At 72.0% G+C, this 56624-nt stretch carries 53 protein-coding genes (1 of these 53 only partly in view); 11 read left to right on the top strand and 42 right to left on the bottom strand.

Annotation, left to right across the window (positions count from 1 at the left end; genetic code table 11):
* From ACFV20_RS09125 to infC, 9 genes are all read right to left on the bottom strand, one after another.
* A protein-coding gene (locus ACFV20_RS09125) for a transcriptional regulator (protein WP_385654171.1) crosses the window boundary here: on the bottom strand, positions 1 to 479 show its start. Its footprint begins 862 nt before the window's first position; 479 of the gene's 1341 nt are visible here — the first part of the coding sequence; the start codon lies at positions 477 to 479; the stop codon falls past the left edge of the window.
* Positions 480 to 746: 267 nt separating this feature from the next.
* On the bottom strand, positions 747 to 1763 hold the full coding sequence (locus tag ACFV20_RS09120) for a PP2C family protein-serine/threonine phosphatase (RefSeq protein WP_385654168.1): 1017 nt from the start codon (positions 1761 to 1763) through the stop codon (positions 747 to 749).
* Between the two features lie 222 nt (positions 1764 to 1985).
* Positions 1986 to 4499 (bottom strand): phenylalanine--tRNA ligase subunit beta, encoded by a 2514-nt coding sequence (pheT, locus tag ACFV20_RS09115; protein ID WP_385654165.1) that lies wholly within the window; start codon positions 4497 to 4499, stop codon positions 1986 to 1988.
* Complete coding sequence (gene pheS, locus ACFV20_RS09110) at positions 4499 to 5626, bottom strand: phenylalanine--tRNA ligase subunit alpha (protein WP_385654162.1); 1128 nt, start codon at positions 5624 to 5626, stop codon at positions 4499 to 4501. Before pheS ends, pheT begins: the two co-directional genes overlap by 1 nt.
* A 166-nt stretch (positions 5627 to 5792) precedes the next feature.
* Positions 5793 to 6935: an ATP-binding protein gene (locus ACFV20_RS09105; RefSeq protein ID WP_385654159.1), complete on the bottom strand. Its 1143-nt coding sequence runs from the start codon at positions 6933 to 6935 to the stop codon at positions 5793 to 5795.
* 53 nt (positions 6936 to 6988) lie between these two features.
* Entirely contained in the window at positions 6989 to 7849 is an 861-nt protein-coding gene (locus tag ACFV20_RS09100; RefSeq protein WP_385654157.1) for a TrmH family RNA methyltransferase, read from the bottom strand.
* A gap of 87 nt (positions 7850 to 7936) precedes the next feature.
* A complete protein-coding gene (gene rplT / locus ACFV20_RS09095) occupies positions 7937 to 8320 on the bottom strand; it encodes a 50S ribosomal protein L20 (RefSeq protein ID WP_010045263.1) in 384 nt (127 codons plus the stop codon).
* Positions 8321 to 8418: 98 nt separating this feature from the next.
* Positions 8419 to 8613 (bottom strand): 50S ribosomal protein L35, encoded by a 195-nt coding sequence (rpmI, locus tag ACFV20_RS09090; protein ID WP_003977225.1) that lies wholly within the window; start codon positions 8611 to 8613, stop codon positions 8419 to 8421.
* 108 nt (positions 8614 to 8721) lie between these two features.
* Positions 8722 to 9372 (bottom strand): translation initiation factor IF-3, encoded by a 651-nt coding sequence (infC, locus tag ACFV20_RS09085; protein WP_221760418.1) that lies wholly within the window; start codon positions 9370 to 9372, stop codon positions 8722 to 8724.
* Positions 9373 to 9767: 395 nt separating this feature from the next.
* Between infC and ACFV20_RS09080 the strand changes: the two genes are divergently transcribed.
* Positions 9768 to 10124 carry a DUF1844 domain-containing protein gene (locus ACFV20_RS09080; RefSeq protein ID WP_062925865.1) on the top strand — a complete coding sequence of 119 codons (357 nt, stop codon included), beginning with the start codon at positions 9768 to 9770 and terminating at the stop codon, positions 10122 to 10124.
* 29 nt (positions 10125 to 10153) lie between these two features.
* Here the strand turns inward: ACFV20_RS09080 and ACFV20_RS09075 are convergent, their stop codons facing one another.
* From ACFV20_RS09075 to ACFV20_RS09065, 3 genes are all read right to left on the bottom strand, one after another.
* A complete protein-coding gene (locus ACFV20_RS09075; protein WP_385654154.1) occupies positions 10154 to 10882 on the bottom strand; it encodes an SseB family protein in 729 nt (242 codons plus the stop codon).
* Between the two features lie 410 nt (positions 10883 to 11292).
* Entirely contained in the window at positions 11293 to 12507 is a 1215-nt protein-coding gene (gene mycP / locus ACFV20_RS09070) for a type VII secretion-associated serine protease mycosin (protein ID WP_385654151.1), read from the bottom strand.
* The gene (locus ACFV20_RS09065; RefSeq protein ID WP_385654149.1) at positions 12504 to 14150 is read right to left on the bottom strand and encodes a hypothetical protein; all 1647 of its coding nucleotides are present in this window, start codon (positions 14148 to 14150) and stop codon (positions 12504 to 12506) included. Before ACFV20_RS09065 ends, mycP begins: the two co-directional genes overlap by 4 nt.
* A 269-nt stretch (positions 14151 to 14419) precedes the next feature.
* Here ACFV20_RS09065 and ACFV20_RS09060 point away from each other — a divergent pair, with 269 nt between their 5' ends.
* Positions 14420 to 15622, top strand: a complete 1203-nt coding sequence (locus ACFV20_RS09060; protein WP_385654146.1) for an amino acid deaminase/aldolase — start codon at positions 14420 to 14422, stop codon at positions 15620 to 15622.
* Positions 15623 to 15783: 161 nt separating this feature from the next.
* Here the strand turns inward: ACFV20_RS09060 and ACFV20_RS09055 are convergent, their stop codons facing one another.
* From ACFV20_RS09055 to ACFV20_RS09040, 4 genes are read right to left on the bottom strand one after another with little or no spacing between them, the layout of a single operon-like run.
* The gene (locus ACFV20_RS09055) at positions 15784 to 16689 is read right to left on the bottom strand and encodes a DUF2510 domain-containing protein (RefSeq protein ID WP_385654320.1); all 906 of its coding nucleotides are present in this window, start codon (positions 16687 to 16689) and stop codon (positions 15784 to 15786) included.
* A 47-nt stretch (positions 16690 to 16736) separates the two neighbouring features.
* Positions 16737 to 17522, bottom strand: coding sequence for a 3-oxoacyl-ACP reductase (locus ACFV20_RS09050; protein ID WP_385654144.1), 786 nt, complete (start codon positions 17520 to 17522; stop codon positions 16737 to 16739).
* On the bottom strand, positions 17519 to 18892 hold the full coding sequence (locus ACFV20_RS09045; protein WP_385654142.1) for an aldehyde dehydrogenase family protein: 1374 nt from the start codon (positions 18890 to 18892) through the stop codon (positions 17519 to 17521). The genes ACFV20_RS09050 and ACFV20_RS09045 overlap by 4 nt, the downstream gene beginning before the upstream one ends.
* Positions 18893 to 18899: 7 nt before the next feature.
* Complete coding sequence (locus ACFV20_RS09040) at positions 18900 to 20264, bottom strand: glutamine synthetase family protein (protein ID WP_385654140.1); 1365 nt, start codon at positions 20262 to 20264, stop codon at positions 18900 to 18902.
* A 98-nt stretch (positions 20265 to 20362) separates the two neighbouring features.
* On the opposite strand from ACFV20_RS09040, the gene ACFV20_RS09035 reads away from it, so the two are divergent.
* The 3 genes from ACFV20_RS09035 to ACFV20_RS09025 all read left to right on the top strand — a co-directional run bounded on the left by ACFV20_RS09035 (position 20363) and on the right by ACFV20_RS09025 (position 23417).
* Complete coding sequence (locus ACFV20_RS09035) at positions 20363 to 21100, top strand: FadR/GntR family transcriptional regulator (protein WP_385654137.1); 738 nt, start codon at positions 20363 to 20365, stop codon at positions 21098 to 21100.
* Between the two features lie 156 nt (positions 21101 to 21256).
* Entirely contained in the window at positions 21257 to 22705 is a 1449-nt protein-coding gene (gene eat, locus ACFV20_RS09030) for an ethanolamine permease (protein WP_385654134.1), read from the top strand.
* Between the two features lie 37 nt (positions 22706 to 22742).
* Complete coding sequence (locus ACFV20_RS09025; protein ID WP_385654318.1) at positions 22743 to 23417, top strand: gamma-glutamyl-gamma-aminobutyrate hydrolase family protein; 675 nt, start codon at positions 22743 to 22745, stop codon at positions 23415 to 23417.
* Positions 23418 to 23536: 119 nt separating this feature from the next.
* Here ACFV20_RS09025 and ACFV20_RS09020 read toward each other — a convergent pair whose 3' ends face one another.
* A complete protein-coding gene (locus ACFV20_RS09020; protein WP_385654133.1) occupies positions 23537 to 24466 on the bottom strand; it encodes a LysR family transcriptional regulator in 930 nt (309 codons plus the stop codon).
* Between the two features lie 71 nt (positions 24467 to 24537).
* Here ACFV20_RS09020 and ACFV20_RS09015 point away from each other — a divergent pair, with 71 nt between their 5' ends.
* Positions 24538 to 25689 carry a TDT family transporter gene (locus ACFV20_RS09015; RefSeq protein ID WP_385654131.1) on the top strand — a complete coding sequence of 384 codons (1152 nt, stop codon included), beginning with the start codon at positions 24538 to 24540 and terminating at the stop codon, positions 25687 to 25689.
* Here ACFV20_RS09015 and ACFV20_RS09010 read toward each other — a convergent pair.
* Both ACFV20_RS09010 and ACFV20_RS09005 read right to left on the bottom strand, forming a co-directional pair.
* Positions 25601 to 26320, bottom strand: coding sequence for a helical backbone metal receptor (locus tag ACFV20_RS09010; protein WP_385654129.1), 720 nt, complete (start codon positions 26318 to 26320; stop codon positions 25601 to 25603). The two genes, ACFV20_RS09015 and ACFV20_RS09010, sit on opposite strands and share 89 nt — an antisense overlap.
* On the bottom strand, positions 26317 to 26889 hold the full coding sequence (locus tag ACFV20_RS09005) for a helix-turn-helix domain-containing protein (RefSeq protein ID WP_385654127.1): 573 nt from the start codon (positions 26887 to 26889) through the stop codon (positions 26317 to 26319). The genes ACFV20_RS09010 and ACFV20_RS09005 overlap by 4 nt, the downstream gene beginning before the upstream one ends.
* A 521-nt stretch (positions 26890 to 27410) precedes the next feature.
* On the opposite strand from ACFV20_RS09005, the gene ACFV20_RS09000 reads away from it, so the two are divergent.
* From ACFV20_RS09000 to ACFV20_RS08990, 3 genes are all read left to right on the top strand, one after another.
* A complete protein-coding gene (locus ACFV20_RS09000; RefSeq protein WP_385654316.1) occupies positions 27411 to 28340 on the top strand; it encodes a 5'-3' exonuclease H3TH domain-containing protein in 930 nt (309 codons plus the stop codon).
* Positions 28341 to 28467: 127 nt separating this feature from the next.
* Entirely contained in the window at positions 28468 to 29310 is an 843-nt protein-coding gene (locus ACFV20_RS08995; RefSeq protein ID WP_385654126.1) for a siderophore-interacting protein, read from the top strand.
* A gap of 54 nt (positions 29311 to 29364) precedes the next feature.
* Positions 29365 to 30402, top strand: a complete 1038-nt coding sequence (locus ACFV20_RS08990) for an RluA family pseudouridine synthase (RefSeq protein WP_385654124.1) — start codon at positions 29365 to 29367, stop codon at positions 30400 to 30402.
* On the opposite strand, the gene ACFV20_RS08985 is transcribed toward ACFV20_RS08990, so the two are convergent.
* From ACFV20_RS08985 to ACFV20_RS08905, 17 genes are all read right to left on the bottom strand, one after another.
* Complete coding sequence (locus ACFV20_RS08985) at positions 30396 to 32000, bottom strand: cytochrome P450 (protein ID WP_385654123.1); 1605 nt, start codon at positions 31998 to 32000, stop codon at positions 30396 to 30398. The two genes, ACFV20_RS08990 and ACFV20_RS08985, sit on opposite strands and share 7 nt — an antisense overlap.
* Before the next feature lie 65 nt (positions 32001 to 32065).
* The gene (locus tag ACFV20_RS08980; protein ID WP_385654122.1) at positions 32066 to 32686 is read right to left on the bottom strand and encodes an ATP/GTP-binding protein; all 621 of its coding nucleotides are present in this window, start codon (positions 32684 to 32686) and stop codon (positions 32066 to 32068) included.
* Positions 32667 to 33065, bottom strand: a complete 399-nt coding sequence (locus ACFV20_RS08975; RefSeq protein ID WP_385654119.1) for a DUF742 domain-containing protein — start codon at positions 33063 to 33065, stop codon at positions 32667 to 32669. The genes ACFV20_RS08980 and ACFV20_RS08975 overlap by 20 nt, the downstream gene beginning before the upstream one ends.
* Positions 33062 to 33469 (bottom strand): roadblock/LC7 domain-containing protein, encoded by a 408-nt coding sequence (locus ACFV20_RS08970; protein ID WP_053673866.1) that lies wholly within the window; start codon positions 33467 to 33469, stop codon positions 33062 to 33064. The genes ACFV20_RS08975 and ACFV20_RS08970 overlap by 4 nt, the downstream gene beginning before the upstream one ends.
* The gene (locus tag ACFV20_RS08965; RefSeq protein ID WP_385654116.1) at positions 33466 to 35106 is read right to left on the bottom strand and encodes a sensor histidine kinase; all 1641 of its coding nucleotides are present in this window, start codon (positions 35104 to 35106) and stop codon (positions 33466 to 33468) included. Before ACFV20_RS08965 ends, ACFV20_RS08970 begins: the two co-directional genes overlap by 4 nt.
* Before the next feature lie 397 nt (positions 35107 to 35503).
* Positions 35504 to 38353 (bottom strand): DEAD/DEAH box helicase, encoded by a 2850-nt coding sequence (locus ACFV20_RS08960; protein ID WP_385654114.1) that lies wholly within the window; start codon positions 38351 to 38353, stop codon positions 35504 to 35506.
* Positions 38354 to 38393: 40 nt separating this feature from the next.
* Positions 38394 to 39284 carry a diacylglycerol kinase gene (locus ACFV20_RS08955; RefSeq protein WP_385654112.1) on the bottom strand — a complete coding sequence of 297 codons (891 nt, stop codon included), beginning with the start codon at positions 39282 to 39284 and terminating at the stop codon, positions 38394 to 38396.
* 31 nt (positions 39285 to 39315) lie between these two features.
* The gene (gene tatC / locus ACFV20_RS08950) at positions 39316 to 40278 is read right to left on the bottom strand and encodes a twin-arginine translocase subunit TatC (protein ID WP_385654109.1); all 963 of its coding nucleotides are present in this window, start codon (positions 40276 to 40278) and stop codon (positions 39316 to 39318) included.
* Positions 40279 to 40325: 47 nt separating this feature from the next.
* Entirely contained in the window at positions 40326 to 40607 is a 282-nt protein-coding gene (gene tatA / locus ACFV20_RS08945; protein ID WP_385654107.1) for a Sec-independent protein translocase subunit TatA, read from the bottom strand.
* A 260-nt stretch (positions 40608 to 40867) separates the two neighbouring features.
* The gene (locus ACFV20_RS08940) at positions 40868 to 41062 is read right to left on the bottom strand and encodes a hypothetical protein (RefSeq protein WP_385654105.1); all 195 of its coding nucleotides are present in this window, start codon (positions 41060 to 41062) and stop codon (positions 40868 to 40870) included.
* A 10-nt stretch (positions 41063 to 41072) separates the two neighbouring features.
* Entirely contained in the window at positions 41073 to 41420 is a 348-nt protein-coding gene (locus ACFV20_RS08935) for a hypothetical protein (RefSeq protein ID WP_385654102.1), read from the bottom strand.
* A gap of 86 nt (positions 41421 to 41506) precedes the next feature.
* A complete protein-coding gene (locus tag ACFV20_RS08930) occupies positions 41507 to 42580 on the bottom strand; it encodes a helix-turn-helix transcriptional regulator (protein ID WP_385654100.1) in 1074 nt (357 codons plus the stop codon).
* Positions 42581 to 42597: 17 nt separating this feature from the next.
* Positions 42598 to 43575 carry a helix-turn-helix transcriptional regulator gene (locus ACFV20_RS08925; RefSeq protein WP_385654097.1) on the bottom strand — a complete coding sequence of 326 codons (978 nt, stop codon included), beginning with the start codon at positions 43573 to 43575 and terminating at the stop codon, positions 42598 to 42600.
* Between the two features lie 129 nt (positions 43576 to 43704).
* Complete coding sequence (locus ACFV20_RS08920) at positions 43705 to 44076, bottom strand: FKBP-type peptidyl-prolyl cis-trans isomerase (RefSeq protein WP_234848464.1); 372 nt, start codon at positions 44074 to 44076, stop codon at positions 43705 to 43707.
* A gap of 56 nt (positions 44077 to 44132) precedes the next feature.
* Entirely contained in the window at positions 44133 to 45113 is a 981-nt protein-coding gene (locus ACFV20_RS08915; RefSeq protein WP_385654094.1) for an FKBP-type peptidyl-prolyl cis-trans isomerase, read from the bottom strand.
* A 201-nt stretch (positions 45114 to 45314) separates the two neighbouring features.
* Positions 45315 to 46676 (bottom strand): Pup--protein ligase, encoded by a 1362-nt coding sequence (gene pafA, locus ACFV20_RS08910; RefSeq protein WP_234848462.1) that lies wholly within the window; start codon positions 46674 to 46676, stop codon positions 45315 to 45317.
* 9 nt (positions 46677 to 46685) lie between these two features.
* Positions 46686 to 47945: an MFS transporter gene (locus tag ACFV20_RS08905; protein WP_385654090.1), complete on the bottom strand. Its 1260-nt coding sequence runs from the start codon at positions 47943 to 47945 to the stop codon at positions 46686 to 46688.
* Between the two features lie 46 nt (positions 47946 to 47991).
* On the opposite strand from ACFV20_RS08905, the gene ACFV20_RS08900 reads away from it, so the two are divergent.
* Positions 47992 to 49044, top strand: coding sequence for a LacI family DNA-binding transcriptional regulator (locus ACFV20_RS08900; RefSeq protein WP_385654088.1), 1053 nt, complete (start codon positions 47992 to 47994; stop codon positions 49042 to 49044).
* Positions 49045 to 49171: 127 nt separating this feature from the next.
* Here ACFV20_RS08900 and prcA read toward each other — a convergent pair whose 3' ends face one another.
* The 5 genes from prcA to arc all read right to left on the bottom strand — a co-directional run bounded on the left by prcA (position 49172) and on the right by arc (position 55075).
* Positions 49172 to 49915 (bottom strand): proteasome subunit alpha, encoded by a 744-nt coding sequence (gene prcA, locus ACFV20_RS08895; RefSeq protein WP_385654085.1) that lies wholly within the window; start codon positions 49913 to 49915, stop codon positions 49172 to 49174.
* A gap of 67 nt (positions 49916 to 49982) precedes the next feature.
* Positions 49983 to 50828 (bottom strand): proteasome subunit beta, encoded by an 846-nt coding sequence (gene prcB, locus ACFV20_RS08890; protein ID WP_385654082.1) that lies wholly within the window; start codon positions 50826 to 50828, stop codon positions 49983 to 49985.
* 337 nt (positions 50829 to 51165) lie between these two features.
* Entirely contained in the window at positions 51166 to 51384 is a 219-nt protein-coding gene (locus ACFV20_RS08885; RefSeq protein WP_031108679.1) for a ubiquitin-like protein Pup, read from the bottom strand.
* A gap of 178 nt (positions 51385 to 51562) precedes the next feature.
* Positions 51563 to 53074: a depupylase/deamidase Dop gene (gene dop, locus ACFV20_RS08880; RefSeq protein WP_344368674.1), complete on the bottom strand. Its 1512-nt coding sequence runs from the start codon at positions 53072 to 53074 to the stop codon at positions 51563 to 51565.
* Positions 53075 to 53308: 234 nt separating this feature from the next.
* Entirely contained in the window at positions 53309 to 55075 is a 1767-nt protein-coding gene (arc, locus tag ACFV20_RS08875) for a proteasome ATPase (RefSeq protein ID WP_234848457.1), read from the bottom strand.
* A 245-nt stretch (positions 55076 to 55320) separates the two neighbouring features.
* On the opposite strand from arc, the gene ACFV20_RS08870 reads away from it, so the two are divergent.
* Complete coding sequence (locus ACFV20_RS08870) at positions 55321 to 55626, top strand: ferredoxin (RefSeq protein ID WP_385654076.1); 306 nt, start codon at positions 55321 to 55323, stop codon at positions 55624 to 55626.
* 59 nt (positions 55627 to 55685) lie between these two features.
* Here the strand turns inward: ACFV20_RS08870 and ACFV20_RS08865 are convergent, their stop codons facing one another.
* Positions 55686 to 56264 carry a hypothetical protein gene (locus tag ACFV20_RS08865; RefSeq protein WP_385654075.1) on the bottom strand — a complete coding sequence of 193 codons (579 nt, stop codon included), beginning with the start codon at positions 56262 to 56264 and terminating at the stop codon, positions 55686 to 55688.
* Positions 56265 to 56624: the final 360 nt, after the last annotated feature.

The raw sequence follows: 56624 nt of genomic DNA, 5'->3' as shown, positions 1-56624 counted from the left end.
GCGGCCCGCAGCATCTCCAGGTCGCCCGTGGTGACCCGGTGTCTGCCGCCGCGGGAGACGTCCACGTCCTCGGGCGGGTTCTCCCACTCCCACACCGGCATCACGGCGGGGGTGCCGGTGAGGGCGGGCGCGCCCAGGATGTGCGGACGCTGCTGCTGGTCGGAACGCCACAGGGCGGTGGCCCGTTCGACGAACCCGGACAGGGAGCCGGTGTGCGCGGCGGACGGCTCACCGGGTACGCCGAGGCCGATGTCGTCGAGGGTGACGTGCCGTTGCAGCCGGGCGGCGAGCACCTCGCAGATCAGATCGGGCACCTGGCCGCGCGGGCGCTGGCCCTTCAACCACCGTGCGACGGCGGTGTGTTCGTACCTCAGGGCCAGGCCACGGGCCCGCCCTGCCTGGTTGACGTGTGCGGCCAGCCCCGCGTGCGAGATCCCGGCTTCGTCCAGGATCGCGTCGAGCAGAGTGTTGGGCTGCATGTGGGCCCCCCGGTGGCTCGGTGCGGACAGATTAGTGGTTCCGGCTTCACACGGGGTGTGAACGGAGTGCTCGAATCCGCAGGGTGTGCGCACTGTCGCTCACCGTCGCGGACCGGTTGACTGAATTGCCTCGAAAGAGGCCGGCCGGGCCGCCGGCTCCCCCTCGTACAGTGCGGCGGCCCGCTTCCGCCGTCCGCCCGGCCGCCTGCCCGACACTCCGTGGCGGGGCGGACGGCTCCGCCGGCCCGACCGGGTACCGCCGTGCTGTCAGAGGTGGGTGGTCGGCTGCGGGTACGTCGTGGTCGCTCGCGCGGTCCCCCGCGCCCCTGATGGCATCCCGTCGCTGTTCGTGAGCACGAGCAGGGCGATGTCGTCCGGCGGTGCGCCGCGTGTGTGGTGCCTCAGAGCGGTCGCGATCCCGCCGACGACCCGCTGTGAGGAGAGCGGACCTTCTCCCAGCACGTGCGACAGCGCGGTCGCCAGGGGGAAGAACCGGCCACGGGCGTCCCGGGCGTCCTGGGCACCGTCCGTGAAGAGGAACAGGGCGTCTTCGGGTGCGAGGTACCCGAGGTCCACGGTCGGCACGACGTCAGGCAACGGGAACAGGCCGAGGGGCGGGTGCGGCTCACCGCCGGCGAGTTCCTCCACCCGGTCACGGCTCAGCCGGTACGGCCAGGGATGGCCGCAGTTGACGGCGAGCGTCTCGCCGTCCGGGCGGATCTCCACGAGGAGCAGGGTCACGAACTCCTCGGCGGCGCTCGCGGGATGCTCCTGGCGCAGATGCCGGTCCAGGGCGCGTTCCAGCCGTCGCAGCACCCCGCCGAGGTCCTGCTCGTCGTGCGCCGCCTCGCGGAAACAGCCGAGGACGGCGGCGACGGTCCCGAACGCGCCGATACCGTGCCCGCGTACGTCACCCATCACGGCCCGGACACCGTGCTCCGTGGCGACGACGTCGTACAGGTCGCCCCCGACCGCCGCTCCCCGCTCCGCCGACACTTGGGCGGCGGCCACGTCCAGCCCGTCGATCCGCGAGGGCGGCGGCCGCAGCAGTGCGCGCTGCGCGGCGCCCGCGATCCGGCGCACCTGCCGCAGCTCCCGCAGCAGCGACTGCCGCACATGAAGGATCAGCGCGGTCCCGACGGCGAAGAACACGGCACTGGTGACGAGCCGGGCCAGGAGACCGGTCTCCTGGGCGAGCGGACAGACCAGCTTGTACGTGACGGCCGCCGCGCCCCACGCGGTGGGAAGACCGAGGCTGCGTACCCGACCCCTGACGCGGATCATGCCGATGGCCCCCCAATAGGCCCTGACACACAGAATCGGACCGGCCCGAGAAGGCCGGTCCGATTCTGTCGACAGCACACCGGGAAAGCAGGAGATCACCCCGCATTACCACTCAAACGAGTGAGGTGACCCGACCCGTCCCTGGGGGCGCGGGGAACTGCGCGAACGACCGCGACGAACCCGCAGCCGCCAGGACACCGCAGCTCCCCGCCCCTTGGGCGCTCAGCTCCGCAGCTCCGCACCCACACGCTCGCCCGCGAGGGCCACCGCCGCGTCCCGGGCCGCGGACGCCTCGTCCACGGTCAGCGTCCGGTCGGGGGCCCGGAACCGCAGGGCGTACGCCAGCGACTTGCGCCCCTCGCCCAGCTGCTCGGCGTTCTCGTACACGTCGAACAGCCGGATGGACTCCAGTAGCTCCCCGGCGCCGTCCCGCAGCGCCGCCTCGACGTCCGCGGCCGGCACGAACGCGTCGACGACCAGGGCGACGTCCTGCGTGGCGACCGGGAACGTGGAGATCCGGGGTGCCACCACCGTGGCGTCACCGGCGGCCTCCACCGCGTCCAGGTCGAGCTCCATCGCGCAGGTGCGCGCGGGCAGCCCGAGGGCCTTCACGACCCGCGGGTGCAGTTCGCCCGCGTGCCCGACGACCCGCTCGGCGCCGTCCACGGTGACCGCCAGCTCCGCGCACCGACCGGGGTGCCACGGCCCGTACTGGCCCTTGCGGATGACGAGCTCGGCGCCGGCCTCGCGGGCCACGGACCGGGCGGCCTCGACCGCGTCGGCCCAGTCGGCCGGACGGCCCTTGCCCCACCAGCCGGCCTGCTCGCGCGCTCCGGCGAGGACGACGGCGAGGTGCCGCGGCTGCTCGGGCAGGGCCGCGTTCAGCTCGGCGAGCTCCTCGTCGGTCGGACGGCGGTCGACGGGGAGGACGGCGGCGATCCGCTGCTCCTCGCGCGGGTGGAAGACCAGACCGGTCTCGAACAGCGCGAGGTCGTGCGAGCCACGGCCGTCGTTGCGCCGCAGGGCGGCGAGCAGGCCCGGCAGCAGCGTGGTGCGCAGGGCGGGTTCCTCGTCGCTGAGCGGGTTGCTGAGCTTGACGACGCGGCGGGCCGGGTCGTCCTTCTCCAGACCGAGCTGGTCGAAGACCTGCTCGCCGATGAACGGGTAGTTCGGCGCCTCGACGTATCCGGCACCGGCCAGGGCGCGGCCGACGCGCCGGTGCAGCCGCTGCCGGTCCGTCAGGCCGAGGCCGGCCGGCGGCTTGGGCAGCGTGGAGGGCAGGTTCTCGTAGCCCTCCAGCCGGATGACCTCTTCGGCGAGGTCGTTCGGGTCGGTGAGGTCGGGCCGCCAGGACGGGACGGTGACGATCAGCTCGTCCTGCCCGTACACGTCGCAGCCGATCTCCTGGAGGCGGCGCACGACGGTCTCACGGCCGTAGGCGACGCCCGCGACCTTGTCGGGGTGGTCGGCGGGGATGGTGATGGTGCGGGGCGCGGAGGGCGCCATGACCTCGGTGACGCCGGCCTCGGCGGTGCCGCCCGCGAGCAGGACCAGCAGGTCGACGGTGCGCTGCGCGGCGGCAGCGGCGGCCTGCGGGTCCACACCGCGCTCGAAGCGCCGGGACGCCTCGGAGGACAGCTTGTGGCGGCGGGCGGTGCGCGCGATCGACACGGCGTCGAAGTGCGCGGCCTCGATGACGACGTCCGCCGTGGCGTTCTCGAGGTTGTCGTGGTCGGCGATCTCCGTGTTGGCACCGCCCATGACACCGGCCAGCCCGATCGGGCCGCGGTCGTCGGTGATCACCAGGTCCTCGGCGTCCAGCGTGCGCTCGACCCCGTCGAGGGTGGTGAGCTTCTCGCCCGCCTCGGCCCGGCGCACCCCGATGGTGCCCTGGACCAGGCCGCGGTCGTAGGCGTGCAGGGGCTGGCCGAGCTCCATCATCACGTAGTTGGTGACGTCGACGGCGAGCGAGATCGGGCGCATGCCGACCTTCTGCAGACGGCGCTGGAGCCAGATCGGGGAGCGGGCCTCGGCGCTGAGGCCGGTCACCGTGCGGGCGGTGAAGCGGTCGCAGCCGGTGGGGTCGGAGATCTGCACCGGGTAGCCGTAGGCGTTCGGGGCGGGCACGTCGATCAGGGCCGGGTCGCGCAGCGGCAGGCCGTAGGCGATGGCGGTCTCGCGGGCCACGCCGCGCAGCGACAGGCAGTAGCCGCGGTCGGGTGTGACCGCGATGTCGAGGACCTCGTCGACCAGTTCCAGCAGCTCGACGGCGTCCTTGCCGATCTCGGTCTCCGGCGGCAGGACGATGATGCCCTTGGTGCCGTCGTCGCCCATGTTCAGCTCGTCGCTGGAGCAGATCATGCCGCGCGACATCCGGCCGTAGGTCTTGCGCTCGGCGATCTGGAAGTCGCCGGGCAGGACGGCGCCGGGCAGGGCCACGACGACCTTGTCGCCCACGGCGAAGTTGCGGGCGCCGCAGATGATCTCCTGGGGCTCGCCGGTGCCGTTGGCCTGGCCGACGTCGACGGTGCAGAAGCGGATCGGCTTCTTGAACTCCGTCAGCTCCTCGATCGTCGCCACCTGGCCGACGACCAGCGGACCCTTGAGGTCGGCGCCGAGCTGCTCGACGGTCTCGACCTCCAGACCGGCCGAAATGAGCTTGGCCTGCACGTCACGACCGGTCTCCGTCTCCGGCAGGTCGACGTACTCCCGCAGCCAAGAAAGCGGGACCCGCATCAGATCTCCATCCCGAACGGCCGGGTGAACCGGACGTCACCCTCGACCATGTCTCGCATGTCTTCGACGTTGTGCCGGAACATCAGCATCCGCTCGATGCCGAACCCGAAGGCGAACCCGCTGTACTTCTCGGGGTCGACGCCGCAGGCGGTGAGCACCCGCGGGTTGACCATGCCGCAGCCGCCGAGCTCGATCCAGCCCTCGGAGGAGCAGGTCCGGCAGGGGCGGTCGGGGTTGCCGATGGACTCGCCCTTGCAGACGTAGCAGAGCATGTCCATCTCGGCGCTGGGCTCGGTGAACGGGAAGTAGTTCGGCCGCAGCCGGGTCTTCATGTCCTCGCCGAACAGGGCCTGGACCATGTGGTCCAGGGTGCCCTTGAGGTCGGCCATCGTCAGGCCCTCGTCCACCGCGAGCAGCTCGATCTGGTGGAAGACGGGCGTGTGCGTGGCGTCGAGCTCGTCGGTGCGGAACACGCGGCCGGGGCAGACGATGTAGACCGGCAGCTCACGGTCGAGCAGGGCGCGGGCCTGCACCGGGGAGGTGTGCGTGCGCAGCACGACGCCGGAGCCGGACTCGTCGGTGCCCTTGGGGCCCTGCACGAAGAAGGTGTCCTGCATCTGCCGGGCCGGGTGGTCGGGCAGGAAGTTCAGGGCGTCGAAGTTGAACCACTCCGCCTCGGCCTCGGGGCCTTCGGCGACCTCGTAGCCCATGGCCACGAAGACGTCCGCGACCCGCTCCATCATGGTGGTGAGCGGGTGCCGGGCGCCGGGCGGCACGCGGTCGTAGGGCAGCGTGACGTCCACCGCCTCCTCGACGAGCACGCGCGCGTCCCGCTCGGCCTCGAGCTCCGCCTGGCGGGCGGCGAGGGCCTTGTTCACGGCGCCGCGGGCCTGGCCGACGCGCTTGCCGGCCTCGGCCTTGGCGTGCGGGGGCAGGGCGCCGATCTCGCGGTTGGCGAGGGCCAGCGGGGAGGCGGGGCCGGTCTGGGCGACCTTGGCCTCGTGGAGCGCTTCGAGGGAGTCCGCGGCGGCGAAGGCGGCGAGCGCCTCGTCCCGCATGCGCTCGATCTCTTCCGGTTTCAACGTCTCGACCTCGACCGGGTCGTACGACTTATTCGGTGCCGACATCTCTTCCCGTGCTTCCGATTGGCTGGCTGAAGGTCCCCGTCACCGACTCGGACGGCCGTCTGGTGGGACACAAAGGTGCCAATGGCCGAGTCTAACGGGGTGGAGGGTCCCTCCAGGACGCCCGGTCCCGGAGGGGTTTCTCAGGCGGAGGAATGCGCCCGCGGGCTCAGGCGAGGTAGGCCGGAGCGCTCACGGGCAACGTAAATCGGAACTCGGCGCCGGCGCCGGGGGCGCGGCCGACCGTGATGGTGCCGCCGTGGGCTTCCACGATGCCCTTGACGATGTAGAGCCCGAGGCCGGTCCCGCCGCGCTTGCTGCCCCGCCAGAAGCGGGTGAAGACGCGGTTCATGGACTCCTCCGGGATGCCGGGCCCCTCGTCGCTCACCGTGACCGACGTGCCGGTGTCCTCGTCCTCGCGGGGGGACGCCGTGGCCGTGACGTCGATCGTGACAGTTCCCTCGCCGTGCCGCACGGCATTTTCGAGCAGGTTGCTGAGCACCTGGTCGATCTTGTCGGGGTCGGCCCACAGGTCGGGCAGCGGCTGCTGGACGCGCAGCAGGAACCGGTCGGCGGGCTGCCCGGCGGCGACGTAGGCCTGGATGTGCCGGCCGACGGCGGCGCCGATGTCGACGGGCTGGCGGCGCACCTCCAGGCGGCCGGAGTCGATCCGGGAGATGTCGAGCAGCTCGGCGATGAGCCGGGTGACGCGGTCGGCGTCGGCGTCGACGGTTTCCAGCATCAGCCGTTTCTGGTCGTCGGTGAAGCGTTCCCACTTGGCGAGCAGGGTGGCGGTGAAGCCCTTGACGGAGGTGAGCGGGGAGCGCAGTTCGTGGGCGACGGTGGCGATCAGCTCGGCGTGGCTGCGCTCGGTGCGGCGACGCGCTTCGGTGTCGCGCAGGGTGACCACCAGGCGCCGGATGGGCCCGGTGGGCCGGGTGCGGACGTAGCGCGCGGAGACCAGGACCTCCCGGCCGCCGGGCAGCAGCAGGTTGCGCTCGGGCTGTCCGACGCGGATGGCGAGCCCGCCGTAGGGGTCGGTCAGCTGCCACCAGCGGCGGCCCTCGAGGTCCTCTAACGGCAGGGCCTTCTCCAGGCGCTGCCCGAGGGCGTCCCGGGCGCGGACGGCGGTGATGCGCTCGGCGGCCGCGTTGAAGCAGATGACACGGCCCTGCTCGTCGGCGACGACGAGCCCGTCGGGCAGCTGGTCGGGGTCGATGCCGAGGCCGGCGTGGTCACCGGGCGGCCGGGGCGCGGCGGGCGGGCTCCCGGCGTCGCGGGCTCCCGGTGCGCTGCTCGTGCCGACGCTCATCCCCGTACCCCACCTCCAAGGCTCCGCAGAGGGGTCCTGAGCTGGTCACCCTACTAGTTCCCGGTGACGGAGCGGCACCCTCCGGAGGCGCGCTGTGCACGCGCCGACGCATAGAGACATACGGCGGCGGCGGTGGCGAGGTTCAGGCTCTCGGCCTTCCCGTGGATCGGGACGCGCACGACGGCGTCCGTGAGGGCGCGGGTCTCCTCCGGGAGCCCCCAGGCCTCGTTGCCGAAGACCCAGGCGGTGGGGCCGCCCATGGTGCCCTTGTCGAGTTCGTCGTCGAGGTCGCGGTCACCGGCGCCGTCGGCGGCGAGGATCCGCACACCGGCGTCCCGCAGCCCGTGCACGGCCTGCTCGACGGGGACGCCGACGGCGACGGGCAGGTGGAACAGGGAGCCGACGGAGGCACGGACGGCCTTGGGGTTGTACACGTCGACGGAGGCGTCGGTCAGGACGACGGCCTCGGCGCCCGCGGCGTCGGCGCAGCGCAGCACGGTGCCGGCGTTGCCGGGGTCGCGGACGTTGGCGAGGAGGGCGACGAGCCGGGGCCGGGCCGCGAGGACCTCGTCGAACGGCGTGTCCAGGAACCGGCAGACGCCGACGAGGCCCTGCGGGGTGACGGTGGTGGAGATGTCGGCGATGACCTGCTCGGCGGCGAGGTGCACACGGGCTCCGGCGTCCCGGGCGGCCCCCACGATGTCGGCGTGACGCTCGGCGGCGTCCAGCGTCGTGAACAGTTCCACGAGCGTGGCCCCGGCCTCGGTGCGGTGCCCCGCGGCCTCGCGCACGGCCTGCGGCCCCTCGGCCAGGAACAGCCGGTCCTTCCCCCGGAAGTTCCGCTTGGCCAGCCGCCGCGCGGCCAGGACGCGGGGTGAGCGGGGGGAGATGAGCTCGGGGGTGGCAGGGGGCATCCTGTTCGCTTTCTCGGTTGCTGCACAGCAGGACCCGCAGACCGTCCGGCCTGCGGGTCCTTCAGTCACATCGGCTTCGAGCCGGCGTCACGCAGCCTTCGGCGCGTTCACGTCGCTCGGCAGCGCCTTCTGGGCGACCTCGACGAGGGCGGCGAACGCACCGGCGTCGTTGACGGCCAGCTCGGCCAGGATCTTGCGGTCGACCTCGATGTTGGCGGCCTTCAGACCCTGGATGAAGCGGTTGTAGGTCATGCCGTTCGCGCGGGCAGCGGCGTTGATGCGCTGGATCCACAGCTGACGGAAGTCGCCCTTGCGCTTCTTGCGGTCGTTGTAGTTGTAGACCAGCGAGTGGGTGACCTGCTCCTTGGCCTTGCGGTACAGGCGCGAGCGCTGACCGCGGTAGCCGGAGGCCTGCTCGAGGATCGCCCGGCGCTTCTTGTGGGCGTTGACTGCCCGCTTGACGCGTGCCACTTGTTAACTCCTTGTAGCGGGGTCGTGGGGGTGCTCACACGACCCGAAATCGATTGGGTCCCGGTCTGACGTACGTCCGGCGCTCGCGCGCCCGGACGTCACTTGCCGAGAAGCTTCTTGATCTTCGCGGCGTCGCCCGGGGCCATCTCGGCGTTGCCGGTGAGGCGACGCGTCACACGGGACGACTTGTGCTCGAGCAGGTGGCGCTTGCCGGCGCGCTCGCGCAGCACCTTGCCGGAGCCGGTGATCTTGAAGCGCTTGCTGGCACCGCTGTGCGACTTGTTCTTCGGCATAGCGCCGTTCTCTCCTCGTCGGTGGCGCTCCGGTGCCCGGTCGCGAAACCGGGCACGGTGGAGCGTCGTCTTGTATCGGTTGCTTCCTGGGACTGGCGTCCCGGGGAGTCACGCCTCTGCGGGCTCCTCGGCAGGCTCTTCGGCCGGCGCCTCGTTCTCCGCGGCGTTCTGCGACTTGCCGGGGTTGGCCTTCGCTTCCGCCTTGCGGGCTTCCTGCGCCTGGCGAGCCTCGGCCATCGCCTCGGTCTTCTTCTTGTGCGGACCGAGAACCATGATCATGTTCCGACCGTCCTGCTTCGGGTTCGACTCGACGAAACCGAGGTCCTGGACGTCCTCCGCGAGACGCTGCAGCAGTCGGTAGCCCAGCTCGGGACGGGACTGCTCGCGACCACGGAACATGATCGTGATCTTGACCTTGTCGCCCTGCTTGAGGAACCGGACGACGTGACCCTTCTTGGTGTCATAGTCGTGCGGGTCGATCTTCGGCCGGAGCTTCATCTCCTTGATGACCGTGTGCGCCTGGTTCTTGCGCGCCTCACGGGCCTTCATGGCCGACTCGTACTTGAACTTCCCGTAGTCCATGAGCTTGCACACGGGCGGACGGGCGTTCGCCGCGACCTCGACCAGGTCCAGGTCGTACTCCTGCGCAAGCTCCAGTGCCTTGGCCAGGGGGACGATGCCCACCTGCTCGCCACTGGGACCGACAAGTCGCACCTCGGGAACGCGAATCCGGTCGTTGATGCGGGGCTCGGCGCTGATGGATCCTCCTCGGTAGCACCACGCGACGGTCTGGCGGACGGCCGCGTAACGTCTTGTATCGATAGACCTAACCGCGCCGAAGCAATAAAAATGCCCCGGACGATCCCAGGTGGGGCTCCTCGAACTACCGGAGCACCACCACGGGGGGCCGCGGGGCGCGCTTTCGGACGGTTCGCCGCCGCTGGGACGGGACCGCCTGACCGGTGACCCGCCGCCCTGAGGGTGATCGGGTGGGAGTTCGAAAGCCTCCACTTGTGGGTCGGTCTCGTGGGCTGTGGGGCACACGTGTCCGACCGGTCGTTATCCGAGATTACCAGCCGTGGCCAGGAACGGCCAATCGGTGCGGGCCGGGGTCACGTGGGGGCGGGCCGCTCCCTGCGCCTATCGTGTGGGGCATGAGTGAGACCCCTCCTGAGTCCCCCGACTTCGACGCCATGGCCCGCGACATCGCCGAGGTCCCGGCGGTCGAGGTGATCGTGACGGTCGCCGTCAACCTGATGAGCGCCGCCGCGGTGAAGCTCGGCCTGACCGAGGAGGGCGAGAAGCACAAGGACCTGGACGAGGCCCGCAAGCTGGTGCACGCCCTGGCCGGTCTGCTGGACGCCACCGCGACCGAGATCAGCTCCTTCCACGCGGCTCCCCTGCGTGACGGCCTGAAGTCGCTGCAGCTGGCGTTCCGGGAGGCCTCGCTCGTCCCGGACGAGCCGGGCCAGGGCCCGGGCGAGAAGTACACGGGCCCGGTCTACGGCTAGGCCGTGGTCTGACCCTTATCTCAGCTGTCTCAGCGCACGAACAGGGGCTCGCCCGGGGGCGTCGCCTCGGCCGGCAGGAGCGCCAGGTCGAGGCCGCGTACCAGGCGGGCCCTCAGTGTCTCGTCGGCGGCGAGCCGCCGGGCGACCGCGCGGGCGGCGTCGGCCGGGGCGGCGGACGGGTCCAGGACCAGGGCCAGGGTGCCGTCGGCCTGCCCGGGGCCGAGGTGGGCGCGCAGCACGGCCGGCTCGGCGGCGACGGCGTCCCGTACGGCACCGACGACGGCCGGGTCGGCGAGCGGGTCGGTGCTCGCGCGGCCCTCGGCGAGGGCGAGCAGGGCGGGGCCGGTCAGCTCGAAGGGCACCGGTCCGGCCAGGTCGAGCACGATCGTGTCGGCCTTCTCGTGCGCGGCCGCCTGGAGGGCCTGGTGCAGCGGTACGGCGACGGGGCGGGCCTGCGGGTCCCATCGGGCGAGGGAGTCCGTGGAGGTGAAGGCGGGCAGGGCGGTGCGGTCGCCGGCCTTGAGGGTGGGCACGGCCATGTCGCTGGTCTTCTCGCGGCGCAGCCCGTTCGCGTCCTCCTCGACCTCGCCGAGCACCGCCACGACGGGCACGAGCAGCCGGGCGTCCTTGAGGGCGGCGAGCACCGGGCCCACGGCGCTCCGGTCCGCGGACCAGGCGGCGAGTGCCGCGCTCAGCCGGGGGTCGGCGGAGCCGTCGTCGTCGGAGAAGCCGGGGTCCGGGATGTTCTTGTTCGCCACGGTCGTCGAGCCTATCCGGAGCGGGACACCGCCCTCGCCCGGCCCCGGGGCGCCCTGGATCCCGGCCGACCGTGGGCACGTCCCGGGCGACCGTGAGCACGCCCTGGTCGACCGTGAGCATGTCCCGGCGACCGTGAGCATGTCCCGGCCGTCCGGGCGTGCGGGCGGCGTCCCGGGGCGTGCGGGCGGCGTCGCGGGCCTACGGGCGCGACGTCCCGGGGCCTGCGGGCGCGGGATCCCGGGGCCCGCGGGCGCGACGTCCCGAGGCGTGCGGGCGCGAGATCCCGGGGCGTGCGGGCGCGAGATCCCGGGGCCTGCGGGCGGCGTCCCGGGGCCTGCGGGCGCGACGTCCCGGGGCCTGCGGGCGACGGGGCTGGAAGGCCGGTGACTGGCTGGAAGGCCGTGACGGGCTAGAAGCCGGTGTGGTCGCGGTCCTCGCGTCGTCCGCGCCAGACGACCACCGCCGCGGCCAGGAGGACGCCGCCGGTGCCGCCCGCGAGCCAGGCGGCCCAGCCGGACGGGCCGTCGTCCGGCCCCGGCCCGTCGGGGCCCGGGCCGAAGTACTCCGCCCCGTACGCCGCCGGTTTCGGAGCCTCCGGCTCGACGCGGGCGGCCTGCCGGATGGCGGCCGCCGGGTCGATGAAGCCGTAGCCCCGGGAGTCGTCCCGGCCGCCGGTGGGGGCGTTGCGGGCGGTGTCCTCCAGGAGGGACTTGACCTGGGCCGGGTTCAGGTGGGGGTGGGCCGCCTTGACCAGGGCGACGGCGCCGGAGACGAAGGCGGCGGCGGCACTGGTGCCCCAGCCCTCGTAGTACTTGTGGTCGGGGTCGGCGATGACGACGTCGACGCCCGGTGCGCTGACGGTGGCGTACCAGCGGCGGGTGGAGAACGAGGCGCGGGTTCCGGCGCGGTCGACGGCGGTGGCGGCGATGACGCCCGGGTAGGCGGCCGGGTAGGAGATGTGGTCGCCCTTCTCGCCGCCGTTGCCCGCGGAGGCGACGACCGATACGCCCTTGTCCAGGGCGTACTGGATGGCCTGGTCCTCGGTGGATTCGGGGTGGGCGGAGGCGGAGTCGTCGCCGAGGGAGAGGTTGATGACGTCGGCGCCGTGGTCGGCGGCCCAGCGGATGCCCTCGGCGAGAGCGTTGCCACGGGTGCTGCGGGCCTTGGCCCGGGAGGGGTCGCCGTCCTCCAGGATCACGCGGACGGGGAGGATCTTCGCCTCGGGGGCGATGCCGATGACGCCGTCGGCGTCGCCCGGGCCGTGCCCGTGTCCGGCGATGATCCCGGCCATGGCGGTGCCGTGCCGGGCCCAGGCGCGGTCTCCGGGCCCGGCGCCGAAGCGGACCAGGTCCTTGCCGGGCAGGACGTTTCCGGCGAGGTCGGGGTGGTCGGCCTCGACGCCGGTGTCCAGGACGGCGACGGTGATGCCGCGGCCCTTCGTGGTCTGCCAGGCCTCCTGGGTGTGCATGGCCTCCAGGGCCCACTGCTGGGCGCGGATGCCGTCGGCCCGGGCGGTGGCGGAGGGCAGGAGGACCAGACCCGCCGTGAGCAGGGCGCAGAGGGCGGTGGCCGTCCGGGTCCGCGTACGCGGGCGTATCCCGTCCGGGGTGTGCGCGGCGGTCACGAGGGCTGCTCCGAGGCCGAGCGGACGTTCTTGCGGAAGCCGCGTTCGACGCGGTCGGCCAGGCCCTGCGCCTCGTTGCCGAGGCCGGCCTGGGCTGCGGCGGTCGTGGCGTCGGCCTCGACGGCGTCCCCGGCGGGCTGCGGGTCGTCGACGGTGCGGCCGTCGGCCCAGCCGGAGACGGCGTAGACGACGACGGGGGCCTCGGTGAGCACGGAGACGGTCCAGGAGGCGCGTTGCCGGGCGCCGAAGCCGGCGGCCGGTGTGCCCTTCGCGGCGTAGGGCAGGGGCATGAGGTCGCTGCGGCGGTCCAGGCGTTCGTTGCGGAAACGGTTCGCGAGGGCGGTCATGCCGGGGGCGTCGGCCGTGGTGAAGAGCAGGCCGACGGTGGTCACGTGGCTCTCGGTGGCGTCGGTGTAGGTGGCGCGCAGCAGCCGTTCGCAGCCGACGGGTGCGAGAGCCTTGCGCAGCAGCGGGTCGAAGGCGTCCTTGCAGCCGCTGTCCGGGGCGACGGCGATCCGGGTCCAGGTACGGTCCGCTCCCCCGGGGCCGGCGCCCCGGCCCTGCACGGTGGGCGGGAACAGCTGGTCGACCGGGACGCGGTGCCAGAGGCTTCCGGCGGAGGCGAAGGCACCGGGCGAGTCCTCGGCACCGGCGTCCCCGACGAGCCAACTGCCGGTGACCGCGCCCGAGATGAGGCCGAGTCCGAGCACGAGGCAGACGGCGGCCGCGGCGGCCCGGGGTGCTGTGCGCCGCCCGAGGGGGCGGGGCCGTGCGTCACCGTCGTAGCCCTCGGGCTCGCCGAACGACACCACGGGGCGCGTGGCGCTCCAGGACAGTGCGGGGTCAGGGGTGACGGGCGCGGGGGTGCGGGGCGGTGCGGGGGCGGCGGGGCGCCGGTCGGGCGCCGGGGGCACGCGCAGGCCCCGTCCGGCTGTGGTGCCCGGGTCGGCACCGGCCGGTACGGACGGCTCGTGCGCCGGGCGCGGCGGGGTGGTGGGGCGTGCGGGGCCGGGGCGGGCGGCCGTCGTCGTCGTCTGCGCGGCAGGACGGCCGGAGGGGCCGGAGGGTGCGGCGTGTTCGTCCGGTGCCGGATCGGCGGGGAGCGGGCGCAGCCGTGCTGTCGTCTCGGGCGCGCGCTCGTCGGGGGCGCCGGTCCGGCGGGGCGTGGGCAGGCGGAACGGCCGCCCGGCCGACTCCGCCGACGCCCCGCCCGACGCGTCCGGGCGGCCGGGCCCGGAGATGCGGAAGGGCCGGGCGGTCGTCTCCGGCGGGGTTCCCGCGGAGGAGTCCGGGCGGCTGGCGGGCCTGCTCGGCTCGGGGCGGGTCGCACCGGCGGCGCCGGACGGCGTGTGCGGGCCCGTCCGCGAGACGCGGCCGACGCTCGGCGGTGCGTCCGGAAGACGGCTGGAGGCACGAGGCGGGGGCGGTGCGGCGGAGTCGGTGCGGCGGGGCGTGGCGGCGGCGTCCGTGTCTCCGGCCGTTCCGGTGGGAGCGGAACCCGGGGTCGTCGCGGTGCCGGAGGCCGTGTCCGCCGTGTCCCGCCGGTCCGTCGCCGGGTCCTGCGGCGGGGCCGGGGGGTGGGACGGGCGGGGCGGGGTGGTGGGGCGCGGGGGGAAAGAGGCGCGTGGCGCTTCCGTGCTCATGCACCCCCCGTTTCCGCGTCCCCGGGCCGCTCGTCTCGCGCGGGCCGGTGTCGTCCTGCCCGAGGCCCGGCACACAGGCGTCCCGGGCACACCTACCCGTACGGACGGAGCGTCATCCCGGCTCGGATCCCCGGCCGGGCGTCATCCGCCGTACGTGCGCGTCACTCTACGGCTTGTTCCTGGGCGAATGGGAACCAGTCCGCGAGGCCGGGGCATCTGCCCGGAACGTCCCCCTACCCTGCGGTAATCCCGTCTGGCAGGCTGCGTTCATGACTGCGCGCGCCTCCGACCGGGCCCGTTACGACCGGGCCACCGCCCATCTCGACGCACCTCTCGCGATCGTGGATCTCGAGGCCTTCGACGCCAACGCCGCCGACCTGGTGCGCCGTGCCGGGGGCAAGCCCGTCCGGGTCGCCAGCAAGTCCGTGCGCTGCCGGGCGCTGCTGGAACGCGTCCTGGCGCGGGACGGCTTCGCGGGGATCATGTCGTTCACGCTCGCCGAGTCGTTGTGGCTGGCCCGGTCGGGGTTCGACGACGTGCTGCTCGCCTACCCGTCCGCCGACCGCGCGGCCTACGCCGAACTCGCCGGTGATCCCAAGCTCGCCGCCGCCGTGACCGTCATGGTGGACGACGTCGCCCAGCTGGACCTGATCGACGCCGCCCGGGGCGGTGGACGTGAAGTGGTGCGGGTGTGCCTGGAGTTGGACACCTCGCTGAAGCTGCTCGGCGGGCGGGTGCGGGTCGGGGCCCGGCGCTCGCCGCTGCACTCCCCCGCCCAGGTCGCCGACGTGGCACGGGCGGTGGCCCGGCGGCCCGGCTTCGAGGTCGTGGGGATCATGGCGTACGAGGGTCATGTCGCCGGTGTCGGGGACGCGGTGGCGGGACGGCCGCTGCGGTCGCGCGCCATCCGGTTGATGCAGGCCGCCGCCAGGCGTGAACTGGCCGAGCGGCGTGCGGAGGTGGTGCGTGCGGTGCGGGCCGTCGTGCCGGGACTGGAGTTCGTCAACGGCGGGGGCACCGGCTCGGTGCAGCACACGGCGGCCGAGGACGCGGTGACCGAGATCGCCGCCGGGTCGGGGCTGTACGTGCCGCGGCTGTTCGACAACTACACGTCGTTCAGCGGCCGTCCGGCGGCTCTCTACGCCCAGCCGGTGGTGCGGCGGCCGGGGGTGGGAGTGGTGACGGTCCTGGGCGGTGGGTACCCCGCCTCGGGTGCGGCCGGACCGGACCGGTCGCCCGTGCCGTATCTGCCCGAGGGGTTGCGCTACGACCCGCAGGAGGGCGCCGGTGAGGTGCAGACGCCGCTGCTGGGCTCGCCGGCGGACGATCTGCTGATCGGGGACAAGGTGTGGTTCCGGCACGCGAAGGCCGGTGAGCTGTGCGAGCGGTTCGACCGGCTGCACCTGATCGAGGGCGACGCGGTGACCGGGACGGTGCCGACGTATCGCGGCGAGGGCCACACGTTCCTCTGAGACCCGTGGTGCCTCGGTTGACGGTATCGGGTGAGGCCGTCGGCGGCGGTTGAGGCCGTGGGTATCGGATGAGGCCGTCGGCGGCGGTTGAGCCGTGGGTACCGCGTGAGGCCGTCGGCGGCGGTTGAGGCCGTGGGTATCGGTCGCGGCCCGTCGGCGCGTCAGTCCGCCGGGCCGATGCTGCTGCCCACGCCGCCGCCCGTGTCCGCGTCGCCGAACGGGCGGATGCCCTTGGTGATGCGGTCCATGTCGGCGAGCGGCGGCCCGTCCTCGCCCGCGTCGAAGACGTAGCGGACGAGGACGGGTGACTCGGTGCCGACGCTGGACGGGAAGACGAGCGACTGGACGTAGCCGCCGGGCCCCTTGGCCGTCTTCACCCGCCAGCGCACGAGGTACCCGGCGCGGCCCGCCACCGCGACCGGCCCGGACTTGACGACCTGGTGCGAGGTCAGGCCGCCGTGGAGTTCGCGGCCGAGCAGGTCGCGATCGTAGGCCTCGTCGGCGGCCTCGGAGATGTCCGCCCGGGCGAGGACCTCGGGGGACCTCTCGTCGTTCTCGGTCACCGTGCGGGAGAAGACCATGCCGTGGCGGCACAGGCCCACGCCGGCGGGGCAGTCGTAGGTGCCGTCGGTGGTCATGACGACGTCGTCCTGGGCGACGTACTGCGGGCGGACCCAGCCGTCGAGCAGCGGGAACGTGATGCCGTTGAGCTGGTCCTCGACGACGGCGGGGTCGTCCGCGGACGGCTTCGGCGTGGACGCCTCGGGGGCCGGACCGGACGAGGCCGGCGTGGTCCCGGGCGCGGAGGTCGGGGCCGTCCTGGTCTCCGTGCCGTCGCCGTCGTCCCCGCCGAAGGCGACGGCAGCGCCGGTGACGACCGCGGCGACCAGGACGGCGCCCGCGGCGGTCAGGGCGATCGCCTTGGTCCGGCCCGCCGTGTCACCACCCGGCGGCGGGGCGGCGGGGGCCCCGGGCGCGCTGCGGTGCTCGGTCCAGGCCGTGCCGTCCCACCAGCGCTGCCGGTGGGGGGCGTGCGGGTCGGGGTACCAGCCGGGCGGCGGCGTCATGCTCATCCCGGCACTGTAGGGCGCGACCCGGCCCCCCGGGACACGCGCTACAGGGGTGTGACGTACGCCCCCGCGATCCCGCCGTCGACCAGGAAGTCGGTGGCGTTGACGAAGGAGGAGTCGTCGCTGGCGAGGAAGGCCACCGCGGCGGCGATCTCCTCGGCCTCGGCGAACCGGCCCAGCGGGATGTGCACCAGGCGGCGCGCGGCCCGCTCCGGGTCCTTGGCGAACAGCTCCTGCAGGAGCGGGGTGTTGACCGGGCCGGGGCACAGGGCGTTGACGCGGATGCCCTCACGGGCGAACTGCACGCCCAGTTCCCGGGACATGGCGAGGACGCCGCCCTTGGAGGCCGTGTAGGAGATCTGCGAGGTCGCCGCGCCCATCCTGGCGACGAAGGACGCCGTGTTGATGATCGAGCCACGGCCCTGGCGCCGCATGTAGGGGATGGCGGCCTTGCAGCACAGGTAGACGGAGGTGAGGTTGACCTCCTGGACGCGCTTCCAGGCCTCCAGGCCGGTCTCCAGGATGGAATCGTCGTCGGGCGGGGAGATGCCGGCGTTGTTGAAGGCGATGTCGACGCTGCCGTAGGTGTCGTAGGCGGTCCTGAAGAGGGCCTCGACCTCGTCGGGGTCGGTGACGTCGACCTTCACGAAGGTGCCGCCGGTCTCCTCGGCGGCTGCCTTGCCGCGGGTCTCGTCCACGTCGCCGCAGACGACGTGGGCGCCCTCGGAGGCGAGGCGGCGGGCGGCGGCGAGGCCGATGCCGCTGCCGGCTCCGGTGACGACGGCGGTACGGCCGACCAGGCGGCGGCAGATGTTCTCCTGGGCAGTCACTGTGCGGGGCCCTCCGTGCTGATGAAGACGTTCTTGGTTTCGGTGAAGGCGGCCAGGGCGTCGGGGCCGAGCTCGCGGCCCACCCCGGACTGCTTGTAGCCGCCGAACGGGGTCCAGTAGCGGACGCTGGCATGGGAGTTGACGGACAGGTTGCCGGCGCGGACGGCCTGCGAGACGCGCAGGGCCCGGCCGACGTCACGGGTCCAGATGGAGCCGGAGAGGCCGTAGGGGGTGCCGTTGGCGAGGCGGATCGCGTCCTGCTCGTCGGTGAAGGGCAGGAGGACGGCGACGGGGCCGAAGATCTCCTCGCAGGCGGCGGCCGAGTCGGGGCTCTCCCCGGTCAGCACGGTGGGCGGGAACCAGAAGCCCGGGCCCTCGGGAGCGCTGCCGCGCAGGGCCGGGGCGTCGTCCGGTACGAAGCCGCGGACCCGGTCGAGCTGCTGCCGGGAGATCAGCGGGCCCATCTGGGTCTTCTCGTCGGCCGGGTCGCCCACCACCACGGCGGCCAGCGCCTCGGCGAGATGTTCGCGGACCTCGTCGTAGACGGACTCCTGGACCAGGACGCGGGTGCGGGCGCAGCAGTCCTGGCCGGAGTTGTCCAGGAACGAGAAGGGGTCGACGGCGGTTGTGAGATCGGCGTCGGCGAAGACGATGTTGGGGCTCTTGCCGCCGAGTTCGAGCGTGACGGGCTTGACCTGCTCGGCGCCGAGGGCCGCGACGCGCGTCCCGGTCCGGGTGGAGCCGGTGAAGACGATCTTGGCGACTCCGGGGTGGCGGACCAGGGCGTCGCCCGTGATGTCGCCGCGGCCGGGCAGGACCTGGAAGAGGTGCTCGGGGAGACCGGCCTCCAGGGCGAGTTCGGCCAGGCGCAGGGCGGTGAGCGGGGTGGTCTCGGCGGGCTTGAGGAGGACGGCGTTGCCGGCCGCGAGGGCGGGGGCGGTGCCCCAGGCGGCGATCGGCATCGGGAAGTTCCAGGGCGCGATCACGCCGACGACCCCAAGGGGTTCGAGGATCGTGACGTTCAGGCCGCCGGGGACCGGGATCTGACGGCCGGTGAGCCGCTCCACTCCCCCGGCCGCGTAGTCCAGCAGGTCACGGACGTTGCCGGCCTCCCAGCGGGCGTTGCCGATGAGGTGGCCGGCCTCGCGGACCTCCAGGCGGGCCAGTTCCTCCAGGTGCTCGTCGACGAGGGCCGCGAAGCGGCGCAGCAGCCGGGCGCGGTCGCCGGGGGCGAGGGCGGCCCAGATCCGCTGTGCCCGGGCGGCGTGGGTGACGGCCGCGTCGACGTCGGCGGGGCTCGCCCCGGCGACGGCGGCGACGACCTCCTCGGTCGCGGGGTTCAGTACTTCCAGAAGGTGCTCGGAAGACAAGAGGACCTCACATGCGTTCGAAGGAGCGGCGCAGCTCCCAGTCGGTCACCGCGGCGTCGAAGGCGTCCAGTTCGACGCGCGCCATGTTGCGGTAGTGCGCGACGACCTCGTCGCCGAAGGCGGCCTTGGCGATGGGGCTGTTCTCCCAGAGCTCGGCGGCCTCGCGCAGGGTGGTGGGGACGTGGTCGAGGTCGGCGGCGTAGGCGTTGCCGGGGCAGGGCTCGGGCAGCTCCAGCTTGTGCTCGATGCCGTGCAGTCCGGCCGCGACCAGTCCGGCGACGGCGAGGTAGGGGTTGACGTCGCCGCCGGGCAGGCGGTTCTCGAAGCGCAGGGAGCGGCCGTGGCCGACCACGCGCAGGGCGCAGGTGCGGTTGTCCTGGCCCCAGGCGACCGCGGTCGGGGCGAAGGAGCCGGGCTGGAACCGCTTGTAGGAGTTGATGTTGGGGGCGTAGAGGAGGGAGAAGTCACGCAGGGCGGCGAGCTGGCCGGCGAGGAAGTGGCGCATGACCTCGGACATGCCGCCTTCGAGGTCGCCGGCCATGGCGTTGGTGCCGTCGGCGTCGGCGAGCGAGAGGTGGATGTGGCAGGAGTTGCCCTCGCGCTCGTTGTACTTGGCCATGAAGGTGATCGACATGCCCTCCTGGGCGGCGATCTCCTTGGCGCCGGTCTTGTAGACGGAGTGCTGGTCGCAGGTGACCAGGGCCTCGTCGTAGCGGAAGGCGATCTCGTGCTGGCCGGGGTTGCACTCGCCCTTGGCGGACTCGACGGTGAGGCCGGCGCCGGCCATCTCGTTGCGGATGCGGCGCAGCAGCGGCTCGATGCGGCCGGTGCCGAGGACGGAGTAGTCGATGTTGTACTGGTTCGCCGGGGTCAGGCCCTTGTAGCCGGCGTCCCAGGCCTGTTCGTAGGTGTCCTTGAAGACGATGAACTCCAGCTCGGTGCCGACCTGGGCGGTGTAGCCGAGCTCGGCGAGGCGCTCAAGCTGGCGGCGCAGGATCTGGCGGGGGGCGGCGACGACCGGGGAGCCGTCCTCCCAGGCGAGGTCGGCGTGGAGCATGGCCGTGCCCTCGTTCCAGGGGACGCGGCGCAGGGTGGTGAGGTCCGGGTGCATGGCGAAGTCGCCGTAGCCGCGGTCCCAGGAGGACATCGCGTAGCCGTCGACGGTGTTCATCTCGGTGTCGACGGCGAGCAGGTAGTTGCAGCCCTCCGTGCCGTGGTGGAGGACCTCGTCGAGGAAGAAGCGTGCGGCGAACCGCTTGCCCTGGAGCCGCCCTTGCATGTCGGGGAAGGCCAGGACGACAGTGTCGATCTCACCGCCGGCGACGAGGGTGTGCAGTTCCTCGACGCTCAGCGGGGGTGTGCGGTCTGCCACGGGAAGGCCTCCTAGGCTCCTTGGATCCGCTGCCTTGGATCCGCTGGGAGCCATAAGGTATTGCCGAGAACCATTGCTTGGGAAGGGGGTACGGCCACATGCCGGACGAAGCTGGGGGCGGGAAGATGCGGGACGGGCTGACGCCGGTGCTGCGGCCGGTGCGCGCGGGCAACGGCTTCGAGGAGGCGCTGGAGCAGATCCTGCAGGTCGTACGGCTGGGTCTGGTGCCGGGGGGAGAGCGGCTGCCGGCCGAGCGTGAGCTGGCGGAGCGGCTGGGGATCAGCCGGGTGACGCTGCGCGAGGTGCTGAAGGTGCTCCAGGACCAGGGCCTCGTCGAGTCGCGGCGGGGCCGGTACGGCGGGACGTTCGTGCTGCCGCGTGCCGAGGTCGTGGGCGAGGACGAGCTGCGGCGCCGGGTCGCCGAGGTCGACCTGGAGGACGTGCTGCGGTTCCGGGAGGTGCTGGAGGTGGGCGCGGCCGGGCTGTGCGCGGCGCACGGGCTGGAGGAGAAGCAGGCGGAGCGGCTGCGCGAGGCCCTGGCGCGCACGCACGACGCGCCGCTCACCGAGTACCGCCGCCTGGACACGCTGCTGCACCTCACGCTCGCCGAGCTGTCCGGCTCCCCCACGCTCACCGCCCAGTACGCGGCCGTCCGTGCCACGGTCAACGACCTGCTCGACTGCATCCCGCTGCTGGTGCGCAACCTGGAGCACTCCCAGCGGCAGCACACGGCCCTGGTGGAGGCGGTGATCGAGGGCGACGCCGACCAGGCGCGGGAGATCATGCGCGAGCACTGCGGGGGGACGGCGGCGCTGCTGCGGGGCTTCCTCGGCTGAGCCGCGCGGCGGTGTCGGCGCCCGGTGAGGATTTACGGGCGATTAACGCACGGGTCTTGCCATCCTCGGCCGGCGCCGCAAAGGTATGGCTCCATTCCATTGAGTCTCAGCCTGCTCGACCCCGTGAACCGCCGCCGCCCCGTCGGGAGTCCGCTCATGTCCCAGGAACCCACTCTCACACCACCCGCCGCCCGGGAGGGCGACGACTATCTGGAGCGCAGAGCGCTGCGCCGCGGCAGCGCCGGCTGGGTGCTGCTGACCGGCCTCGGCGTCGCCTACGTCGTCTCCGGCGACTACTCCGGCTGGAACTTCGGCCTGGCCGAGGGCGGCTTCGGAGGCCTGGCGATCGCCATGGTGCTCATGGGCGCGATGTACGCGTGCATGGTCTTCGCCCTGGCCGAGCTGTCGTCGATCCTGCCCACGGCGGGCGGCGGCTACGGCTTCGCCCGGCGGGCGCTCGGCCCGTGGGGCGGCTTCCTGACCGGCACGGCGATCCTCATCGAGTACGTCCTCGCGCCCGCCGCCATCGTCATCTTCATCGGCGACTACGTCGAGTCGCTGGGCCTGTTCGGCCTGGAGTCCGGCTGGCCGATGTACCTGGTCTGCTTCGCGATCTTCCTCGGCATCCACCTGTGGGGCGTCGGCGAGGCGCTGCGCTTCAGTTTCGTCGTCACCGGCATCGCCGTGGCCGCCCTGATCGTGTTCGCGCTGGCGGCGCTGCCCGACTTCTCCTTCGCCTCGCTGGACGACATCCCCGTGGACTCCTCGGCCGCGGGGGCGAACTCCTGGCTGCCGTTCGGCCTGCTCGGCATCTGGGCGGCGTTCCCGTTCGGCATGTGGTTCTTCCTCGGCGTCGAGGGCGTGCCGCTGGCCGCCGAGGAGACCAAGGACCCGGCCCGTACGCTGCCGAAGGCGATCCGCTGGTCGATGGGCATCCTGGTGGTGCTGGCGGTGGTCACGTTCTTCGCGGCGGCCGGGGCGCGCGGGTCCGCCGCGGTCCAGGAGGCGGGCAACCCGCTGGTCGAGGCCCTCCAGCCGAACGGCGAGGCGACGACCCTGAGCCGGATCGTGAACTACGCGGGCCTCGCCGGCCTGGTGGCGTCCTTCTTCTCCCTGATCTACGCGGGCTCCCGCCAGCTGTTCGCCCTGTCCCGCGCGGGTTACCTGCCCCGCTTCCTGTCGCTCACCAGCCGTCGCAAGGCGCCCTACCTGGGCCTCCTGGTGCCCGGCACGATCGGCTTCCTGCTGGCGGCGGTCTCCGGCAACGGCGCGCGGATGCTGAACATCGCCGTCTTCGGCGCGACCATCTCCTACGCGCTGATGTCCCTGTCGCACATCGTGCTGCGCCGCAGGGAGCCGGAGCTGGAGCGGCCGTACCGCACACCGGGCGGGGTGATCACGTCGTCCGTCGCGCTGGTGCTGGCGTGCGCCGCGCTGGTGGCGACGTTCCTGGTGGACGTGACGGCGGCGTTGATCGCGCTCGTGGTGTACGCCGTGGCCGTCGCCTACTTCGGCCTGTACAGCCGCAAGCACCTGGTGGCGAAGGCGCCGGAGGAGGAGTTCGCGGCGCTGGCGGCCGCCGAGGCAGAGTTGGCAAGGGACTGAGTCGTCCGAACGTGAGGGAGTTCTCGTGACCAGGCCGTTGATCGGTGTCAGCACCTACCTGGAGTCCGGTGCGCGCTGGGGCGTGTGGGAGTTGGAGGCCGCGCTGCTGCCGGTGGGCTACCCGCGGCTGGTGCAGCGGGCCGGCGGTCTGGCCGCGATGCTGCCCCCGGACGACCCGCGGCACGCGGCGGCTGCCGTGGCCCGGCTGGACGGGCTGGTCATCGCGGGCGGTCCGGACGTCGAGCCGGTGCGCTACGGGGCCGAGCGCGAGCCGAAGACCGGCCCGCCGGCTCCGGAGCGGGACGCGTGGGAACTGGCCCTGATCGAGGCGGCGCTGGCGGCCCGGGTGCCGCTGCTGGGAATCTGCCGGGGCATGCAGCTGCTGAACGTCGCTCTCGGCGGGACGCTCCTGCAGCACATCGACGGCCATGCCGAGGTCGTGGGTGTGTTCGGCGGGCACGCGGTGAAGCCGGTGCCGGGGAGCCTGTACGCCGGTGCCGTCCCGGAGGAGACGTTCGTCCCGACGTACCACCACCAGGCCGTGGACCGCCTCGGTGAGGGCCTCGTCCCCTCGGCGTACGCGGCGGACGGCACGGTGGAGGCGGTGGAACTGCCCTCGGCCGACTGGGTGCTGGGGGTGCAGTGGCATCCGGAGATGGGAGAGGACGTGCGGGTGATGGGAGCTCTGGTGGAGGCCGCATCCCGCGGGTGACCCCGGGAGGGCTTCGGTTCCGGGGGCCCCGTGAGCCGGGCCTCCTGTCCCACCGATGCGGGTGGTGGGTGGGCGGAGGCCGGGGTCCAGGGGGCGGAGCCCCCTGGTACGGCGTGCCGCTACCCCCGCGTCAGCGACAGCAGGTCCCGCGCCGGCCCGGTAGGCCGGTGCCCCGTCGGCCACACCGCCCGAAGGTCCCGCGCCAGGGCCACCCCCTCCACCGGCACCGGCACCAGCCGCCGCATCGCCAGTTCCTCCCCCACCGCCAGTTCGCTCAGCACCGCCGGCCCCGCCCCGCTCACCGCCGCCGCCTTCACGGCCGTCGTCGAGGACAGTTCGATCAGCGGCCGCGCCAGCCCGCCCAGCGCCGCGTCCAGCACCTGCCGCGTGCCCGAGCCCTTCTCACGGAGGATCAACGGCGTCGACGCCAGTTCCTCGGCGGCCAGCGACCGGCGCCGCCGGGCCCACGCATGCCCGGGCGCGGTCACCACGATCAGCCGGTCATGGGCGATCACCGCCGAGTCGAGACCGGCCGGTACCGACAGGCCCTCCACGAACCCGAGGTCCGCCTCGTCCGACAGCAGCCGCTCCGCCACCACGGTCGAGTTCCCCGCGTGCAGCGACACCGCCGTGTCGGGCCGCTGCGCGCGCAGCGCGAGGAGCCAGCCCGGCAGCAGGTACTCGGCGATGGTCATGCTGGCGGCGACCCGCAAGCGGGAGTCTCGCCGGTCGCGCAGCGCCTGCGCTCCCACGTCGAACGCCTCCGCCGCCTCCACGATCCGCCGCGCCCAGTCCGTCACCAGGGCCCCGGCGTCCGTGAGCCGGGACCCGCGGGGTGACCGGTCGACCAGCGCCACGCCGAGCTGCCGTTCCATCGAGCGGATCCGGCTGCTGGCCGCGGGCTGGGTGATGCCCAGTTCCCGGGCCGCCCCGCCCAGGCTGCCGAGCCGCGCCACCGCCAGCAGCAGTTCCAGGGCGCCCAGGTCCGGCACCCGGTGCGCCAGGGGCCCGGACGCTCCCTGCCCGGCCTGCTCCTCCGCGTTGCTCATAAGCCCAGCTTATGCCGCCATAGGGGCATGGTCCCTGGTCGTGCTCCCCGCCCCGGGACGACCGTGGAGCCATGGTCACCGCAGCCCAGCCCCTCGCGCACCCGCTCTCCGTCCGTGATCTCGGACCCAACTGGTACGCCACCGTGATGGGCACCGCCGTCGTCGCCACCGCCGGGTCCGCCCTGCCGCCGCACGTCCCGGGGCTGCGCGGCGTGCTGGCCGGGGTCTGGGCCCTGTCCCTCGTGCTGCTGCTGTCGCTGCTCGCCGGCCGGACCGTGCACTGGGCCCGGCACCGCGACCGGGCCTTGGCCCACCTCCTCGACCCGGCGACGGCACCCTTCTACGGCTGCCTCGCCATGGCCCTGCTGGCCGTGGGCGGCGGTGCCCTCACCGTCGGCCGGGACTGGATCGGCCTGCGGGCCGCCGTGGCGCTCGACGCGGTGCTGTTCATCTCGGGTACGGCGGTCGGGCTCGCCGCGGCCGTGGCGGTGCCGTATCTGATGGCCGTACGGCATCGGGTAGAGCCGGGGCAGGCCACACCGGTCTGGCTGCTGCCGCTCGTCGCGCCCATGGTGTCGGCCGCCGTAGGACCCGGGCTGGTGCCGCACCTGCCGCCCGGCCAGGCCCGCGAGACGCTGCTGCTCGGCTGCTTCGCGCTGTTCGGGCTCAGCCTGCTCGCCACCCTGGTCATGCTGCCGTCGGTCTTCGCCCGGTCGCTCACCGGCGGGCCGCTGCCCCTCGCCCTCACCCCGACGCTGTTCCTGGTGCTGGGCCCGCTCGGGCAGTCCACCACCGCCGTCGGCGCCTTCGCGGACGTCGCGCCCGGTGTCGTACCGGAGCCGTACGGCGCGGGCTTCGGTGCCCTCGCCGTGCTGTACGGCGTGCCCGTCATGGGGTTCGCGCTGCTGTGGTTCTGCCTGGCCGCCGCCCATGTGCTGCGCGCCCGGAGGCAGGGGATGCGGTTCTCGATGACCTGGTGGTCGTTCACCTTCCCGGTCGGCACCTGTGTCACGGGCGCCGCGGCGCTGACGCGGCACACCGGACTGGTCGCCTACGCGGGTCCGGCGGTACTGCTCTACGCGCTCCTGGTCGCCGCGTGGGGCACGGCCGTCGTGGGCACCGTGCGCGGGCTGCTCAGGGGCGAGCTGCTCGCAGCGCCCGCCGCAGCACCCGTGGCGCCTCGGCCAGTGACGGCCCGTACCACGTCAGGTGCCGTCCGCTGACGAGCGCGCAGGGCACGCCGGGGAAGGCCTCGGGGCCGTCGTCGGCGGTGAAGCGGTACGGCTCGTCGGGCAGGACCACCACGTCCGGCGCGGCGGCGCGCAGCTCCTCCACGGGGACGCGCGGATAGCGGTCGGGGTGCGTCGCGTGCACATGGTCCACGCCGAGGCGGGCGAGGACGTCACCCGCGAAGGTGTCGCGGCCGAGGACCATCCACGGGCGGCGCCAGACCGGCACGACGGCCGTCCGCCGCGTCCCGGGCTCCGGCAGGTCCGACCAGACCTCCCGCGCCTCGTCCAGCCAGCGGGGGCGGGCCGTCACCCCGCAGGCGTCCAGCACCCGGGCCAGTTCCCGGAAGGCCTGTGGGACGTCGCGGACCTCCGTCACCAGGACCTCGGTGCCCGCGGCGCGCAGGGCCGCCAGGTCGGGTGCGCGGTTCTCCTCCTCGTTGGCGATCACCAGGTCGGGCGCGAGGGAGAGGATGCGGTCCGTCTTCGGGTTCTTGGTGCCGCCGACGCGTACGACGTCCAGATCCGCCGGATGCGTGCACCAGTCGGTGGCGCCGACCAGGATGCCGGGCGCGGAGCGGGCCACCGCCTCGGTCAGCGAGGGGACCAGTGAGACGACCCTCACCGGCGCCGCGGGCGGTCCCGGACCGCCTCGATGTGCTCCGCGACGGCGACGACGATCACGCGCGTGTCGGACTCAGCGGCCCGCCAGCGGTGCCGTACGCCGCCGGTCAGGTACAGCGTGTCGCCCCGGCCGAGGCGGTAGGCGCGGCCTTCCGCCTCGATCTCCACCGCACCGTCGGCGACGTACAGCAACTGGTCGTTGCGGTACTGGAATTCACGGCCGGCGTCATGGTCGCCGGTGAATTCGGAGGCGTGCATCTGGTGGTGGCCGCGGACCAGGGAGCGGGTCCGGGGCAGGGGCTCCGGCTCGGTACCGTCGGCGCGGACGACGTCCACGCTGCACGCGGGGTCGGCCGCGGCGAGGAGCTCCACGGCGGTGGTGCGCAGGGCGTCGGCGACCTTCTCCAGGGAACTGGTGCTGGGTCGCGCCCGGTCGTTCTCGATCTGGCTCAGGAACGGGACCGACAGGCCGCTGCGCGCGGCCACGACGGCGAGGGTGAGGTCCAGCGCGCGGCGCCGCCGGCGCACGGCCGCGCCCACCCGAAGGGGTTGCTCTTTGTGGTCGCCCATCGCTCCGGCTCCCTCCTTCGCCCGTCGGTCCACTCCCCGTGCGTCGGTGTCCCGGCGCACTGCTTCTGTTGAGTTGTCTGCACCCTACGCATGTTCGGCAAACCGTTGCAGGCGGCCGTCACATCGCCGTCATACGGGACGGCGCGCGACCTCACACTTCGCGCCAGGTGATCCGCGCCGAGCGGGACGGGGCAGGCGGCCCGGCCGCTGGGGGAACAGGCGGGGAGAGGGGGTTCTGGGGGTGGCGTAGCACTCTGTGGTTGTCCGGATCCCGTTCGTGGCAGGGAGGCCGGGGCGGGACGCGGCGAGTCGCGCGTCCCACCCCGGAACCCTACTGCGGAGTCATCCTCCGCACCATGTCCGGATGCTGCTGGAGCCAGTCGGCCACGGCCTCCTCCTCATGGCCCGCAACCAGCCTCGCTGCGGGCGGAGGCAAACGGAAGAGTCGGGCGCTTCACACCGGGTGGGCAGGGCGCAACGCGTTGCGCTGCGCCGGGTGGCTGTCGGTGCGGTACGGCATGATGCGTGGCGTGACCGGACGACTGATGCTCCTCGACACCGCCTCCCTGTACTTCCGCGCCTACTTCGGCGTCCCGGACTCCGTCCGGGCCCCGGACGGCACGCCGGTGAACGCCGTGCGCGGACTGCTCGACTTCATCGACCGCCTCGTCAAGGACCACCGGCCGGACCTCCTGGTCGCCTGCATGGACGCCGACTGGCGCCCGCAGTGGCGGGTGGAGCTGATCCCCTCGTACAAGGCGCACCGCGTCGCCGGGGAGCACGCGGTCGGCCCGGACGAGGAGGAGGTGCCCGACACGCTGTCCCCGCAGGTGCCGGTGATCGAGGCCGTCCTGGACGCGGTGGGCATCGCGCGTGTGGGCGTCGCCGGGTACGAGGCGGACGACGTGATCGGCACCTTCACCGCGCGGGCGACGGGCCCGGTCGACATCGTCACCGGCGACCGCGACCTGTACCAGCTGGTGGACGACGCGCGGGGGGTGCGTGTGCTGTACCCGCTGAAGGGCGTGGGGACGCTGCAGCACACCGATGAGGCGGTGCTGCGGGAGAAGTATGGGGTCGACGGCAGCGGGTACGCGGATCTGGCCCTGCTGCGCGGCGACCCCAGCGACGGTCTGCCGGGCGTGCCGGGCATCGGTGAGAAGACGGCCGCCAAGCTGCTGTCCGAGTTCGGGGACCTGGCCGGGATCATGGCGGCGGTCGAGGACCGCGGGTCGAAGCTGACGCCCGCGCAGCGCCGGCGGCTCGACGAGGCGCGTCCGTACCTGGCGGTGGCACCGAAGGTGGTCCGGGTCGCGGACGACGTGCCCCTGCCGGACGTGTCCACGACGCTGCCGCGGACGCCGCGCGACCCGGCGGCACTGGAGGCGCTGGCGGCGCGCTGGGGACTGGGCGGGTCGCTGGAGCGGCTGCTGACGACCCTGTCGGCATGACGTGACAGGACGGGCGGGAGGAGACCGGCGTCGCCCGGTGTTCGACTGCCGCCTTTTTCGGGAGGTGTGAAGTGGGCGCGAGGTGCTAACTTAGGTAACCCTAACTATGTGAGACAGGGAGGTCCTCATGGCAGAGCGACCGGGACGCCAGCCGCGCAGGCTCCACACCGCGCAGGTCGTCCGCACCGAGCGGCTGACCCCGCACATGCAGCGTGTGGTGCTGGGCGGCGAGGGCCTCGCCGAGTTCACGGCGGGCACGTGCACCGACCACTATGTGAAGCTGCTCTTCGCGCCCGCGGGTGTCACCTACCCGGAGCCGTTCGACCTGCAGCGCGTCCGTGACGAACTGCCGCGCGAACAGTGGCCGGTGACCCGGACGTACACGGTCCGCCAGTGGGACCCCGAGCACCGCGAGCTGACCCTGGACTTCGTCATCCACGGCGACGAGGGCCTGGCAGGTCCGTGGGCCCTGCGCGTGCGGCCGGGCGAGACCGTGCGCTTCATGGGTCCCGGCGGGGCGTACGCACCCGACCCGGGCGCCGACTGGCACCTGCTCGTCGGCGACGAGAGCGCGCTGCCCGCCATCGCCTGCGCTCTGGAGGCGCTGCCGCACGGCGCCAGGGCGTACGCCTTCGTGGAGGTCTCCGGCCCCGAGGAGGAACAGAAGATCGACTCGGACGTCGAGGTCGTCTGGCTGCACCGCGGCGCCCGGCCCGTGGGTGAGGCGCTGGTCGACGCCGTACGGAGCCTTACGTTCCCCGAGGGCCGGGTGCACGCCTTCGTCCACGGCGAGGCGCACTTCGTCAAGCAGCTGCGCCATCTGCTCCGCGTCGAGCACCAGGTCCCGCGCGACGACCTCTCGATCTCCGGCTACTGGCGCCGCGGCCACAACGAGGACGGCTGGCAGGCCTCGAAGCGCGAATGGAACGCCCGGATCGAGGCCGAGCAGGAGAGCGTGTCGGCGGCCTGAGGAGGCCGCCCAGGTTTTCCGCCCCGCGCCACCGGCCTCGTACGCTGGGCCGCGATGAGACGCAAGACGCGGACCCCGGCCTCTCCCCTGCCGCAGCGCCACGGTGTGGACCCGGTACGGGTACGGCTGCCCGCGGCCGGGGGCTGGGGCACGGTGCGCGACCACCTGGTGGAGCGGCTCTCCGGTGCGGGCCCCGGAGTCGTCGACGCGATGTTCGGCGCGGGCCTGATCGTCGGCGCGGACGGCCGGCCCGTCGCGGCGGACGCGCCCTACGTCCCCGGGATGTTCGTGTGGTTCCACCGGGACCTGCCCGACGAGGTGCCCGTGCCCTTCCCGGTGCGGGTCGTGTACCGGGACGAGCACATCGTCGTCGCCGACAAGCCGCACTTCCTCGCCACCACCCCGCGCGGCGGTCATGTCGCCGAGACCGCGCTGGCCCGGCTCCGCCGCGAGCTGGACCTTCCGGCGCTCACCGCCGCGCACCGGCTGGACCGGCTCACGGCGGGGCTCGTCCTGTTCACCGTACGCCCCGATGAACGCGGCGCCTACCAGACGCTGTTCCGCGACCGCCGGGTCCGCAAGGAGTACGAGGCCGTCGCCCCGTACGACCCCGGTCTCGGCCTGCCCCGGACGGTTCGCAGCCGGATCGTGAAGGAGCGCGGCGTGCTCACGGCCCGGGAGATCCCGGGCGAGCCCAACGCCGTGAGCCGGGTCGAACTCATCGAGCACCGCGACCGGCCCGGCGAGCAGGACCGGCAGCCCCGGGCGGCGCAGCGCGCCGAGGGCCCGTTCGCCGGTGGACTCGCCCGGTACCGGCTCACGCCCGCCACCGGGCAGACGCACCAGCTGCGCGTCCACATGACCGCGCTGGGCGTGCCGATCCTCGGCGACCCGCTCTACCCCGAGGTGACCGGCCCGGCACCGGCCGACGACTTCCGCCGGCCGCTGCAACTGCTCGCGCGCACCCTGGAGTTCACCGACCCGATCACGGGCGAGGAGCACCGCTTCCGCAGCGGCCGGACGCTCGCCGCGTGGGCGTCGTACGACCGTTGGGCCGCCGGGACGTACGACGGCCCGTCAGACGGTCAGTAGCCGCGCCACCAGCTCAGGAACCGCTGCCACACACCCCGGCGAGGCGCTTCCGCGACGCCCGGCCGTGGCGCCCCGGGCACCGGCTGCGGCTGCGGCTGCACCTGGGCCGGCTGGGGCTGCGCGGCCGGAGGCCGGGGCGTCGCGGCCAGCGGCTGGGGCTGGGGCCGGGACGCGGCAGGCTGCGACGGCGCCACGGCCGGTGCGGAGGCCGGTGTCTGTGCGGAGGCCGGTGTCTGTGCGAAGGCCGGTGTCTGTGCGATGCCGATCTGCCAGTCCGAGCGCTGCGCGGCGACCGGCTTGTGGTTCGGCACCTCCTGCACGTCCTGCGGCGGCCTGGGCGCGAACTGCACCGGCAGTTCCACCAGGTGCCGGGAGGCGATGGACGCCGTCCAGCGCAGGTCCTCCTGATCGCAGTCGAGTTCGACATCGGGCAGCCGCATCAGCAGCGCGTCGACCCCCACGTCCGCGATGGAACGGCCGATGTCCTGACCCGGGCACTCGTGCGGGCCGCCGCCGAAGGCGAGGTGCGAGCGGTTGCCCTGCATGCTGGCCTTCAGGTCCGGCCGCACCCGCGGGTCGACGTTGGCCGGCAGCGGGGCGAACAGCAGGCCGTCGCCCCGGCGGATGCGCTGCCCGCCCAGCTCCGTCTCCTGCTTGGCGAAGTAGGCGAAGACCGTGCTGAAGGGCGGCTCGTTCCACAGGGACTGCTCCACCGCCTCCGGCACCGTCATCTGGCCGCCGTTGAGCTGGGCCCGGAAACGCGGGTCGATCAGCACCGTCAGCAGCACGTTGGACAGCAGGTTGGTGGTGGCCTCGTAGGCGGCGAAGAGGACCAGGCGCAGGTGCTCCCTGACCTCGTCGTCGCTCAGCCGGGCCGGGTGCGTGATCAGGTAGCTGGCGAGGTCCTCCTCCGGCCGGGCGCGGCGGGTGGCGGTGAGCCGGCTCAGGGCGTCCATGACGTAGGAGTGGCTGGCGAGCGAGGTCTCGGTGCCCTTGAGGGCGTCGCGGGCGGCCTCGACGAGCCGGTCGTTGTACTCGTCGGGCATGCCGAGGATCTCGCACATCACCGCCATCGGCAGGTGCTCGGTGAACTGGCCGACGAGCTCCGCCTCGCCCGCCTCGCAGAACCGGTTGACGATCATCTGCGTGCTGCGGTTGATGTAGCGGCGCAGGCTGCGGAAGTCGATGGTGGAGATGGCGCCCATGACCGCGCCGCGCAGCCGCTTGTGCTCGTCGCCCTCGGCGTGGGAGGCGATGGGCTGCCAGGCGATGTGCGGCATCAGGGGGTGGTCGGGCTTGACCAGGCCCTCCTTGAGCGGGGTCCAGATCCGGCTGTCCCGGCAGAACTGCGAGGGCGAGCGCACCATGTGCAGGTTCTCGGCGTGGCCGAGGACGATCCACATCGGCACGTCGTCGTGGAGCAGCACGGGCGCCACGGGACCGTGCTGGTCCCGCAGTTGCTCGTACAGTGCTCCCAGGTCCTCCGCCTCGTGCAGCCGGTGCAGTCCCCCGGGCCCGAGGCCGTGCGCGGGGCAGCCGGGGGGCGGGCCGGGCGGGAGGTCGTCCGTGCTGGTCGGGGCGTGGGATTCAGGCGTCACAGTGATCGCTCCGAAACTGAGGTGGTCTCAGGTGTCTGGGGGGAAGTGCGAACGCGTCGCACGGGTCAGGCGCGGGAGCCCGTCATGGCGAGCGAGTGCAGGAAGCGCATGAGGGTCATCAGGACGTCGCGGCTGGAGGCCCGTCGCCGTGCGTCGCACTCCATGATCGGGATGTCGGGTGTGAGGTCGAGGGCGGTGCGCAGCTCCTCGATGGCGTAACGGGGGGCGTCGGGGAAGGAGTTGACGGCGACGACGAACGGCACGCCGCGTTCCTCCAGGCGTCCCATGACGTCGAAGCTGACCTCCAGCCGCCGGGTGTCGACCAGCACGACCGCGCCGAGCGCGCCCTCGAACAGGCCGTTCCACAGGAACCAGAAGCGCTGCTGGCCAGGTGTGCCGAACAGGTACAGCACCAGCTGTTCGGTGATGCTGATCCGGCCGAAGTCCATGGCGACGGTGGTGGCCGTCTTGGACGCGGAGCCGAAGTTGTCGTCGACGCCGATGCCGGCCTGCGTCATGGTCTCCTCGGTGGTCAGCGGTGTGATCTCGCTGACCGAGCCGACCATGGTCGTCTTGCCGACGCCGAAGCCGCCCACGATCACGATCTTGGCCGCGGCCTGTGCCGTGTGGGGCAGCTGGTCCTCGGCCCGGGGGCCCGGGATGGTGTCAGAGCCGTTGTAGTCCATTCATCACCGCTTCGAGGAGGGAACGGTCGGAGCGCGCCTTGCGGACGATCGGGGCGCGCGCCTGCACCAGTTCCGCCGTCAGCAACTCGGTGAGCAGCACGCCCATCGCGCTGAACGGCAGGTGGAGGTAGGCCGACAGCTCGGCCACGGACAGGGGGGCGGCGCAGAGTCGGAGCAGCGCCGCCTGCTCGGGGGAGGCGGAGGGCGGCGGGTCCGTGGCCCGCGCCACGATTAAGGTCACCAGGTCGAGCTCGGCCCGTTCGCCGTCCGGCCCGGCCACCACGTACATCCGCTCGGGGTTCCCGGGTTTGTCCTCGCCCTCCTGCGGCGTGGGCGGTTCCGGGACGAGATCGCGCCTCTGGCGTTGCGGAGGCGTCATACGATCTGCCCGTTCCGCCGGGGCGGGCTGGTGAGGTGGCCGCCGATCCGGACGACCAGATCGCGCATCATGGCGCTCATCCGGCCGGGTTCGCAGCGCACGTCGGACAGCACCGCGAGGAAGGCGTTGGCGCCCGCGCCCATCAGATAGAAGTAGCCCTGGTCGATCTCGATCATGACGAGCTTCATCTCGCCGTCGCCCACGGTGAGTTCCTGGCAGATGCTGCCCGCGAGGGACTGCAGGCCGGCGCAGGCGGCGGCGACCCGGTCGGCGGCGTCCGGCTCCCCGCCGTAGCGGGCGATGCGCAGACCGTCGGCCGAGAGCACCACGATCATCTCGATGCCCGGTACGCCGTCGGCGAGTTGCTTGAGCATCCAGTCGAAGTTGCCTCGCTGCTGGATCACTTGAGATCCCCCTCGTCGTCGGCCTCGGTGGGGGCCGGGTCGTTGATCAGGTGCAGGTACTTGTGCGGGTTCCGGATGAAGTCGGTCGGGTGGGTGCCGGGTTCGATGCCCTGCTTGAGTCCCTCCCAGAAGGCCTCCAGGCCCTTGCCGGGGGCGTCCGGGGACGACATGTCGTGCCAGGACTTGGGCTCGGGCTCCGGTGTGGCCCAGGGGTTGTACTCGCCCCGTTCCTCCGCTTCCCGGTCGGCCTTCTCGTTGGCGGCCTGCTGGGCGAGGCGCTCGGCGAGCGGCATCTTCACCTTGCTGCGGCGCTGCGGCAGGCCGTTCGCGGTCCACTCGGTGACCTCGGGGACGTCGTCGTCCTCCAGGGAGACCGTGGCGGGGATCTTCGGGCTGGTGGGGCGTCGCCTCTTGGGTGCGCGCTTCGGGCCCTCGGGGATGCCGACCGTCATGGGGATGCCGGTGGCGCCGATGCCGTGGGCGAGTCCGACACCGGGCTCGTGGGTGATCATCTCGCTGGGCACGATGAGGATGGCGCGGACACCGCCGTACGCGGAGGCGCGCAGCGAGACCTGCATGTTGTACGCCGTGCACAGACGGCCGACGACGGCCAGGCCCAGGCGCGGGTGCTCGCCGATGTCCTGGAGGTCGACGCCCGCCTTGGCGGCCTCCAGCATGCCCTCGATGCGGGCGCGTGCCTCCTCGTTGAGGTTGACACCGCCGTCCTCGATCTCGATGCAGACGCCGGTCTGCACCTCGGTGGCGGTGACGTGCACCTTGGTCTGCGGCGGCGAGTAGCGCGTGGCGTTGTCGAGGAGCTCGGCGGCGGCGTGGATGACCGGCTCGACGTAGATGCCCTTGACGCTGACCTTGGCGATGGAGGACAGCTGGATGCGCCGGTACTCCAGGATGCGGGACATGGCGCCGCGCAGGGTGCTGTACAGGGACACCGGAGCGGGCCACTGGCGTCCGGGGCGGCCACCGCCGAGGACGGACACGGAGTCGGCGAGACGGCCGATCAGGGCGTTGCCGTGGTCGATGCGCAGGAGGTCGTCGAAGACCTCCGGATTGCGGCCGTGGTCCTCCTCCATCTCCCTCAGTTCCTCGGCCTGCTGGTGGATGATCGCCTGGACACGGCGGGCGACACTGACGAAGGAGCGCGCGGCGGCGTCACGCATGGTGACTTCGTAGTCGACGATCTTGAGCACCCGCAGCAGCGTCTCCCGCTGCGGCTCGGGGAGGTCCCGGAACGCGGGGTCGACGAGGCCGAGCTTGCGGATCACCTCCCTGGGGGATTCCCCGGTCCGCAGCAGGTCGAGCGCGGCGGGGATCATCTCCCGCGAGAAGTGGAGCAGTTCGGTGTCGTGGGCGGCGATCCGCTGTTCCAGCTGTGCGCTGTGCCGGGCGTGCTCGGCACGCTGGTGGCGCAGCGCACGGCCGCGGCGTACCGCCTCGGCCGCCGTCGCGAGCACCAGTGCGGTGGCGATGCCGCCGCACCAGCCGACGGCACCCCGGGCCGGCTCCGCCACCAGCGCGACCGCGGCTCCGGTCGCCGCAGCCATGACTATGGCCGGGAGCAACAGCACGCGCGCGTAGGGGAGTTCACCGCGAACGGGAGGGGATTGAACACTCACCATGTGGGCCTTCTGACAAGGGTCGACTGAGGTTCGGGGGGAGTTGCAGGGGGGTATGTCATGAAGCTGTCGGGATCTTCCACACATTGGGGAACAAGCGCACGAATTCATCTCAAGCCGGTGCGCTGCGGGCGAGCTTAGTCCGACCGGATCATCGCTGTGTCATATTCAGCAACTGCCGGAAACCGGACGCGAGGGGATAGTACGCTCGGTCGTTTACACGGTGCGACGTCATTCGAATGCGCTACGTGACGACGTACAGGCATACGAAAGTCCCCCACCGTTATGGGTGAGGGACCGTCGGGACAACGCCCTCAGGGGCGCGGGGCTCTATCGATGCGCGGCTCCGCCGCGTGGGCGCCGGCGACCACGAACCACCGGCACCCGCGCAGCGAAACGATCAGCCCACCGACGAGTAGGCGACGACTCCCCGCAGCAACAGATCCACGGCCTTACGGGCGTTCTTCACCACGGAGGACCCCTGCGGCGCGGCCGCCGCGATCTGCCCCAGCACATCGATGACCTGCTTGCACCACCGCACGAAGTCCCCCGCCGGCATCTCCGCCTCGCGCAGCACCTCGTCGAGCCCCTTCCCCGAGGCCCACTCGTACGCGGCCCAGGCGAAGCCGAGGTCGGGCTCGCGCTGCCCGACACCCTCGGTCTGGGTGATCCGGAACTCCTCCTCCAGCGCGTCGAGCCGCCCCCAGATCCGCACCATCTCACCCAGCGCGGCCTTGGCCTTCCCGGACGGCACCTTCGGCGCCATCGCGTCGTCCGCGACCCGGGACTCGAACACCAACGCCGAGACGCACGCGGCCAGTTCGGCCGGGCCGAGCCCCTCCCAGACACCCTCGCGCAGGCACTCGCTGGCGAGCAGGTCCAGCTCGCCGTACAGCCGCGCGAGCCGCTTGCCGTGCTCGGTGACCTCGTCGGCGCGCAGATAGTCCAGCTCCGTCAGCAGCGCGACGATACGGTCGAAGGTCCGGGCGATCGTGTTCGTACGGCCCTCGATCCGCCGCTCCAGCTGCGAGGTGTCCCGCAGCAGCCGGTGGTAGCGCTCGGCCCAGCGGGCGTGGTCCTCGCGGTCGCTGCACCCGTGGCAGGGGTGTGCCCGCAGGGCCGTCCGCAGCCGGGCGATCTCGCGGTCGTCGGCCGCCTGGGAGCGGCGCTTGCGGTGCCGATCGGCCGGGATGTGCCCGGCCTTGGTGCGCAGCGCCGACGCGAGGTCCCGACGGGACTGCGGGGAGCGGGGGTTGAAGGACTTCGGGATCCGCATCCGCTCCAGCGGCTCGACCGGCACCGGGAAGTCCATCGACGCCAGCCGCTTCACCTGCCGCTCGGCGGTCAGCACCAGCGGGCGCGGCCCGTCGTGGTGGTCGAAGCCGCGGTGGCCGTTCGAACGGCCCGCCGGCAGGCCCGGATCCAGCACCAGCGCCAGGCCCGCGTACTTGCCGGTGGGCACGTGGATGACGTCACCGGGCTTGAGCTTCTCCAGCGCGACGGCGGCCTCCGCGCGCCGCTGTGCCACGCCCTGCCGGGCGATCTCGTTCTCCCGGTCCTTCAGTTCACGGCGCAGCCGCGCGTACTCCTCGAAGTCGCCGAGGTGGCAGGTCATGGAGGCCTTGTAGCCCTCCAGCCCCTCCTCGTTGCGCTGCACCTGGCGGGAGATGCCGACGACCGACTTGTCCGCCTGGAACTGCGCGAACGACGTCTCCAGCAGCTCGCGCGAGCGGTGCCGCCCGAACTGCTCGACCAGGTTGACCGCCATGTTGTACGACGGCTTGAAGCTGGAGCGCAGGGGGTAGGTGCGCGTGCCGGCCAGGCCCGCGAGGTGCTCGGGGCTCATGCCGCGCTGCCAGAGCACCACGGCGTGGCCCTCGACGTCGATGCCGCGCCGCCCGGCCCGGCCCGTCAGCTGGGTGAACTCGCCCGGGGTGATGTCCGCGTGCTGCTCGCCGTTCCACTTGACGAGCTTCTCCAGCACCACCGAACGGGCGGGCATGTTGATGCCGAGGGCGAGCGTCTCGGTCGCGAACACGGCCTTGACCAGGCCGCGTACGAACAGCTCCTCGACGACCTCCTTGAAGGTCGGCAGCATGCCCGCGTGGTGGGCGGCGATGCCGCGCTCCAGGCCCTCCAGCCACTCGTAGTAGCCGAGGACGTGCAGATCCTCCCTCGGGATGGACGCCGTGCGCTCCTCGACGAGCGAGCGGACCTTCTCGCGCGCCTCCTCGTCGTTCAGCCTGAGCCCCGCGTACAGGCACTGCTGGACGGCGGCCTCGCACGCGGCGCGGCTGAAGATGAAGGTGATGGCGGGCAGCAGCCCCTCGGCGTCGAGCCGTTCGATGACCTCGGGCCGGCTCGGCGTCCAGATCCGGGACCGCTGGCGGCGCTCGCGCTCACGGTCCGCCTCGCGCATCGACCGGCCGCGCCGACGGTCCTGGTACGACGGGCGGCTCGCCTCCATGCGCGCCATGCGCATGAGGTCGGGGTTGACGGCCTTCTTGTGGCCCTCGCCCTCCTCGAACAGGTCGTACATCCGCCGCCCGGCCAGCACGTGCTGGAACAGCGGCACGGGCCGGTGCTCGGAGACGATCACCTCGGTGTCGCCGCGGACCGTGTCCAGCCAGTCGCCGAACTCCTCGGCGTTGGACACGGTCGCCGACAGCGAGACCAGCGTGACCGACTCGGGCAGGTGGATGATCACCTCTTCCCACACGGCACCCCGGAACCGGTCGGAGAGGTAGTGCACCTCGTCCATGACCACGTAGCCGAGGCCGAGGAGGGTCTGGGACCCGGCGTACAGCATGTTCCTCAGCACCTCGGTGGTCATCACCACCACCGGCGCTTCGGAGTTGACGCTGTTGTCGCCGGTCAGCAGTCCCACCTTGTCCGTGCCGTACCGGCGGCACAGATCGGCGTACTTCTGGTTCGACAAGGCCTTGATGGGTGTCGTGTAGAAGCACTTCTTGCCCTGCTGGAGGGCGAGGTGGACGGCGAACTCGCCGACGATCGTCTTGCCGGAGCCGGTGGGCGCGGCGACGAGCACGCCCTTGCCCGCCTCGAGCGCCTGGCAGGACTCGATCTGGAAGGGGTCGAGGCCGAAGTCGTACATCTCGCGGAAGGAGGCGAGCGCGGTGGCCTGCTCGGCAGCCCGCTTACGGGCTGCCGCGTACCGCTCGGCCGGTGAGAGGTCCTCTGTCATCGTGCTTTCGAGCGTACCGGGCCGCACTGACAACAGGACGATCATTATCCGGATCCGTTCCTGTGAAACCCCGGATCCGCGCAGCTCAGGGGCCGACGACCCGCACGCCCCCGCGCACGCAGCGCGCGACCAGCGGCAGCGGGCCGAGCGGCTCCCCGTCGGCGTAGCCGGTGACCCCCTCGGCGGCGAGCTCGACCCGCGCTGCCCGCACCACGGTCACCTGCGGATGGTCCACGTGCGTCCCCCGGTACACCCGGGGGAACACCCGCAGCAGCGTCGCCCGGCTGCAGTCACCGACCACCGTCACGTCGAACAGCCCGTCGGTCAGGTCGGCGCCGGGGCAGATCCGCATGCCACCGCCGTACGAGGAGCCGTTGCCGACGGCGACCAGGGTCGCCTCGACTTCGCGGACCTCGCCGTCGTCGAGCCTGATCCGGTACGGGACGGGCCGGAACGCGGCGAGTTCGGCGATCATCGCCAGGTCGTACTTCAGCCGGCCGGTGGGCCATCGCATGCGGTTGCCGCGGTCGTTGACGCGGGAGTCGAAGCCGGAGGCGAGGACCGTGCCGAACCAGCGGTCGCCGGCCCGCCCCAGGTCGATGTCGCGGATCCGGCCGCACTTGAGGGCGTCGGCGATCATGCGGCCCGCGGCGGCGGGCTCGCGCACGGGCAGGCCGAGGGCCCGGGCGAAGTCGTTGCCGGTGCCGACCGCGACCAGGCCGAGCGGGGTGCGGGTGCCCGCGACCGCCTCCAGGGCGAGGCCCGCCATCCCGTCGCCGCCCACGGCGATCAGGGCGCCGGTGCCGGACGCCACGGCCGCACGCGCGCGGACCAGGGCGTCGGCGGCGTCCTCGCCGAGGACGGTCCGTACCGAGTAGCCGGCCGCCCGCAACGCCGAAGCGGCCGGCTGCGCCGCGCGGGCGCCCCGGCCGCGGCCCGCGGTGGGGTTGACGAAGAGGGTGATCTCGCTGGTCACGGGACCGACCCTATGAGCTGTCCGCCGATCTTCAGGTCACGTCGTCATAACCGTTGACCCGGTCCGTGCGCTCCGCGCTCGCCTGCTCGGGCAGCGCCGCGCGGCTGGTCGTCACGGGCTCGATCGCGCCGATGTCCTCGGGGGTGAGGTCCAGCTCGGAGGCCTCGTCGTCGGCGGGCCCGAGGGCCTCGCGCCGGGACGTGCGGCGGTCGTTGAGCAGGGAGAAGGCGACGGCCGCGAAGTACAGGATCCAGATCGGCGCCGCGAGGGCCAGCATGGTCAGCGGATCGGTGCTGGGCGTGGCGATGGCCGCGAAGACCGTGATGCCCATGATCATGCCGCGCCACCAGCCGAGCATGCGCTTGCCGGTGAGCACCCCGGTGAGGTTGAGCATGACCAGCAGCAGGGGCAGCTCGAAGGAGAGACCGAAGACCAGCACCATCCGCATGACCAGGTCGAGCAGGTCGTCCAGCGGCAGGAGGTTGGACGTACCGCCCGGGGTGAACTCCAGGAGCACCTTCGCCGTGGTGGGCAGGACCGTGTACGCGAAGTAGGCGCCGACGACGAACAGCGGGGCGCCGGTGCCGACGAAGGCGTAGGCGTACTTCTTCTCGTGCCGGTGCAGGCCCGGCGCGACGAAGGCCCACAGCTGGTAGAGCCAGATCGGCGAGGCGAGGACGACACCGGCCATGAGGGACACCTTCAGCGCGAGCGTGAAGGGGGTGAGCAGGCCGTTGATGGTGATCTGCGCACAGGGCTTGGTGCCCGCCTGCGACCTGGCCAGTTCCTCGAAGGTCTTGTCACAGCCGACCGAGTCGAGGATCGGCTTGGTGATCAAGTTGATGATGTCGTTGTAGAAGAAGGCGGCGACGACCGTGACGAGGACGATCGCCAGTATCGCCTTGGCGAGCCGGTTGCGGAGCTCGCGAAGGTGCTCCGCGAGGGGCATGCGCCCCTCGGGATCCCTCTCCTGCTTGCGGGCAGACTTCAGCAACCCACGTTCCCATCTCGTGCGGCGGGCCGGAGGTCACCGGCCCTGCGTCAGCGCTTGGTCGTGTCCGTGGGCTCGTTGACCGGGCGCGAGCTGGTCACGTCGCCGGGCGCTGCCTGGATGGTGCGCTGCGAGGGCTCGTCGTTGTGGGGCGGGCCGGCGGGCGTCGTGGACGACTTGTTCTCGTCCTTCATCGCCTTGGCCTCGCTCTTGAGGATCCGGGCCGACTTGCCGAGCGACCGAGCCATGTCCGGAAGCTTCTTCGCGCCGAACAGCAGGATGATGACGACGAGGATGAGAATGATCTCGGGGGCTCCGAGCCTTCCGAACATAAGTCTTTACCTTCTCACCGAGGCGGCTGTGGTGGGGGTGCTGTACGACCGGTCGGACACGTGTCCGAACAGTCGTGCTGGCAGCGATCGTAACGCTCGGGGGTGAACGTGAGGCAATCCCTCTGCATCCCTTGGGCGCACTCCCGTCCGCGACCAGTGCCTCGTTAACCGGGCCGCGACCAGCAGCGTACCTGCACGGGCCGCCGGGGTGACAGGGCGAAGTGTCCCGAAACGCAACTCCCGGCCGCCCGCCGGAGACCTCACAGAGCGTCGACGGAACGGGCCGCGCTCTGCGCCGACCGCTCCAGGTCCTCGGCGGCCCGGTTGATGCGGTGCGCCGCGTCCGTGACCTGCCTGCCCAGGCGCTGTGCCTCCACGAAGACCCGCACCGCGAGCACCCCGAGCACGACGAGACCCACGAAACCCACAGCTACCGCGAACATCGGCCAGAACATGACGCCGAGCCTAGACCTTCCCGCGCGGGCGGGATTCCCGACCCACGGGACGCCCGGCCCCCTGGACGGTGGAGTGCAGCCGCAGGGTCCGCACCCCGCCGCCGGTGAGCAGCTCCACGATCCGCTCCCCCGCGGGCTTGCGGACGGAGGCGCCGCACTCCGGGCAGGTGAACGAGTAGAAGGTGGTGCGGCTCGTGGCGCCGATGGCCAGACGCAGCGCGCCCGCGGCCAGCTCGAAGGCCTCCCGGCAGTCCGGGCAGCCCGCCCGGAACACGACCGGGGTCACGCTTCTCATCCCGGCGAACGCGGACTCCACCGTCATGCCCCGGACACCACCGGACGTCAACGACTCGCTCAAGCCCTCGCTCCTCTTCCTGGGTCGTACACCTCCGGGGTGCACGACCGGTGTCGCGGCTCCGGCCGCGGCCCCCGGTGACGCCTGGCTCACCCGGGCCCGTCGCCCGGCCCGTCCGGAGCCGTCCGCACCGCCTGCGGCCCGTCCGCGTCCCGGGCGACGCGATCCGGGTGCGCCGCCTCGATCCCGTCGTACGCCGCCAGCGCCTCCCGGGCGGCCTGCCGGGCACTGCCGGCGAGCTCCGGCGGGGAGACGATGCGGCCGTCCCGCCCGAGCCGCAGGGCCAGCCGCCGCAGCGACGCCGGGTCGGGGGTCCGCAGAGTGATACGCAGCCCGCCGTCCGGAAGCTCATCCGCACTGTCGTGCGGGTAGTACTCGGCGACCCAGCGGCCGCCGGGCCCGACCTCGATCACGACCTCGGGATCCTCGGCCGCGGGCTGCACCAGGGCCTCGGAGAGGTCCCGCAACTCGATCTCGGGCGGCGCCGACGGCTCGTCGAGGATCTTGATCTCGGCGACCCGGTCGAGCCGGAAGGTGCGGCGCGCCTCGGAGCGACGGCACCAGGCCTCGACATAGGTGTGCCCGACGCTGACCAGGCGGATGGGGTCGATCTCCCGCTCGGTGACCTCGTCGCGCGCGGGCGAGTAGTAGCGGATCCACAGCCGGCGGCGCTCGGCGATCGCCCGGTCGACGTCGGCGAAGACACCGCCCTCGGACTCGAAGGTCACCGACAGGCGCGAGCTGGCACCCGCCGCCTCACCGGCCGCGGTCTCCACCTTCGCCGTCGCGCGCAGCAGCGCCTGCCGGTCGCTCTCGCGCAGCCCGGGCAGGGTGGACACCGCGCGGGCGGCGACGAGCAGGGCGGTGGCCTCGTCGGCGGCGAGCCGGAGCGGCTCGGCGGCCTCCGCGGCGAGAGCGGCCGGATTGTGCCACCAGATGCGCTCGCCGTCGGTGTCGATGTCGAGCAGGTCGCCGCCACGGAAGCTGGTGCCGCACATGGGCAGCACGTCCAGGTCGGAGACCAGCTCGTCCTCGCTGATGCCGAAGGCACGCGCGACGTCCTCGACCCGGGCTCCGGGGCGCTCCCGCAGATAGGTCACCAGCGAGAGCATCCGCCGGGTCTGGTCGATGGCGTTCACGGGCCTGACCGGTTTGCCTGCCACTGTCTTTCCGCTCCCCCTCAGCCCTTGGCCACGGCGCGCAGCCGGTCCACCACGTCGGCTCGCAGCTCGGCGGGCTCCAGGACGACCACGTCCGGCCCGAACTCCACCAGCCAGGCGTCCAGCCCGTGGCCGTACGGAATCTCCAACTCGTCCCAGCCGTCGCCGAGTTCCCGGACGGAGGTGGCCTTCGCCCGCAGGGGGTACCCCGCGCCCGCGCGCAGCCGGATGCGCGCCGAGCGGTCGGCGATCTCCCCGGCCCAGCCCGCGACGGTCTCCCGGACGGTGACGACGTCGGGCACCTCGGCGGTGTAGCGGCCGCCGCGCGAGCGGACCTTGCCGGTGATCCGGGACAGCCGGAAGACCCGCTCGGCGCCGCGGTCGCGGTCCCAGCCCGCCAGGTACCAGTGGCCCCGCCAGCACTCCAGCGCCCAGGGCTCCACGTGCCGCTGCTCGGGGTGGGCGGCGGTGGCCTTGCGGTACTCGAAGACGACCGGCCTGCGGTCCCGGCAGGCGAGCATCAGCGGCTCGAACGCGGCCTCGTGCACGGGGATGCGCGGCTCCAGCGCGCCGTGCGACCCGTAGGGGTCGACGTCCTCGGGCAGGCCGGCCGCGCGCAGCTTCTGCAGGGCGCCGCTGGCCGCTCCGGCGAGCCGGGCCTGCTGCCACACCTTCGCGGCCAGCCCGAGGGCGGCGGCCTCCTCGGCGTCCAGGGTGATGGGCGGGAGGCGGTTGCTGTCGCGGCGGGCCAGGTAGCCGATCTCGCCGTCGAGGCTCTCGACGGTCTCGATGACCAGGCCGAGTTCCCGCAGGTCGTCCTTGTCGCGCTCGAACATGCGGTTGAAGGAGTCATCGGAGCCGGTCGCGCCGTTGCCCGGCCCGAAGGCCTCGACGTAGGCCTCGATGGAGTCGCGCAGCTCACGCTTGCTGAGGGGCCGCCGCGTCCCGAGCAGACACAGCGCCAGGTTCATCAGCCGCTCTGCCTTGGCAATGGCCATCGACGCGCTTCGCCTCCCTATGGTGCTTACGAGCGATGACCGTACCGCCACACGGTGGCACGGCAAAAGCCGAGGGCCCATGCCCGAACAGGCATGGGCCCCACATGATCGAGTCTGTCCGGAGCTTGTTCAGACTCCGAGCAGGTCGACCACGAAGATCAGCGTCTCGCCGGGCTTGATCAGAGGAGACGGGCTCTGGTTGCCGTAGGCGAGGTGGGCGGGGATGGTCAGCTGGCGGCGGCCGCCGACCTTCATGCCCTGCACGCCCTGGTCCCAGCCCTTGATGACCCGGCCGCCGCCCAGCGGGAAGCGGAACGGGGTGCCGCGGTTCCAGCTGGCGTCGAACTCCTCGCCCGTGCTGAAGGAGACACCCACGTAGTGCACGGTGACGGTCTGGCCGGCCTCGGCGACCGGGCCGTCGCCCTCCCAGATGTCCTTGATCTCGAGGTCCGCCGGGGGCTCGCCGCCCGGGAAGTCGATCTCGGGCTTGTCGATGCTCACTTCATCTCTCCTTGTTACGTGACCTTCGTCGGGAACAGTCTCACAGACCGGACCGGTCAGACCGTGCCGAGGATGTCCACCGTGAAGACCAGCGTGTTCTTGGCCAGCTCGCTCTGCGGGCTCGCGCCGTAGCCGAGCGAGGGCGGGATCACCAGCAGCACCCGGTCGCCCACGTGCTTGCCGACGAGGCCCTTGTCCCAGCCTGCCACCACGGAGCCGTTGCCGATCTGGAAGGCGGTGGCGCCGCCGTGGTCCCAGGAGGAGTCGAACTTCTTGCCGTCCTCCCACTTGACCCCGGTGTACTGGGCGATGAGTCCCTGACCGGCTTCGACCTTCTTGCCGTCGCCCTTGATCAGGACCTGCTCCTTGAGGTCCTTGGGAGCCTTCTCACCCTTGGGAACGGTGATCTCCGCGGCCTTCTTCGAAGGGGACTTCACCTCGGGCATGCCCGGCTCGGAGGGGGCCTGCTCGCCCTTGGCCTCGGCCTTGGTGTCGACGCTCGCGGCACCGACCGGGTCGACGACCCAGATCAGCACGTCCTTGGCGGAGATCCCGGAGGAGGTGTTCAGGCTCTGGCCGATCAGGTCGCCCGCAGTGCCCTGCACCAGGACACGGCTGCCGGGCTTCTTGCCCTTCACCGCGTCGAGGACCTTCGCGGGGAGCTGCTGGCTCGGCTTGCCGATCTGCTCGATGGACTGCCGCCGGGGCGCCTTGTCACCCGCCGGCGCCGCGGCCCAGGTGCCGCCGAGCTCCTGGTCCCCGCCCCACTTCTCGACGGTCCAGTCCAGACGGACGAAGTCCGATCCCTTGATCGGGGTTCCGCTGCCCGCCGAGACCGTCTTGACCACGGTCTTGTCGGACGGCTTGCCGTCCTTCGGCACGGAGATCTCGGGCTTGGCCCCGACCTTCCCCTTGACCTCGGCGACGCCTCCCGCCGCGTCGCCGTTGTTCCCGTCGTCCGATCCGCACGCGGCGGTGAACAACAGGGCGGGAACGGCCAGCAGCGCGGCCACGAGTCGTTTCGTGTTGTAGTTCATCAGTCCAACTGGGATCGGGGGTGGGGGCAATGCCAGCCACTCTACGGCGTACCCGCACCACACTCCCCACACCGCGCGGCGCACCGGCCCCCGCTTGTGCCGGCACAGGGGCGGAATCAGGCGGAAAAACACCGATGCCCGAAGGCACGAAAACCTCCGGGCATCGGTTTGCCGATCGGGTCGGCGGACGAGCCGCACGCCTCACATTCCGGCGATCAGCTTTTCCACCCGGTCGTCCACGGAACGGAACGGGTCCTTGCACAGCACGGTCCGCTGGGCCTGGTCGTTGAGCTTGAGGTGAACCCAGTCGACCGTGAAGTCACGGCGCTGTTCCTGGGCCCGCCGGATGAAGTCGCCGCGCAGCCGGGCGCGCGTCGTCTGCGGCGGCACGGACTTGCCCTCGAAGATCTTCAGGTCGTTGCAGATGCGGGCCGCCTGGCCCTTCTTCTCGAGCAGGTAGTACAGGCCACGGCGGCGGTGGATGTCGTGGTAGGCGAGGTCTATCTGCGCGACCCTCGGGTGCGACATGGTCATGTTGTGCTTGGCGCGGTACCGCTCGATGAGCTTGTACTTCATGACCCAGTCGATCTCGGTGCCGATGCGGTCGAGGTCCTCGGACTCGATCGCGTCCAGCGCGCGGCCCCACAGCTCCAGGACCTGCTCGACGGTGCCGGTGCGGATGCCCCGGCGCTCGCAGAAGTCCAGCGCCTTCTCGTAGTACTCGCGCTGCACCTCCAGGGCCGAGGCCTCGCGCCCGCTGGCCAGGCGCACCTTGCGGCGGCCGGTGATGTCGTGGCTGACCTCGCGGATCGCCCGGATCGGGTTCTCCAGGGTGAGGTCCCGCATCACCGTGCCCGCCTCGATCATGCGCAGCACCAGGTCGGTGGCACCGACCTTGAGCAGCATGGTCGTCTCGGACATGTTGGAGTCGCCCACGATGACGTGCAGGCGGCGGTAGCGCTCGGCGTCGGCGTGCGGCTCGTCACGCGTGTTGATGATGGGCCGGGAGCGGGTCGTCGCCGAGGAGACGCCCTCCCAGATGTGCTCGGCGCGCTGGCTGACGCAGTACACGGCGCCGCGCGGTGTCTGCAGCACCTTGCCCGCACCGCACAGCAACTGCCGGGTGACCAGGAACGGAATGAGAATGTCCGCGAGTCGGGAGAACTCCCCGTGCCGGGCGACCAGATAGTTCTCGTGGCAGCCGTAGGAGTTGCCCGCCGAGTCGGTGTTGTTCTTGAAGAGGTAGACGTCGCCCGCGATTCCCTCCTCGTGCAGGCGTCGTTCGGCGTCCACCAGGAGTCCTTCGAGAATGCGCTCGCCCGCTTTGTCGTGGGTGACCAGTTCGGTCACGTTGTCGCATTCCGGTGTCGCGTATTCCGGATGCGATCCCACGTCGAGATAGAGGCGGGCGCCGTTTCGCAGAAAGACGTTGCTGCTGCGGCCCCATGACACGACACGGCGGAAGAGGTACCGCGCCACCTCGTCAGGAGACAGGCGGCGCTGTCCCCTGAACGTGCACGTGACGCCGTACTCGTTCTCCAGCCCGAAAATGCGGCGGTCCATGAGGGAACATTACGCCCGATCCCCTGAACTGAAACGGGGTTCGACGGCACGGTTTGGATCATTTTCCGAACCGGCCGCAACCACCGCTCCCTGGCCGGGAGCTGCGACTACCCGTCCTGTGGCGAGCAAAACCAGCAAGGACACGCCGCCCGCCACGCCCGGTACGGCGAAGCCCCACAGGGCCCCGCCCTGCTCGACGACGGGCCCTGCCACGCCCGTTCCGACCGAGTGGCCGACGGTGAACGTCGTCACCAGCCAGGAGAACGCCTCGGTGACGGTGCCGCGCGGGGTGTGCCGGTCCACCAGGACGAACGCACAGGCGATGGCGGGCGCCAGGAAGACCCCGGCGAGCGCGGTCAGCGCCACCATGGGAACCGCGTCCGGCATCAGCGTCAGCGGCAGGTAACACACCACCAGAAGCGCGACCAGCACCCGCAGTCGCCGCGCGGGCTCACCGGCCCACTGCCGCGCGCCGTACACGGTGCCGCCCACCAGCGCGCCGAAGCCCAGGGCCGCCATCAGCCATCCGTACACGGCGTCGCCGCCGTGCGCGTCCGCGTAGGGCACGGAGGCGACGGTGATGGACCCGAGCGCCATCCCGATGAAGAGGAACGCCGTCAGCAGTGCCAGCAGCCCCGGCGAACGCAGCGCGCCCAGCCAGTGCGCCTCGCGCGGCGCCGACCGCCAGGCCCTGGAGGGCTCCGACACCACGACGGACAGCGCGCCCAGCACCCCGACGACGTTCAGCAGGAGCAGCGCGGCCTGGGCGGACCACAGGGACACGCAGAGCGTCACGAGGAGCGGCCCGACGGTGAACATGACCTCCTGCGCCACGGCGTCCATGGCGTAGGCCGTGTGCACCTGGTCCTCCCGGCGCAGTACGGAGGGCCACAGCGCCCGCAGCCCGCCCTCCAGGGGCGGTGTGAAGAGCCCGGCGCCGGCCACGGCGGCGTAGGCGAGCGGCAGTGTCCCGATCCCGGCGAAGGCGAAGACGGCCATCGCGATCGCGGACAGGACGGCCGCGGGCAGTTGCACGCGCGGCTGCCCGCACAGGTCCACGATCCTGCCCAGCACGGGCTGCCCGACGGCGTTGGCGACGCCGTACACGGCCGCCAGGGCACCGGCCAGGCTGTACGTGCCGCCCTCGGCCCGGACGAACAGCACGATCGCGATGGGGGCCGTGGCGCACGGCAGCCGGCCCACGAGCGTGCCGACGAGCAGCCGGGCGGCGTGTCGCGCCCGGAGGATCTCCAGGTATCCCGTGGCCATGTCCCCGCCCTAGGTTTTACGTATAACGTCGGATCCCATACGTACCATGTCCGCTGTTCACGAGTCCAGACGAAGGAGCGGGCCCACGGTGGCACGAGGCAGCACCCGACCCACGAGCCGGGACGTCGCCCAGGCCGCCGGCGTCTCCCAGGCGGCCGTGTCGCTGGTCCTCGGCGACAAGTGGCGCGGCCGGGTCTCCGAGGCCACGGCGGAGCGCGTCCGGGAGGCCGCCCGCGACCTGGGCTACCGCCCGAACCTGGCCGCCCGCAACCTGCGCCTGGGCCGCACGCGCACGGTCCTCCTGGTCGTCCCGGCCCTGACCACGGAGTTCTTCGCCGGCGTCTACACGGGTGCCGCCCGGGTCGCCGCCGAGCACGGCTTCGGCGTGGTGCTCTACCCCTCCCCCGAGGGCATCGGTCCGGCCCGTGACCCCTTCGCCTCCGCGCAGTCCGCGCTGGACGGCGTGATCGCCTCCTCCATGGCCGCGGACGCCCTGACCGCGATCCGCGGCGAGGCGCTCCCGCTGGTGATGCTGGACAGCGACCCGGCCGGGAGCCTGGGTGCGGCGACGGTGAACCTGGACATCGCCGACGGCATCCGGCAGGCCGCCGGGCACCTGCTGGCCCTGGGGCACCGGCACTTCCTGCACCTGGCGGCGGACGTCCCGTCCTGGACCTTCGAGGTCCGCGCCCGGGAACTGGCGGCACGGCTGGACGAGGTGCCGGGCACGACGGTGCGCACCGCCCGCTCACCGATCTCCATCGAGGGAGCGGTACGGGCCGCTCAGACCGCCCTCTCCGCCCCCGGCGACCGCCCCACCGCCGTGATCTGCGACGACGACCAGCTCGCCGCCGGCACGTACAAGGCGGCCCGCCGCCTGGGGCTGCGCATCCCGGACGACCTGTCGGTCACGGGCGTCGACGACCTGGCCCTGGCCACGGCGATGGACCCGGAGCTGACGACGGTCCACCTGAACGCGGAGCTGTTCGGGGAGCGGGGCATGCGGGCGCTCCTGGCGGTCCTGGACAGCCGCGAGCCCGAGAGCGGGGACATCCCGGTCCAGCTGGTGGTACGAGGCTCCACGGCACCGCCTCGCTAGCTGTGCCGGGCGTCGTCAGCTGTGCCGGGCATCGTCGGGCGTCAGGCGCAGGCATCCGCACCCCCGCACACGCGGACGCGCCCCGGCCGGACCAGCGCCGGCCAGGGCGCGCCGCACCACGTCAGAACTACTCGGTGTCCTCCGACGCTTCCTCCGCTTCACCGCCGGTGGCGCCCGCGGCGAGCAGACGGGACAGCTGAGGCCCGCTGATCCGCTTGAACTTGCGCTTCTGCGGCCGGGTGCGGTCCAGTACGGCGACCTCCAGCCGCTCCGCGGGGATCTCCCGCTCGCTGCCGTTGGTGTCGCGGGACAGCGCCTGCACCGCCAGCTTCAGCGCCTCCGCGAGGGTCATGCCCTCCTGGTGGCGCTGGTCCAGATAGCTGCTGATCTGCTCGGCGTTGCCGCCCACCGCGACCGAGCCGTGTTCGTCGACGATGGAACCGTCGTGCGGCAGCCGGTAGATCTGGTCGCCCTCGGGGGTCTCCCCGACCTCGGCGACGACCAGCTCCACCTCGTACGGCTTCTCGGCGGCGCTGGAGAAGATCGTGCCCAGCGTCTGCGCGTACACGTTCGCCAGGCCCCGGGCCGTCACGTCGTCCCGGTCGTAGGTGTAACCCCGCAGATCGGCGTAGCGCACACCGCCGATGCGGAGGTTCTCGTACTCGTTGTACTTGCCGGCGGCCGCGAAGCCGATCCGGTCGTAGATCTCGCTGAACTTGTGCAGGGCACGGGACGGGTTCTCGCCGACGAACACGATGCCGTCGGCGAACTGCAGCACGACCAGGCTGCGGCCACGGGCGATGCCCTTGCGGGCGTACTCCGCCCGGTCGGCCATCGCCTGCTGGGGGGAGACATAGAACGGCGTCGACACCGGTTATCCGTCCCTCTCTTGAAGATTGCGTCGGTTCACTGGACCACCCTCACGAAGACGATCGCCGCTACAGCAGCGCGGCCCGCGGCCCGTCGGGCTGCTCCAGCCGCCGCTCCAGAACCGAGCGCGCGATCTCGGACGCCTCGTTCTCGGTGAGCCGGCGGAAGCCGTCGTCGGTGATCACGGTGACGATGGGATAGATCCGGCGGGCGACATCGGGACCACCGGTCGCCGAGTCGTCGTCAGCCGCGTCGTAGAGCGCCTGCACCACGAGCGTCGTGGCCTCGGCCTCGCTGAGGTCGTCCCGGAAGAGCTTCTTCATCGCGCCGCGCGCGAAGATCGACCCGGAACCGGTGGCGGCGTAGTTGTGCTCCTCGGAGCGGCCGCCGGTGACGTCGTAGGAGAAGATGCGGCCCTTGCCGCGGTCCACGTCGTACCCGGCGAACAGCGGCACCACGGCCAGGCCCTGCATGGCCATGCCGAGGTTGGAGCGGATCATCGTCGACAGCCGGTTCGCCTTGCCCTCCAGGGACAGCTGCGCGCCCTCGACCTTCTCGAAGTGCTCCAGTTCGAGCTGGAACAGCTTCACCATCTCCACGGCCAGGCCCGCCGTGCCGGCGATGCCCACCGCCGAGTACTCGTCGGCGGGGAAGACCTTCTCGATGTCCCGCTGTGCGATGACGTTGCCCATGGTGGCCCGCCGGTCACCGGCGAGGACCACACCACCGGAGAACGTCACGGCGACGATCGTCGTGCCGTGCGGTGCCTCGATCACGCCCTGCGTGGGGGGCAGTTGCCGGTTGCCGGGGAGGATCTCCGGCTGGTGCTCGGACAGGAAGTCCATGAAGGAGGAAGACCCTGGCGTCAGGAAGGCAGCTGGTAGACGCCCGGTGCTACGAGTGTTGGCTTCCACGCGATTCCTTCCACGTATGCGACAGCCCGCCCTGTGACGTCGGGCCGATCCTTGGAACAGACCCCGGTCCGGTTGCCACCGGGGGCTCGGTATGCCTCGGACCCTACCCGTCCTTCGGCGGTGATCCACATGCCCGGCGGGACCAACTCCGCCGGAGCGACGCCGCACTTGCCGGCCGTGCACGGCGAGCGGCCGGCGGGCCACGGGGGCCCACCGACGCCCGGAGCGCCGCACATCAGGGCATCAGGTCTTTCGGTGCCCCGCGCGCAGCGCTCCGCGCTTCGGCCGGTTCTCACCCACGCACTCCGTTCACCTTCGGAATGAAGGCTGGGGCGCCTTACTGTCCACCCTTTTGAACGAAGGACCGTACGAAGTCCTCGGCGTTCTCCTCGAGTACGTCGTCGATCTCGTCCAGGACCGAGTCCACGTCGTCGCTCAGCTTCTCCTGACGCTCCTTGAGGTCCTCGGAGCCCTGCGCGTCCTGCGCCTGCTCCTCGACCTCCTCGGTGGACCGGGTGGCCTTCTGCTGTCCGCCGCCGGTGTCCTTGGTCGCCATATCCCTCACCCCGCTCGGTTCGCCCGACACAGTTGCTCGGTCAAGATCAGACCCTACTCGCCGGGTCTGACGATGGCCCCGCAGTTGCTCCAACGTACGGGGACCACCTCGATGATTCCCGGACCAGGGATTTTCCACCCTGTCCGGCCGGTTCCCGACGAGTACCCGCTTCCAGCGTTCACCCGCCCGACAGGACCCTGACCAGGTCTTCCGCGGTGCGGCAGCGGTCCAGGAGCTCCTTGACGTGATTACGCGTTCCGCGAAGCGGTTCCAGGGTTGGGACCCGCTGCAGCGAATCCCGGCCCGGCAGATCGAAGATCACCGAGTCCCAGGAGGCCGCGGCGACGTCGTCCGCGTACTGCTCCAGGCAGCGACCGCGGAAGTAGGCCCGGGTGTCCTCCGGTGGCGTCGTACGGGCCCGCTCCACGTCCGCGTCGGTCAGCAGCCGCTTCATGCGCCCGCGGGCCACCAGACGGTTGTACAGGCCCTTCTCGGGCCGTACGTCCGCGTACTGGAGGTCGACCAGGTGCAGGCGCGCCGCGTCCCAGTCGAGGCTGTCCCGGCGCCGGTAGCCCTCCATGAGCTCCCGCTTGGCGACCCAGTCCAGCTCCCCGGCCAGGCTCATCGGATCGTGCTCCAGACGGGTGAGGGTGTCCTCCCAGCGCGACAGGACGTCCTTGGTCTGCTCGTCCGCGTCGGCGCCGTAACGCTCCTCCACGTACTTGCGCGCCAGCTCGTAGTACTCCATCTGCAGCTGGACCGCCGTGAGCGTACGGCCGCTGCGCAGCGTGATGACGCGCTTGAGGGACGGGTCGTGCGAGACCTGGTGGAGGGTGCGGACGGGCTGGTCGACGGCCAGGTCGACGGCGATGAAACCGTCCTCGATCATCGACAGCACCAGCGAGGTCGTGCCCAGCTTGAGGTAGGTCGAGATCTCCGACAGGTTCGCGTCGCCGATGATCACGTGCAGGCGCCGGTACTTCTCGGCGTCCGCGTGCGGTTCGTCGCGGGTGTTGATGATGGGGCGCTTGAGCGTCGTCTCCAGGCCGACCTCGACCTCGAAGTAGTCGGCTCGCTGGCTCAGCTGGAAGCCGTGCTCGTGCCCGTCCTGGCCGATGCCGACGCGGCCCGCTCCGGCGAAGACCTGACGGGAGACGAAGAACGGCGTCAGGTGGCGCACGATGTCCGAGAAGGGGGTCTCCCTCTTCATCAGGTAGTTCTCGTGCGTGCCGTAGGACGCGCCCTTGTTGTCGGTGTTGTTCTTGTACAGGTGGATCGGCTGGGCACCGGGCAGCTGCGCGGCCCGTTCCGCGGCCTCCGCCATGATCCGCTCGCCGGCCTTGTCCCAGAGGACGGCGTCCCGGGGGTTGGTCACCTCGGGGGAGCTGTACTCGGGGTGCGCGTGGTCGACGTAGAGCCGTGCACCGTTGGTGAGGATGACGTTGGCCAGGCCGATGTCCTCGTCGGTGAGCTGGCTGGAGTCGGCGGCCTCGCGGGCGAGGTCGAAGCCTCGCGCGTCCCGCAGCGGGTTCTCCTCCTCGAAGTCCCAGCGAGCCCGGCGGGCCCGGTGCATCGCCGCCGCGTAGGCGTTCACGATCTGGGACGAGGTGAGCATGGCATTGGCGTTGGGGTGGCCGGGGACGGAGATCCCGTACTCCGTCTCGATGCCCATTACTCGCCGTACGGTCATGCGGCCCTCCTTGCCCGGCGGCACCCTCGGTCGTGGGCGCCACTCAGATACCGCTGGCGCTCGGTTGCGTGTGCGGTGCCCGTCCCCGCACTGCGCGACGTGGCGGTACGCAAGAGCCTAGAACGCCTTTGCGCTGGTGGGGAGATCATTTGCGTCATTGCGTTGCTCCAGCCGTGGCCCGAAAAACAGTCGGCTGCGGGTACCCGCCGAGGGCACCCGCAGCCGCCCTGCCTTTTACAGGTACTGGCCGGTATTCGCCACCGTGTCGATGGAGCGACCGGTGTCCGCACCCTGCTTTCCGGTGATGAGCGTACGGATGTACACGATCCGCTCGCCCTTCTTTCCGGAGATCCGGGCCCAGTCGTCCGGGTTGGTGGTGTTCGGCAGGTCCTCGTTCTCCTTGAACTCGTCCACGCAGGCCTGGAGGAGGTGGGAGACGCGGAGGCCCTTCTGGTTCTTCTCGAGGAAGTCCTTGATCGCCATCTTCTTGGCACGGCCCACGATGTTCTCGATCATGGCGCCGGAGTTGAAGTCCTTGAAGTAGAGGACCTCCTTGTCACCGTTGGCGTAGGTGACCTCCAGGAAGCGGTTCTCCTCGGACTCGGCGTACATCTGTTCCACTGCCGTCTGGATCATGCTCTGGACGGTGGTGGCCTTGGAGCCGCTGTGCTCGGCGAGGTCGTCGCTGTGCAGCGGGAGGCGCTCGGTGAGGTACTTGCCGAAGATGTCCTTGGCCGCCTCGGCGTCCGGACGCTCGATCTTGATCTTCACGTCGAGCCGGCCGGGCCGCAGGATGGCGGGGTCGATCATGTCCTCGCGGTTCGAGGCGCCGATCACGACCACGTTCTGCAGGCCCTCCACACCGTCGATCTCGGCGAGCAGCTGCGGGACGATGGTGTTCTCCACGTCCGAGCTGACACCGGAGCCACGGGTGCGGAAGAGGGACTCCATCTCGTCGAAGAAGACGATGACGGGTGTGCCCTCGCTGGCCTTCTCACGGGCCCGCTGGAAGACGAGGCGGATCTGCCGCTCCGTCTCACCGACGTACTTGTTCAGGAGCTCGGGGCCCTTGATGTTGAGGAAGAAGCTCTTGCCGGCGGCCTGGCCGGTCACCTCGGCGACCTTCTTGGCCAGCGAGTTGGCCACGGCCTTGGCGATGAGCGTCTTGCCGCATCCGGGGGGCCCGTACAGCAGGACACCCTTGGGCGGCCGCAGTTCGTGCTCCTTGAACAGGTCCGGGTAGAGGTACGGCAGCTCGACCGCGTCGCGGATGGCCTCGATCTGGCCGCCGAGACCGCCGATCTGCTCGTAGCCGATGTCGGGGACCTCTTCGAGGACGAGTTCCTCGACCTCGCTCTTCGGGACGATCTCGTAGACGTAGCCCGAGCGGGGTTCGAGCAGCAGGGCGTCACCGGGCCGGATGTTCACGTCCAGCAGCGGCTCGGCGAGCCGTACCACCCGCTCCTCGTCGGTGTGACCGAGCACGAGGGCCCGCTCGCCGTCCTCGAGGATCTCCTTGAGGGTGACGATGTCACCGACGCGCTCGAACTCCATGGCCTCGACCACGTTGAGCGCTTCGTTGAGCATTACTTCCTGGCCGCGCCGGAGCTCGTCGAGCTCGACGCTGGGGCTGACGTTCACCCTGAGCTTGCGGCCGCCGGTGAAGATGTCGGCGGTGCCGTCCTCGTTCGCCGTCAGGAAGACCCCGAAGCCGGCCGGCGGCTGTGCGAGCCGGTCGACTTCCTCCTTGAGGGCCACGATCTGGTCCCGGGCCTCACGGAGCGTGTTGGCGAGTCGCTCGTTCTGCGCGGACACGCCGGCCAGATTGGTCTGCAGCTCGACGATCCGCTCTTCGAGAATCCTCGTGTGTCGCGGAGAGTCGGCGAGCTTACGTCGCAGGACGGCGATCTCCTGCTCAAGGTAGGCGATCTGCCCGGCCGGGTCGTCGGACCCGCGTCCCGGGCGGATGCCGCGGTTCATGTCGTCGTCGTGGGCTGCCACGGTCCTCACCTCCTCCAAGGGGAGCTGGACGCTTCCAGACCCTACCTGGGCGGGTGTCGATTGAAACCCCTAGATCACAAAGACGGTCGGGGTGTGTCCGATCTTCACCCTTGCGCTCTCCCTCACGCCAGGGGAATACCCAGCGAACATGATTGGAACCCCGGCGAAGGTAGGGTCGAACTGTTCAACACCCGCCGGAGCTGGCCGGATTCCCGGCCCGGCCCGGCGGAGAAACGGCAGGAGAGATGAGCGTGCAGCAGGTGGCCGGGGCAGCGGGCGAGGAGCTGGAGGTCTGGATCGACCAGGACCTGTGTACCGGTGACGGCATCTGCGCCCAGTACGCGCCCGAGGTGTTCGAGCTGGACATCGACGGCCTGGCCTACGTGAAGAGCGCCGATGACGAGTTGCTCCAGGACAAGGGAGCGACAACGCCCGTTCCGCTGCCGCTTCTCACGGACGTGATCGACTCCGCGAAGGAGTGTCCGGGCGAGTGCATCCACGTACGGCGGGTTTCGGACAGGACCGAGGTCTACGGACCGGACGCGGAGTGACCGCATCTCTACGGTGCGTCACTGCTGTCTGATATCTCACACGCGGCGTCGCACACGCCTCACGCGCTGCGCGCCCCGGCGGGCGTCGAGCGGATGAACGAGCCGTCACGCCAACGCCATTTCGCGTCGCTCTTCACGTCGGGACAGCAACGCGGCACGTCGGCCGAGGAGTAGCCGAGGAGCGTGGCCTGCACGGCTCCGTGGGAGACGGCGAAGTCGGTGACCGTGGTGCCGTCCCCGGGGGCGAGCAGGGTGGCCACGACGCGCGGCTCAGCCCTGTCGGCGTCGCGGGTAAGGACGTAGACGCCGTCCGGCGGGGTGCCCATCGGGGAGTCGCAGTGGACCACGGCCACCGTCTCGGGCCGGCCGTCGCCGTCCAGGTCTCCGGAGGCCTTCTTCTTCACCACGGCCTTCACCGGGCCGCACTCGATCGGGAACGCCACCGCGGCCGGGTCGGGCGGAGTCAGGTGCGCCGGGGCGCTCTTGGTCTCGGGAGCGGCCGGCTGGGCCGCCGTCGCCGCGCCGGGCTGGAGGACCGAGGAGAAGGCCACGACACCGGCGACGGCCGTCGCGGTGGCGAGCCAGTGGATGGGGCGGGCGTGGGTGTGGGCGAGCTCCGGGACGGCGGAAGACTGCACTAGGAGGGTCTCCTGAGGCGGTGCCGGTGGGGTGGCCAGCATGGTGCCACACGTCACAGCGCGAGGGAACGGCGGGGTGTGCATCTTCTCCGCCGGGGAAGTCAGAGGGGTTACGGTTCCTGCCGCCGTGTCAGCGGACCGAGAGGCCGTGTCAGCGGACGAGAGGCCGTGTCAGTGGACGAGAGGCCGTGCCCGCGCCGCGACGCGCCACGTCACGGCCCGCGCGGCAGGTCAACGGCGTCGGGCGGGGGTTCACCCGGGGCGGCAACGGAAAGGCGCCCTGGGCGGGGTTCAGGGAGGGGCGCCCGGGCACACCGCCCCCCGCCGGGGCGGGGGGGGGGGGGACGGGCCCCGGAACGA

This window comes from Streptomyces sp. NPDC059696 (genome assembly GCF_042733745.1).
Taxonomy (GTDB): Bacteria; Actinomycetota; Actinomycetes; order Streptomycetales; family Streptomycetaceae; genus Streptomyces.
The sequence above is the reverse complement of the archived record's forward strand: the minus strand, read 5'-3'. Positions and strand labels throughout refer to the sequence as shown.

Bases quoted from the DNA above. Each gene is read 5' to 3' on its own strand.
- ACFV20_RS09120 (WP_385654168.1), bottom strand. From the start codon at position 1,763: ATGATCCGCGTCAGGGGTCGGGTACGCAGCCTCGGTCTTCCCACCGCG.
- pheT (WP_385654165.1), bottom strand. From the start codon at position 4,499: ATGCGGGTCCCGCTTTCTTGGCTGCGGGAGTACGTCGACCTGCCGGAG.
- pheS (WP_385654162.1), bottom strand. From the start codon at position 5,626: ATGTCGGCACCGAATAAGTCGTACGACCCGGTCGAGGTCGAGACGTTG.
- ACFV20_RS09105 (WP_385654159.1), bottom strand. From the start codon at position 6,935: ATGAGCGTCGGCACGAGCAGCGCACCGGGAGCCCGCGACGCCGGGAGC.
- ACFV20_RS09100 (WP_385654157.1), bottom strand. From the start codon at position 7,849: ATGCCCCCTGCCACCCCCGAGCTCATCTCCCCCCGCTCACCCCGCGTC.
- rpmI (WP_003977225.1), bottom strand. From the start codon at position 8,613: ATGCCGAAGAACAAGTCGCACAGCGGTGCCAGCAAGCGCTTCAAGATC.
- ACFV20_RS09080 (WP_062925865.1), top strand. From the start codon at position 9,768: ATGAGTGAGACCCCTCCTGAGTCCCCCGACTTCGACGCCATGGCCCGC.
- ACFV20_RS09065 (WP_385654149.1), bottom strand. From the start codon at position 14,150: ATGAGCACGGAAGCGCCACGCGCCTCTTTCCCCCCGCGCCCCACCACC.
- ACFV20_RS09060 (WP_385654146.1), top strand. From the start codon at position 14,420: ATGACTGCGCGCGCCTCCGACCGGGCCCGTTACGACCGGGCCACCGCC.
- ACFV20_RS09055 (WP_385654320.1), bottom strand. From the start codon at position 16,689: ATGACGCCGCCGCCCGGCTGGTACCCCGACCCGCACGCCCCCCACCGG.
- ACFV20_RS09035 (WP_385654137.1), top strand. From the start codon at position 20,363: ATGCCGGACGAAGCTGGGGGCGGGAAGATGCGGGACGGGCTGACGCCG.
- eat (WP_385654134.1), top strand. From the start codon at position 21,257: ATGTCCCAGGAACCCACTCTCACACCACCCGCCGCCCGGGAGGGCGAC.
- ACFV20_RS09020 (WP_385654133.1), bottom strand. From the start codon at position 24,466: ATGAGCAACGCGGAGGAGCAGGCCGGGCAGGGAGCGTCCGGGCCCCTG.
- ACFV20_RS09015 (WP_385654131.1), top strand. From the start codon at position 24,538: ATGGTCACCGCAGCCCAGCCCCTCGCGCACCCGCTCTCCGTCCGTGAT.
- ACFV20_RS09005 (WP_385654127.1), bottom strand. From the start codon at position 26,889: ATGGGCGACCACAAAGAGCAACCCCTTCGGGTGGGCGCGGCCGTGCGC.
- ACFV20_RS09000 (WP_385654316.1), top strand. From the start codon at position 27,411: ATGCGTGGCGTGACCGGACGACTGATGCTCCTCGACACCGCCTCCCTG.
- ACFV20_RS08995 (WP_385654126.1), top strand. From the start codon at position 28,468: ATGGCAGAGCGACCGGGACGCCAGCCGCGCAGGCTCCACACCGCGCAG.
- ACFV20_RS08990 (WP_385654124.1), top strand. From the start codon at position 29,365: ATGAGACGCAAGACGCGGACCCCGGCCTCTCCCCTGCCGCAGCGCCAC.
- ACFV20_RS08980 (WP_385654122.1), bottom strand. From the start codon at position 32,686: ATGGACTACAACGGCTCTGACACCATCCCGGGCCCCCGGGCCGAGGAC.
- ACFV20_RS08975 (WP_385654119.1), bottom strand. From the start codon at position 33,065: ATGACGCCTCCGCAACGCCAGAGGCGCGATCTCGTCCCGGAACCGCCC.
- ACFV20_RS08965 (WP_385654116.1), bottom strand. From the start codon at position 35,106: ATGGTGAGTGTTCAATCCCCTCCCGTTCGCGGTGAACTCCCCTACGCG.
- ACFV20_RS08960 (WP_385654114.1), bottom strand. From the start codon at position 38,353: ATGATCGTCCTGTTGTCAGTGCGGCCCGGTACGCTCGAAAGCACGATG.
- tatA (WP_385654107.1), bottom strand. From the start codon at position 40,607: ATGTTCGGAAGGCTCGGAGCCCCCGAGATCATTCTCATCCTCGTCGTC.
- ACFV20_RS08940 (WP_385654105.1), bottom strand. From the start codon at position 41,062: ATGTTCTGGCCGATGTTCGCGGTAGCTGTGGGTTTCGTGGGTCTCGTC.
- ACFV20_RS08925 (WP_385654097.1), bottom strand. From the start codon at position 43,575: ATGGCCATTGCCAAGGCAGAGCGGCTGATGAACCTGGCGCTGTGTCTG.
- ACFV20_RS08915 (WP_385654094.1), bottom strand. From the start codon at position 45,113: ATGAACTACAACACGAAACGACTCGTGGCCGCGCTGCTGGCCGTTCCC.
- pafA (WP_234848462.1), bottom strand. From the start codon at position 46,676: ATGGACCGCCGCATTTTCGGGCTGGAGAACGAGTACGGCGTCACGTGC.
- ACFV20_RS08905 (WP_385654090.1), bottom strand. From the start codon at position 47,945: ATGGCCACGGGATACCTGGAGATCCTCCGGGCGCGACACGCCGCCCGG.
- ACFV20_RS08900 (WP_385654088.1), top strand. From the start codon at position 47,992: ATGTCCGCTGTTCACGAGTCCAGACGAAGGAGCGGGCCCACGGTGGCA.
- ACFV20_RS08885 (WP_031108679.1), bottom strand. From the start codon at position 51,384: ATGGCGACCAAGGACACCGGCGGCGGACAGCAGAAGGCCACCCGGTCC.
- dop (WP_344368674.1), bottom strand. From the start codon at position 53,074: ATGACCGTACGGCGAGTAATGGGCATCGAGACGGAGTACGGGATCTCC.
- ACFV20_RS08870 (WP_385654076.1), top strand. From the start codon at position 55,321: ATGAGCGTGCAGCAGGTGGCCGGGGCAGCGGGCGAGGAGCTGGAGGTC.